Annotated in this window: 47 protein-coding genes, 1 tRNA gene and 1 riboswitch (1 of these 49 running past the window's edge); of the genes, 19 read left to right on the top strand and 29 right to left on the bottom strand. The window is 70.5% G+C overall.

The features are described 5' to 3' along the window. Positions 1–1148, bottom strand: partial view of a S10 family peptidase gene (locus tag QSK30_RS17060; protein WP_285503912.1) — the 5' portion only. 325 nt of this gene lie to the left of the window's left edge; only the first 1148 of its 1473 coding nucleotides appear in the window; its start codon is at positions 1146–1148; its stop codon lies beyond the left edge, outside the window. A gap of 26 nt (positions 1149–1174) precedes the next feature. On the opposite strand from QSK30_RS17060, the gene QSK30_RS17055 reads away from it, so the two are divergent. Beyond that, the gene (locus QSK30_RS17055) at positions 1175–1882 is read left to right on the top strand and encodes a uracil-DNA glycosylase (protein ID WP_285503910.1); all 708 of its coding nucleotides are present in this window, start codon (positions 1175–1177) and stop codon (positions 1880–1882) included. 176 nt (positions 1883–2058) lie between these two features. On the opposite strand, the gene QSK30_RS17050 is transcribed toward QSK30_RS17055, so the two are convergent. Next, positions 2059–2274: a hypothetical protein gene (locus tag QSK30_RS17050; RefSeq protein WP_285503909.1), complete on the bottom strand. Its 216-nt coding sequence runs from the start codon at positions 2272–2274 to the stop codon at positions 2059–2061. 171 nt (positions 2275–2445) lie between these two features. Between QSK30_RS17050 and QSK30_RS17045 the strand changes: the two genes are divergently transcribed. The 4 genes from QSK30_RS17045 to QSK30_RS17030 all read left to right on the top strand — a co-directional run bounded on the left by QSK30_RS17045 (position 2446) and on the right by QSK30_RS17030 (position 6312). Next, a complete protein-coding gene (locus tag QSK30_RS17045) occupies positions 2446–2880 on the top strand; it encodes a helix-turn-helix domain-containing protein (RefSeq protein ID WP_285503906.1) in 435 nt (144 codons plus the stop codon). A 109-nt stretch (positions 2881–2989) separates the two neighbouring features. After that, positions 2990–3418, top strand: coding sequence for a hypothetical protein (locus QSK30_RS17040; protein WP_285503904.1), 429 nt, complete (start codon positions 2990–2992; stop codon positions 3416–3418). A 984-nt stretch (positions 3419–4402) separates the two neighbouring features. After that, positions 4403–5503 carry a type IV toxin-antitoxin system AbiEi family antitoxin gene (locus QSK30_RS17035; protein WP_285503902.1) on the top strand — a complete coding sequence of 367 codons (1101 nt, stop codon included), beginning with the start codon at positions 4403–4405 and terminating at the stop codon, positions 5501–5503. Continuing rightward, positions 5500–6312, top strand: coding sequence for a nucleotidyltransferase family protein (locus QSK30_RS17030; protein WP_285503897.1), 813 nt, complete (start codon positions 5500–5502; stop codon positions 6310–6312). Before QSK30_RS17035 ends, QSK30_RS17030 begins: the two co-directional genes overlap by 4 nt. Positions 6313–6368: 56 nt before the next feature. On the opposite strand, the gene QSK30_RS17025 is transcribed toward QSK30_RS17030, so the two are convergent. The 8 genes from QSK30_RS17025 to QSK30_RS16990 form a co-directional block, all read right to left on the bottom strand. Beyond that, positions 6369–8126: a S8 family serine peptidase gene (locus QSK30_RS17025; protein WP_285503895.1), complete on the bottom strand. Its 1758-nt coding sequence runs from the start codon at positions 8124–8126 to the stop codon at positions 6369–6371. Positions 8127–8146: 20 nt separating this feature from the next. Beyond that, positions 8147–9145, bottom strand: a complete 999-nt coding sequence (locus QSK30_RS17020; protein ID WP_285503893.1) for an ABC transporter ATP-binding protein — start codon at positions 9143–9145, stop codon at positions 8147–8149. Continuing rightward, complete coding sequence (locus QSK30_RS17015) at positions 9138–10178, bottom strand: ABC transporter ATP-binding protein (protein WP_285503891.1); 1041 nt, start codon at positions 10176–10178, stop codon at positions 9138–9140. The genes QSK30_RS17020 and QSK30_RS17015 overlap by 8 nt, the downstream gene beginning before the upstream one ends. 6 nt (positions 10179–10184) lie before the next feature. Next, positions 10185–11150 (bottom strand): ABC transporter permease, encoded by a 966-nt coding sequence (locus QSK30_RS17010; protein ID WP_285503889.1) that lies wholly within the window; start codon positions 11148–11150, stop codon positions 10185–10187. Then, positions 11143–12072: an ABC transporter permease gene (locus QSK30_RS17005; protein WP_285503888.1), complete on the bottom strand. Its 930-nt coding sequence runs from the start codon at positions 12070–12072 to the stop codon at positions 11143–11145. Before QSK30_RS17005 ends, QSK30_RS17010 begins: the two co-directional genes overlap by 8 nt. A 75-nt stretch (positions 12073–12147) precedes the next feature. Further along, positions 12148–13809 (bottom strand): peptide ABC transporter substrate-binding protein, encoded by a 1662-nt coding sequence (locus tag QSK30_RS17000; protein ID WP_285503886.1) that lies wholly within the window; start codon positions 13807–13809, stop codon positions 12148–12150. A gap of 261 nt (positions 13810–14070) precedes the next feature. Beyond that, positions 14071–15042 carry a Ppx/GppA phosphatase family protein gene (locus QSK30_RS16995; RefSeq protein ID WP_285503884.1) on the bottom strand — a complete coding sequence of 324 codons (972 nt, stop codon included), beginning with the start codon at positions 15040–15042 and terminating at the stop codon, positions 14071–14073. Positions 15043–15290: 248 nt separating this feature from the next. Then, positions 15291–16568, bottom strand: a complete 1278-nt coding sequence (locus QSK30_RS16990; protein ID WP_285503883.1) for a lytic transglycosylase domain-containing protein — start codon at positions 16566–16568, stop codon at positions 15291–15293. A gap of 266 nt (positions 16569–16834) precedes the next feature. Here QSK30_RS16990 and QSK30_RS16985 point away from each other — a divergent pair, with 266 nt between their 5' ends. Continuing rightward, positions 16835–18484, top strand: coding sequence for an acyl-CoA dehydrogenase family protein (locus tag QSK30_RS16985; protein ID WP_285503882.1), 1650 nt, complete (start codon positions 16835–16837; stop codon positions 18482–18484). A 406-nt stretch (positions 18485–18890) separates the two neighbouring features. Here QSK30_RS16985 and QSK30_RS16980 read toward each other — a convergent pair whose 3' ends face one another. From QSK30_RS16980 to eno, 3 genes are read right to left on the bottom strand one after another with little or no spacing between them, the layout of a single operon-like run. Continuing rightward, positions 18891–19379 carry a DUF501 domain-containing protein gene (locus QSK30_RS16980; protein WP_285503880.1) on the bottom strand — a complete coding sequence of 163 codons (489 nt, stop codon included), beginning with the start codon at positions 19377–19379 and terminating at the stop codon, positions 18891–18893. Next, positions 19379–19900 (bottom strand): FtsB family cell division protein, encoded by a 522-nt coding sequence (locus QSK30_RS16975; RefSeq protein WP_285503878.1) that lies wholly within the window; start codon positions 19898–19900, stop codon positions 19379–19381. Before QSK30_RS16975 ends, QSK30_RS16980 begins: the two co-directional genes overlap by 1 nt. Before the next feature lie 4 nt (positions 19901–19904). Beyond that, positions 19905–21191, bottom strand: coding sequence for a phosphopyruvate hydratase (gene eno / locus QSK30_RS16970; protein ID WP_285503877.1), 1287 nt, complete (start codon positions 21189–21191; stop codon positions 19905–19907). Between the two features lie 143 nt (positions 21192–21334). Here eno and QSK30_RS16965 point away from each other — a divergent pair, with 143 nt between their 5' ends. The 3 genes from QSK30_RS16965 (at position 21335) to QSK30_RS16955 (ending at position 22887) form a co-directional block, all read left to right on the top strand. Next, a complete protein-coding gene (locus QSK30_RS16965; protein ID WP_285503876.1) occupies positions 21335–21721 on the top strand; it encodes a tetratricopeptide repeat protein in 387 nt (128 codons plus the stop codon). Positions 21722–21814: 93 nt separating this feature from the next. Beyond that, a complete protein-coding gene (locus QSK30_RS16960; protein WP_285503875.1) occupies positions 21815–22069 on the top strand; it encodes a hypothetical protein in 255 nt (84 codons plus the stop codon). Positions 22070–22473: 404 nt separating this feature from the next. Next, positions 22474–22887: an Imm1 family immunity protein gene (locus QSK30_RS16955; protein WP_285503873.1), complete on the top strand. Its 414-nt coding sequence runs from the start codon at positions 22474–22476 to the stop codon at positions 22885–22887. Here the strand turns inward: QSK30_RS16955 and QSK30_RS16950 are convergent. From QSK30_RS16950 to mfd, 8 genes are all read right to left on the bottom strand, one after another. After that, the gene (locus tag QSK30_RS16950; RefSeq protein ID WP_285503871.1) at positions 22884–23708 is read right to left on the bottom strand and encodes a lysozyme family protein; all 825 of its coding nucleotides are present in this window, start codon (positions 23706–23708) and stop codon (positions 22884–22886) included. The two genes, QSK30_RS16955 and QSK30_RS16950, sit on opposite strands and share 4 nt — an antisense overlap. Before the next feature lie 9 nt (positions 23709–23717). Continuing rightward, a complete protein-coding gene (locus QSK30_RS16945; protein WP_285503869.1) occupies positions 23718–23942 on the bottom strand; it encodes a hypothetical protein in 225 nt (74 codons plus the stop codon). A gap of 136 nt (positions 23943–24078) precedes the next feature. Beyond that, positions 24079–24915 (bottom strand): class I SAM-dependent methyltransferase, encoded by an 837-nt coding sequence (locus tag QSK30_RS16940; protein WP_285503867.1) that lies wholly within the window; start codon positions 24913–24915, stop codon positions 24079–24081. Between the two features lie 49 nt (positions 24916–24964). After that, positions 24965–28171, bottom strand: coding sequence for a S41 family peptidase (locus QSK30_RS16935; RefSeq protein ID WP_285503865.1), 3207 nt, complete (start codon positions 28169–28171; stop codon positions 24965–24967). Between the two features lie 172 nt (positions 28172–28343). Further along, positions 28344–29303, bottom strand: coding sequence for a nucleoside triphosphate pyrophosphohydrolase (locus QSK30_RS16930; protein ID WP_285503863.1), 960 nt, complete (start codon positions 29301–29303; stop codon positions 28344–28346). Beyond that, positions 29300–30298: a SurA N-terminal domain-containing protein gene (locus tag QSK30_RS16925; protein ID WP_285503861.1), complete on the bottom strand. Its 999-nt coding sequence runs from the start codon at positions 30296–30298 to the stop codon at positions 29300–29302. The genes QSK30_RS16930 and QSK30_RS16925 overlap by 4 nt, the downstream gene beginning before the upstream one ends. A gap of 53 nt (positions 30299–30351) precedes the next feature. After that, positions 30352–31095 (bottom strand): ESX secretion-associated protein EspG, encoded by a 744-nt coding sequence (locus QSK30_RS16920; protein ID WP_285503859.1) that lies wholly within the window; start codon positions 31093–31095, stop codon positions 30352–30354. Between the two features lie 1243 nt (positions 31096–32338). After that, on the bottom strand, positions 32339–35893 hold the full coding sequence (gene mfd, locus QSK30_RS16915) for a transcription-repair coupling factor (protein WP_502871844.1): 3555 nt from the start codon (positions 35891–35893) through the stop codon (positions 32339–32341). 149 nt (positions 35894–36042) lie between these two features. Here mfd and QSK30_RS16910 point away from each other — a divergent pair, with 149 nt between their 5' ends. After that, positions 36043–36645, top strand: coding sequence for an HD domain-containing protein (locus QSK30_RS16910; protein ID WP_285503857.1), 603 nt, complete (start codon positions 36043–36045; stop codon positions 36643–36645). A gap of 5 nt (positions 36646–36650) precedes the next feature. On the opposite strand, the gene QSK30_RS16905 is transcribed toward QSK30_RS16910, so the two are convergent. Beyond that, complete coding sequence (locus QSK30_RS16905; protein ID WP_285503855.1) at positions 36651–37418, bottom strand: enoyl-CoA hydratase/isomerase family protein; 768 nt, start codon at positions 37416–37418, stop codon at positions 36651–36653. A gap of 94 nt (positions 37419–37512) precedes the next feature. Here QSK30_RS16905 and QSK30_RS16900 point away from each other — a divergent pair, with 94 nt between their 5' ends. After that, positions 37513–38691 (top strand): PQQ-dependent sugar dehydrogenase, encoded by a 1179-nt coding sequence (locus tag QSK30_RS16900; RefSeq protein ID WP_285503853.1) that lies wholly within the window; start codon positions 37513–37515, stop codon positions 38689–38691. Between the two features lie 612 nt (positions 38692–39303). On the opposite strand, the gene QSK30_RS16895 is transcribed toward QSK30_RS16900, so the two are convergent. Further along, positions 39304–39900, bottom strand: coding sequence for a TetR/AcrR family transcriptional regulator (locus QSK30_RS16895; protein WP_285504016.1), 597 nt, complete (start codon positions 39898–39900; stop codon positions 39304–39306). 79 nt (positions 39901–39979) lie between these two features. Then, positions 39980–40930: an acyl-CoA desaturase gene (locus QSK30_RS16890; RefSeq protein WP_285503851.1), complete on the bottom strand. Its 951-nt coding sequence runs from the start codon at positions 40928–40930 to the stop codon at positions 39980–39982. Positions 40931–41254: 324 nt separating this feature from the next. On the opposite strand from QSK30_RS16890, the gene QSK30_RS16885 reads away from it, so the two are divergent. The 7 genes from QSK30_RS16885 (at position 41255) to QSK30_RS16855 (ending at position 47987) form a co-directional block, all read left to right on the top strand. Then, positions 41255–41325: transfer RNA gene (locus tag QSK30_RS16885), tRNA-Gln, on the top strand. A gap of 66 nt (positions 41326–41391) precedes the next feature. Next, positions 41392–43143, top strand: coding sequence for a GGDEF domain-containing protein (locus tag QSK30_RS16880; protein WP_285503849.1), 1752 nt, complete (start codon positions 41392–41394; stop codon positions 43141–43143). Positions 43144–43243: 100 nt separating this feature from the next. Further along, entirely contained in the window at positions 43244–44770 is a 1527-nt protein-coding gene (gene glmU / locus QSK30_RS16875; RefSeq protein WP_285503847.1) for a bifunctional UDP-N-acetylglucosamine diphosphorylase/glucosamine-1-phosphate N-acetyltransferase GlmU, read from the top strand. Then, positions 44767–45747, top strand: coding sequence for a ribose-phosphate diphosphokinase (locus tag QSK30_RS16870; RefSeq protein ID WP_285503845.1), 981 nt, complete (start codon positions 44767–44769; stop codon positions 45745–45747). Before glmU ends, QSK30_RS16870 begins: the two co-directional genes overlap by 4 nt. 220 nt (positions 45748–45967) lie before the next feature. Next, positions 45968–46588 (top strand): 50S ribosomal protein L25/general stress protein Ctc, encoded by a 621-nt coding sequence (locus tag QSK30_RS16865; RefSeq protein WP_285503843.1) that lies wholly within the window; start codon positions 45968–45970, stop codon positions 46586–46588. 71 nt (positions 46589–46659) lie between these two features. Beyond that, entirely contained in the window at positions 46660–47238 is a 579-nt protein-coding gene (pth, locus tag QSK30_RS16860; protein WP_285503841.1) for an aminoacyl-tRNA hydrolase, read from the top strand. Between the two features lie 17 nt (positions 47239–47255). Further along, complete coding sequence (locus QSK30_RS16855) at positions 47256–47987, top strand: DivIVA domain-containing protein (RefSeq protein ID WP_285503839.1); 732 nt, start codon at positions 47256–47258, stop codon at positions 47985–47987. 546 nt (positions 47988–48533) lie between these two features. Here QSK30_RS16855 and QSK30_RS16850 read toward each other — a convergent pair. Beyond that, the gene (locus QSK30_RS16850) at positions 48534–50192 is read right to left on the bottom strand and encodes a fatty acyl-AMP ligase (RefSeq protein ID WP_285503837.1); all 1659 of its coding nucleotides are present in this window, start codon (positions 50190–50192) and stop codon (positions 48534–48536) included. A 21-nt stretch (positions 50193–50213) separates the two neighbouring features. Further along, entirely contained in the window at positions 50214–51986 is a 1773-nt protein-coding gene (locus QSK30_RS16845) for an ABC-F family ATP-binding cassette domain-containing protein (RefSeq protein ID WP_285503836.1), read from the bottom strand. Between the two features lie 240 nt (positions 51987–52226). Here QSK30_RS16845 and QSK30_RS16840 point away from each other — a divergent pair, with 240 nt between their 5' ends. Next, complete coding sequence (locus tag QSK30_RS16840; protein WP_285503834.1) at positions 52227–52754, top strand: hypothetical protein; 528 nt, start codon at positions 52227–52229, stop codon at positions 52752–52754. A gap of 739 nt (positions 52755–53493) precedes the next feature. Here QSK30_RS16840 and QSK30_RS16835 read toward each other — a convergent pair. From QSK30_RS16835 to rsmA, 3 genes are all read right to left on the bottom strand, one after another. Then, the gene (locus QSK30_RS16835) at positions 53494–54459 is read right to left on the bottom strand and encodes a 4-(cytidine 5'-diphospho)-2-C-methyl-D-erythritol kinase (protein WP_285503833.1); all 966 of its coding nucleotides are present in this window, start codon (positions 54457–54459) and stop codon (positions 53494–53496) included. 164 nt (positions 54460–54623) lie between these two features. Then, positions 54624–55631 carry a methionine ABC transporter ATP-binding protein gene (locus tag QSK30_RS16830; RefSeq protein WP_285503832.1) on the bottom strand — a complete coding sequence of 336 codons (1008 nt, stop codon included), beginning with the start codon at positions 55629–55631 and terminating at the stop codon, positions 54624–54626. 198 nt (positions 55632–55829) lie between these two features. Continuing rightward, a riboswitch (SAM riboswitch) is annotated at positions 55830–55919 on the bottom strand. 107 nt (positions 55920–56026) lie between these two features. Further along, entirely contained in the window at positions 56027–56881 is an 855-nt protein-coding gene (gene rsmA / locus QSK30_RS16825) for a 16S rRNA (adenine(1518)-N(6)/adenine(1519)-N(6))-dimethyltransferase RsmA (RefSeq protein ID WP_285503831.1), read from the bottom strand. Between the last annotated feature and the right edge of the window lie 790 nt (positions 56882–57671).

The raw sequence follows: 57671 nt of genomic DNA, 5'->3' as shown, positions 1-57671 counted from the left end.
TAGGGCAAGTCGTTGGGGTAGGCCAGTTCCGTGTGCAGGTAGTGGTTGATCCCCGCGGTGTAGGCCCCCATGATGGCAGCCGAGGCCGGGTCCTCGCTCATGTGTTCGCGCCCGTAGTCGGCCTCCCAACCGGTGAACCTGCCATCCAACCTGCCCACGGTTTGCTTGCGGTGGCGCAACAGCTCGGTGAAGAAGCGAATGTGCTCGATCCGCAGGTTGACCCGGTCGACGTAGTCCTCGGACAGCCCGGTGAGCCGCGCGGTGGTCGCCACCGCGGCCTGGTAGTCCTCAGTAGACAGACGAGAGCCCTGGCTGAGCGCGTGCGGGTAGTCGGTGGCGGCGAAGGCCTCTGCCACGGTCAAGACCTCTTGGAGGTCGCGATCGCCGTGCAGACCGTGGTAGTGGGCGATGGCGGCGTAGCTCGGGAGGAACAGCGCGTAGGGCAGGTCGTTGCCCTCCGTGAAGTCCAATGTGGCGAAGTCCAACACGGAAGAGATGAGGATTAGACCATTGAGGTAGAGCCCGTGCCTGCTCTGCAGGTGCTGGGCCAGGCCCGCGGCGCGGGTGGTGCCGTAGGACTCGCCCGCGAGGAACTTCGGCGACACCCAGCGGCCGTTGCGCGAGGTCCACAGCCGGATCAGCTCGCCGACGGACTCCAGGTCGGCCTTGAACCCGTGGAAGTCGGCGGCCCGCTCCCCCTTGGCCGCGCGCGAGTACCCGGTGGACACGGGATCGATGAAGACGAGGTCGCTGTGCGCCAGCAGCGTCTCGGTGTTGTCGACCAACCCGTAGGGCGGCGGCACCGGCGCGCCCGCGTCCGGGGCGACCACCCGGCGCGGGCCGAGCACCCCCAGGTGCAGCCACACGCTGGCCGACCCCGGCCCGCCGTTGAACGCGAAGGTCACCGGCCGCTGCGCGGGGTCGGCGCCGTCGAGGGTGTAGGCGGTCACGAACATCTCCGCCTTGGGCAGCAGCCCGTCGAACTTGCCGTCGGTGCTCACCTCCCGGCGCAGCACGACCCGGCCGGTGGTGGCCGTGTAGTTGAGCTTGCGCCTGCGCACGGTGATCGAGTGCGCGGTGGTCACCAGGTCGTCGGTCGGCTCGGGCGCGGGCGTGGTCGCCTCGTCGGGCTCGTCGGTGGATGCCATGTGCCGACCCTACGTCCTGTGCTGTGATGGCGACTGTGAACGCTCTCGACGACCTGGACCAGCGGGTGACCGGCTGCCGGGCCTGCCCCCGCCTGGTCGCCTGGCGCGAGGAGGTGGCCCTGGTGCGGCGGGCCGCGTTCCGCGACCAGGAGTACTGGGGGCGCCCCGTGCCGGGCTTCGGACCACCGGACGCGGCGCTGGCCCTGGTCGGCCTGGCCCCGGCGGCGCACGGGGCGAACCGGACCGGCCGGATGTTCACCGGCGACCGGTCGGGGGACGTGCTCTACGCGGCCCTGCACGCGGTCGGCCTGGCATCGCAGCCGACAGCGGTGTCGATCGACGACGGGTTGGCGCTGCGCGGCGTCCGGATCACGGCGCCGGTGAAATGCGCACCGCCCGCGAACAAGCCGTCGGTCGAGGAAAGGGACAATTGCCGTCCGTGGTTGGTCGAGGAATTGGCGCTGTTGCGGCCGACGCTGCGATCGGTGGTGGTGCTGGGCGCGTTCGGGTGGCAGGCGCTGGTGCCGATCCTGTCCTCATTCTGGGCGGTGCCGGTCCCGCGACCGCGATTCGGCCACGGGGTGCGGTACGACCTGGCGGCATTGGACGGCGGACCGGGGTTGTCGGTTTTCGGCTGCTACCACGTGAGTCAGCAGAACACCTTCACCGGGCGGTTGACGCCCGCGATGGTGGAAGAGGTGCTGACGGCGGCGAAGGTAGCAGCGGGCCTGTGAACCGAGGGCTGTCCGGGCCGCGGCGAGGCACCCTCGACGGGCGGTGATCCCCGACGCGGCCCACAGCGAAAGTCCGCAGCACGACACACTGTCCTAATCAGACAGACGCGGTACCGCACAGGAAAGCTCCCAGCCCCAGCGGCGAATCAGTCCACTGTGTACCGAACCGCGCGGCCTCAGCGGTGGTCCTCCCGGCCGTCGAGGAGGTCGGCGATCTCGTCCTCGGTGATGACGCCGTCCGCGGCGGCGGCTTCGACGCGCTCGCGGAGCGCGGCGTCGTCAGCCCGCCGCTTGCGCAGTTGGCGCACCAGGACGCAGACCCCCGCCACGAGTCCGGTGGCGGCCGTGAGGAGACCGGTGACCGCGGTGACCAGCCCGACTACATCGTGCACAGGGACCCCCTGCCGTTCCGGGCGCCGCGCGCCCCCCGACTACTGAAGCGAACATTAGCGGTCATGGGCGATCATGGCCAACCCAGGTGACCTGGGATCTGTCACGAGTTGCGGCTCGCGGCGATCACAGGGGAACATGTGGCATCATGTTCGACCAGGTAGGGAGCAGGCATGTCGAACGATGATCCGTCCGCCCGGGCGGAACTGGCGGAGTGGATGGACAGCCGCCGGGTGGATCTTGACCTCTCCTGGCAGGAGGTCGCCGAGCGCGCCGGGATGTCCGCGGTGAACCTGCGCCGGGTGCGCCGCGGCACGATCTCGCTGCCGCGCCGCACCAAGCGCAGGCTCGAGCGCGCCCTGCTGGTCGCCGAGGGCGGCGTCGACGAGGTGCTCGCGGGCGGGCAAGCGGCCAAGCTCGACACCGCCGAGCCCGCGCCGCGGCCCGCGGCCCTGCCTGGGAGCACGCACCAGGACGTGGAAGCGGCCGTCCGCGAGCACTTCCGCGTGCTGCGGCGGTCGCTGCCGCGAGCGGAGTTCTTCCGGGTGGTGGCCGAGGAGCTCGCGCTGATGCACGCCGAACATGACGAACCCGGCGAAACTGGCTAGTCTTCCTGTCCAAGATCACCAGCCCGACGACGTGTGCGGCAACCCCTACGCCTGACCAGTCCTCCCGCCGCCCGCGCGGGCTCGGATACTGCGGACCTCGGAGGACCACGTGCCTCGACAGCGATTCTCCTACCTGAGCCAACAACTGGTGTTCACCGCGCCGCTCGCGGCGATGACGATCACGCTGCTGGCGCTGGCGCTGGCGGTGGACGCGAGCGACAAGCCGGGGCTGTTCGCGGCGGGAGCCGCCGTGGCGGCGGTGCTGACCGGGCTGTGCGCGATGCTGATCAGCACCAGGCAGGACCTGCGCGAGGCCAACGCGGAGCTGCAGCACTGCCGGGTCGAGCAGTACCGGATGCGGGACAAGCAGAACCAGCAGATCGAGGCGATGCGGGAGGAGTTGGACGTCCACTTGGCGCTGACCAGGTTCCGCGAGGTCGCGGGCACCGGCTCGGGCGCGGGCGTGGTCGTCCCCTTCGCCCGCGTGACCGGACCCCAGCCGGTGGCCGACGAGTCCACTGAGAGCCGCAACAACTGACCGCGCGTCAGTCCCCGACAGCGCACCAGTCCTTAGCGCACCAGTCTCGACAGCGACTAGGTCCCACGAACGGCGAAGGCCCCCTCGGCAGTGCCGAGGGGGCCTTCGCTAGTGGATCCATACCGGCATCGTGGCGGCGGTCGAGAACTGACTGCTCACCTGACAGGCTCGCATTCCCGAGCTCCCGACCCGAATTCGACGCCAACGTCCAAGGCGCAGCAGACGACTGGAACGGCGCGATCCTGAGATCCGAGGGCAACGGCCCATTCAGCGTGGGCCAGTAGCGGACCCCGTCCACCCCGAGGATCCCAACCCCGCACAAACGAGATGTCCTTCCCGCTGCGCGGGAAAGATCTGTCGGGACAGCTCGAGGCAAGGCAGGCAGTTAGGCGGCTCGCTGACGAGCATGCCGCGAGCAGAAGCCCGCGGTGTCCTTGAGAACCCAGAGAACACCGTCGTCGTCGCTGTCCGCGAGCCCGGCGCACACCTGGCACAGCGGCCGCCGCTGCCGGTAGGTGTGGATCTTGGCGAACTGCGGGTCCCGCGTCCCGGGCTGCTGGTGACCCGATCCCTGGAGAATCCAGGCGCTGTCGCGGTCCCCGGGCCCTTCGTCGACGAGCCGATACCCGCACCATCAGCCGCAACGCGATGCGCGGATCGTCGACCCGCTCATCGCTCCGGGTGGCGGTGTGGGGAACTGGTGTCTTGCTCATACCTGCAGCAACTTCCCAGCGCGTCAAGGATGCGCCACGGATGCGCCACCATAGTGAAGCAATTCCTCGGCTACGACGAGAGTGGCTAGGTGACGCACTTGGTGGCCACCGTCCTCTCCCGCCGCCTGCAGCGCGAGGTTGGCGTCGTCGGGCGCACTTCGCCGACCGCTCTCCCACGACAGACGTGTCCGAGCTCAGCGGTATCAGGAGACCCGATGGAGCTAGGGCATCTCGTTTGACGGCCAGTGTTCCACAAACTAGCGTGTTCCACGTGTCATGGAACGATCTGAAACCTGGAACGAGCGCTGCGGAGATGGTCGCTTTCGCCGAGCAGACCCTTCAATCACTCTTGCCGAGGACGTGGCAGCTGACTGCTTATCGAGAGGAACGGCCAACCACGAGGGGCAGGGCCGATGCGCGATTCACCATCACCGCCGCAGACGGCACCAGTGCCTGGGTACTGGTTGAAGTCAAGAGTATCGTCGCGCCACGGGATGTGGCAGGAATGGCCGCCCGCCTCGCGGCTCTTCAGGAGGCGGAGACCGCTGCTGCGATCGTCGTGGCGCCGTTCATCTCACCGACGGCCCGCAGGCAGTTGGCCGACCACGGTCTCGGGTGGCTCGACGTTACCGGCAACCTCCGGCTGCGGCTCGACAGCCCCGCCGTATACCTCGACCGAGCCGGTGCCGACCGGAGCAGCTTCCGCGATCCCGCTGACCGGTTGCTCAAGTCCCTCCGCGGCCCAGCAGCCGCGAAGGTCGTGCTGGCGCTGTCCGAAACGCCGTTGCCGACAGGTGTCCGCGAACTCGCTTTCCGCGCGGATGTAAGCGCTGCGACGAGTGCCCGCGTACTCGAACTGCTGGACCGGGACGCGGTGATCGACCGCAGTGCGGATGGCGTGGTGACGTCGGTCCGGAAGCGCGCGCTGCTCACCCGCTGGACAGCCGACTACCAGGTCATGAAGGCGAACGAGGTCATCACGACAGTGGACCCGCGAGGTATAAGTCACGCGCTGGAAGCATCGGCATCTCTGGGAGTGCGGTACGCGGTGACCGGATCGGCGGCGGCGCGCGCCTACTTGCCCGAAGGCGTTACGCCGGTCTCACCGTTGGTCTCACTGAGCCTGTACACAGAGGACCCCATCCAGGTGATGGACCACCTGCGGCTGAAGAAGGCTGAACACGGCGCGAACGTCCTGGTGATGAGTCCCTACGACGAAGTGGTCCATGCCAGAGCACGCCTGGTGGATGGCCTCACCTACGCTGCCCCCGCCCAAGTAGTCGCAGATCTGCTGACCGGCGCGGGCAGGTCCAGCGAAGAGGCCGAGCAGTTGATGTCGGCCCTCGGAGAGACCGACCCAGGTTGGGAATGACCATGCCCCCACCCGAATACGTGATAGCCCGCTCGGTCCTGCTCGACGCCCTGGAAGCGCTGGGCCCACACCGAGCCGCCGTGATCCTCGTCGGCGCCCAAGCCGTCTACGCGAACACCGGGGATGCCGACCTGACGACCGCGCCTACGACGACGAACGCGGACTTGGCTGTCGTACCGGGTTTGCTGCCCGATGACCCTCGAGTCCCTGAAGTCCTGCGTGCGGCGGGGTTCGTACCGGGTTCACAACCGGGGATCTGGTTGGGCCGTGGGCAGGTGGCGGTAGATCTGCTGACTCCAGCAGCGTTCAGCGGCCCGGGAAAGAGCCGCAGTGTGGATCTGCCACCGCACGGCAAGTTCACTCGCCGCACACCCGGCCTCGAAGCCGCGGTGTTCGACAACCAGACGCATTCGATCATTGCGCTCGATGAGCTGGACATCAGGTCGTTCCAGTTGAAAGTGGCGGGCCCGGCCGCACTGGTCGTGGCGAAGATGATCAAAATCTCGGAACGGGCCACCCAGCCGAGTCGGCTGAGGCCCAAGGACGGGTTGGACGTTCTCCGCCTGCTCAGAACCACGGACCCGGCGAACCTGGCAGCAAGCCTGCGGGAGATCGCATCGCAGCACATGGCCGAAGATGCTGTAGTGAGCGCGGTAGCGGCGATCCGCGAGCACGGAAGAGAATGGGGCGGGCTGCTTCCCTCTCTCGCCGCGGCGGCGGAAGCAGGTTCTGGCGACCCGGACGTGATCAGAGCGTCTGTAGTCGCGCTGGTAGAGGAAGTCCTCGACGAACTTGGTTCGTCGATCTGACGCGGAAAGGGCCCCCCGGTCACCGACCGAGGGGCCCTCTTCTGACTAGAACGCTGTCACCGCAGGAACTTGCGGCCGTTCGTCACCGCTGCCCAGGCGTCGACCGAGCCGTTGCCGTAGAAGCTGTTGAACTCGGTCGTGCCGGTGCAGGTGGCGTTGAAGTCGGGCGTGCGCCCGACGACCGTGTAGTCCACCGTGCGGGGGGTCGGGCAGTTGATCGGCGACGCCGTGCCCTCCAGGACGCGCTTCACCTTGTCCGGGGACAGGGTGACGCCGTCGCGGGAGTAGTCGCCGTACTGCGAGACGATCAGCGCCGCGACGCCCGAGGCGTGCGGGGACGCCATCGAGGTGCCCTGCAGGTACTGGTAGTAGCCGCACTTGCCGTTGGCCTTGCAGGCCTTCTGGACGCCGAGGGCCTCGCCGTCGGGCGTGACGTTGCCCGCCGCGTCGATGGCACCCTCGGTCAGGGCGACGTTCTGCGGGTAGGTGGAGAGGATCTCGTTCTCGTTGGTCCGGTACCACGGCGTGCCGAAGCCGTCGCGGAAGTAGCCGCCGGGGGCGGAGACCGAGATGTGCTCGCCGTAGTTGGAGTAGTCCGCCTTGGCCAGCGAGGGACCGTAGGAACCCACGCCGATGGCGTGCGGGCCCTCGATCGGCAGCGACAGGCAGGTCGCGTTGTCGATCGTGCGCGGGTGCGTGGTGCCCGCCGGGTAGTTCGGGCTGCTCGCGTCCGGCAGCGGGTTGGCCAGGTCCATGTGCCCGTTGCCCAGCGACACGACCTGGCTGACGCCCTTGCGGTGCGCGTACTCCATCGCCCGGCTGATCGACTTGACGATCAGCCGCTGCTCGGCCTGCTGCGCCGGGCTGTCGGCGGCGTTGTTGGCGCAGTTGAACAGCCACGGGTCCACGTAGAACGACATGTTGACCACGTCGAGCCCGGCGTCACCGGCGTAGGTCATCGCGTCGACGACCGGCTGCAGGAAGAACGAGCCGGAGTCCTGGCCACCGCGGATGTTCACGATGGTCACGTTCGGCGCGACACCGGAGATGCCGAACCCGTCCGCCGCCGCGGCGATGGTGCCCGCGACGTGCGTGCCGTGGCCGCCGTTGTCGACGTCCGCGGGGTCCACGCAGCCGCGGTACTCGCACGGGCCGTCGACGACGGTGCCGTTCTCGTCCACCGGGATGTCGTGGGTGAAGTTCCGCGAGAGCGCCCGGTCGAAGTTCGGCGCGATGTCCGGGTGGCTGCCGTCCACACCGGTGTCGAGCACGCCGACCTTGACCCGCTTGTCACCGGCCTGCTTCGTGCGGGCCAGGTCCGAGCGCACCGCGCTCAGGCCCCACGCCAGCGAGTCCAACGGGTCCATGCCCGCGGTGGCGGCCTTCTTCGGCTTGTCCTTCTTGCCCGCGCGAGCAGTGCGGTTCTCCTGCTCGACGGCCTTGGACTTGGCCGCCTTGTCGTCCTTGGGCGCCTGCCCGATGGACTTCGAGCGGGCCGCGGTGTCGACCGAGCGCTCGGTCGCCAGCCGCGCGGTGAAGCCGCTCTCCGGCGCGGTCGCGGTGACCAGACCCGCGGCCTTGTTGCTGGTGACCACCGTGCCTCCGGCCGAGCGCACCGCGGCCTCGACCGACTCGACGCTGGCACCGTCAGCGCTGAGGACGTTGTACTCGACAGTCTTGCCGGACAGCGCGGGCTGCGCGTTCGCCGATACCGGCGCCACGATTCCCGCGAGTGCCACGACCAAGGGAACCGCGGCCGCGGCCCCCACCAGCTTTCGTCGATTCACGCGTACTCCTCCTCGCTTGGCGAACATCCCTGAGCTCTGCCCCGACATCAGGGAACGACCGACTTCTCCTCGGCGAAGTGGCACGCGCTCGGGTGCGCGGCCACCCTCGTGGTCAGCACCGGCTCCTCGCTCGCGCAGATGTCCTGCGCCTTCCAGCAGCGGGTGCGGAACCGGCAGCCCGACGGCGGGTCGACCGGGCTGGGGACGTCGCCCTCCAGCCGGATGATCTGCCGCTGGCCGCGCAGCTCCGGGTCGGGCACCGGCACCGCCGACAGCAACGCCTGCGTGTAGGGGTGCGTCGGGTGCTCGTAGATCTCCTTCTCGGTACCGATCTCGACGATCTTGCCCAGGTACATCACCGCGACCCGGTCCGAGAGGTGCCGGACCACCGACAGGTCGTGCGCGATGAACAGGTAGGACAGGCCGAACTCGGTCTGCAGGTCGCCGAGCAGGTTCATCACCTGCGCCTGGATCGAGACGTCCAGCGCCGACACCGGCTCGTCGCAGACGATCACCTTGGGGCGCAGCGCGAGCGCGCGGGCGATGCCGATGCGCTGGCGCTGGCCGCCGGAGAACTGGTGCGGGTACCGGTTGATGTGCTCGGGGTTGAGCCCGACCACGTCGAGCAGGTCGCGGACCTTCTTCGCCCGCGAGCCCTTCGGCGCCACCTCGGGGTGGATCTCGAACGGCTCGCCGACGATGTCGCCGACGGTCATCCGGGGGTTGAGCGAGGTGTAGGGGTCCTGCAGCACGATCTGGATGTCCCGGCGCAGCCTGCGCAGCGCCCCACCCTGGATCTTGGTGATGTCCTCGCCCTCGAACCGGATCGTGCCCCCGGTCGGGGGCTCGAGCCGCATCAGGACCTGGGCCAGCGTGGACTTGCCGCAGCCGGACTCGCCGACCACGCCGAGGGTCTCCCCGCGCCGCAGGTCGAACGAGACGCCGTCGACCGCGCGGACGTGGCCGACGGTGCGCTTGAACAGCACGCCCACCCGGACCGGGAAGTGCTTGACCAGCCCGTCCACCTCGAGGATGTTGTCAGTCACCGGCGATCATCTCCTCGGCGAAGTGGCACGCGCTGAGCCTGCCCGGCAGGGGGCGGTGCTGCGCGGGCACCTCGGTCTTGCAGATCTCCTGCACGCGCGGGCACCGCGGGTGGAACGGGCAGCCGCTGGGGATGTTGAGCAGGCTCGGCGGCAGGCCCTTGATGGTGTTGAGCTCGGTGCCCTTGAGGTCGAGCCGGGGCAGCGAGTCCAGCAGCGCCAGGGTGTAGGGGTGGCCCGGCTTGCGGTAGAGCGAGCGGGCGTCGGACTGCTCGACGATCCGCCCGGCGTACATGACCGCGATCCGGTCGGCGACCTCGGCGACCACGCCGAGGTCGTGGGTGATCAGGATCAGGCCCATGTTCCGCTCGACCTGGATCTCCTTGAGCAGGTCCATGATCTGCGCCTGCACGGTGACGTCCAGCGCGGTCGTCGGCTCGTCGGCGATGAGCATCTCCGGGTCGAGCGCCAGCGACATGGCGATCATGGCGCGCTGGCGCATGCCGCCGGAGAACTCGTGCGGGTACTGCCGCACGCGCCCCTTGGGGTTGGGGATCTTCACCAGGTCGAGCAGCTCGATGGCGCGCTTGCGGGCGTCCCGGCGGGACATGCCCCGGCGGACCCGCAGCTGCTCCTCGATCTGGAAGCCGACGGTGAAAACCGGGTTGAGCGCGGAGAGGGCGTCCTGGAAGATCATGGCGATGCCCGAACCGCGCACCTCCCGCCTGCGCCGCTGGCTCGCCTTGAGCAGGTTCTCGCCGTGAAAGCGCACTTCGCCGCCGGTGATGAACCCCGGCGGCATGTCGAGGATGCCCATGACCGTCTGCGCGGTGACGCTCTTGCCCGAGCCGGACTCGCCGAGCACCGCCAGGGTCTCCCCGGCCTCGACCTTGTAGCTGACGCCGTTGAGCACCCTGGCCACGCCGTCACGCGTGCGGAACTCGACGTAGAGGTCGTCGACCTCCAGCAGTGGCGCGCCCGGGACCGGTCCGGTCCGTCGGGCGTCCACAGAGGACTTCACAGTGTTCGCGGACATGCGTCCTTACCTCATCTTCGGGTCCAGCGCTTCGCGCACGGCGTCGCCGAGCATCACGAAGGCCAGCACGGTCGCGGTCAGGAAGGCCGCCGGGAACAGCAGGCTGTGCGGCGCCACGCGGATGACGTCGCGGGAGTCCGCGATCATCACACCCCAGGACACCACCGGCGCGCGCAGGCCAAGGCCGAGGAACGACAGCGTCGCCTCGGCGCCGATGAACGCGCCGAGCGCGATCGTGGCGTAGACCAGCACGGGAGCGATGGCGTTGGGCAGCATGTGCCGCAGGATGATCCGCGAGGAGCTCGCGCCCAGGGCGCGCGCGGCCTTCACGTAGTCCTGCTGCTTGGCGGTGATGGCCGCGGACCGCATGATGCGCATGCAGACCGGCCAGGACAGCAGCGAGATCGACAACACCACCAGGACCATGATCTCGGTCGCCGAGCTCTCGCCCTGCGAGCGGAAGCTGGACAGGATCACGATCGCGCCGAGCACGAACGGCAGACCGAAGAACACGTCCGCGATCCGCGACATCAGCCCGTCGATCCAGCCGCCGTAGAAACCGGCGAGCAGGCCGAGGGTGGCGCCGATGAGGATCGTCAGCACGGTGGCGGACACGCCGACGACGATCGAGGCCCGGGCACCGTAGATGGTCCGGGAGAAGATGTCGTAGCCCTGGTTGTCGTAGCCGAACCAGGCGTCCGCGGACGGACCCTGGCGGCTGCGGTTGAGGTCGCCGTAGTTCGGGTCCGCCGAGGTGAACAGGGTGGGCACCAGCGCCATCAGCACCACCAGCAGGATCAGCGCGGCGGAGATGACGAACAGCGGGCGCCTGCGCAGGTCGTACCAGGCGTCGGAGGCGAGGCTGCGGGGCTTGTTGCTCCCCTTGGTCTCGACGTGCTCCGCGGCCGTGACGTGCTCGGCCGCCGTGGTGGTCACCGCGGCGCCGGTGGCCGCGGTGCTCGGGTCAGTCATAGCGGATCCTTGGGTCGAGGACGGCGTAGAGCAGGTCCACCAGCAGGTTCGAGAGCAGGTAGACCATCACCAGCAGGGTGACCACGCCGGTGACGATCAGTCCGTCCTTGCCGAGGATGCCCCGGTACACCAGGTTTCCGATGCCCTTGATGTTGAAGATGCCCTCGGTGACGATCGCGCCGCCCATCAGGGCGCCGAGGTCGGTGCCGAGGAAGGTGATCACCGGGATGGCGGAGTTGCGCAGCAGGTGCACACCCACGACGCGGCGCTGGGGCAGGCCCTTGGCCACGGCGGTGCGCACGAAGTCGGCGCGCTTGTTCTCCGCGATCGACGTCCTGGTCAGCCGCGTCACGTACGCCATGGACAGACTGCCGAGCACGAAGCCCGGCACGATCAGCTGCCCCCACGGCGCGGGCGACGCGGTTACCGTCGTCTTGATCCAGCCGAGCTCGAAGCCGAGCACGATCTGCAGCACGAAACCGGTGACGAACACCGGCAGCGAGATCAGGAACAGCGTCGAGACCAGGACCACGTTGTCCAGGAAGCCGCGGCCGCGCAGGCCGGTCAGGATCCCGGCGCCCAGCCCGATGACGGCCTCGATGGCCAGGGCCACCAGCGCGAGCCGGATGGTGTTCGGGTAGGCCTCGCCGATCAGCTCGCCGACCGAGGTGCCGCGGAAGGTCTCGCCGAAGTCACCGGTCAGCAGGTCGGCCATGTACTTGCCGTACTGCACGATCAGCGGGTCGTCGAGGTTGAACTTCTCGGTCATGAAGGCGATGTAGGAGTCTGGGCAGGGCCGGTCGCCGCACTTCCCGGAGAACGGGTCGCCCGGCAGGCTCCACACCAGCCAGTAGATGAGGAAGGTGGTCCCGATGAACACCGGGATCAGCTGTAGTAGTCGTCGGAGGACGTAGCGTCCCATCAGTCTCTCCCAACCTGACTCCGGGCCGGGGGCGCGGGATCACCGCACCCCCGGCCCGGAGTGGAAACTCCGTTGCTACTTCTTGACCGTCACGGAGGTGAGGTCCAGCTCGCGCAGCGAGGACAGCCGGACGTTGTCGAGCTTGTCCGACCAGCCGTACTGCGAGGTCTGGTTCCACAGCGGGATGACGGGCATGTCCTCGGCGAGGACGCGCTCGGCCTCCTGGTAGAGCTTGTTGGCGTCGGCGACCGACGGGGCCGAGTCGGCCTTGGCCAGCAGCTCGTCGAGCTTGGTGCTGCTGTAGGTGGCGTCGTTCGACGAGGCGTTGGTGCGGTAGATCTGGTTGAGGAAGTTCTCGATCGACGGGTAGTCCGCGATCCAGCCGCTACGGAAGAGCCCCTTCATGGCCCGCGCGTTGATCTGCTGGCGGGTCTCGGCGAAGGTCGGGATGGGCTCGTAGCTGCACTCGATGGCCAGCGCGTTCTTGATGCTGTTGCAGGTGGCGGTCATCCAGTCCTTGTGGCCGCCGTCGGCGTTGGTGGTCAGCTTGACCGCGCCGGTGAAGCCCGACTTGGTCAGGTACTCCTTGGCCTTGGTCGGGTTGTAGGTGCACAGCTCACCGCACTGGCCCGGGGCGTAGCCGGGGACCGCCGGGTTGACCCAGCCGTCGGCCGGGATGCGCGTGCCGTCGAAGATCTTGTCGACGATCTCCTGGCGGTTGATCGCCAGCGAGAGGGCCTTGCGCAGGTCGGCGTTCTGGTAGGTCGGGTCGTAGAGCGGGAAGCTCAGGGTCTGGTTGCCCATGTACGGCGTGGAGCCGTTGCGGCCCTCGAGGTCCTGCTTGTACTTGCCACCGGCGATGCCCGACGGCGGGACGGTCTCCAGGAAGTCCAGCTCGCCCGAGACGACCGCGGTGTAGGCGGACTCCAGGGACTCGTAGACCTTGTAGGTGAGCCCCTTGAACTTCGGGCCGTCGTCACCCTTGTAGTCGTCGTTGCGGGTCAGGACGATCTCGGCGTTCGGCTTGCGGGAGACGAACTTGAACGGGCCGTTGCCGATCGGCTTGGACTCGAAGCCCTTCTGGTCGCTGAAGAACGAGTCCGGCAGCGGGAAGAACGGGTTGTAGCCCAGCTTCAGCGGGAACACCGAGAACGGGGCGGCGAGGGTGACCTCGAAGTTGTAGTCGTCGACGACCTTGAGACCGGACATCTCCTTGGCCGTGGGGTCCGGCGCCTTCTGCGGGCCCTTGGCGCCGTCCGGGTCCGTGGTGTGCACGTCGGAGTAGCCCTGGACCTGCTCGAAGAAGCTGGCGTTCTGCTGGCCGTTGGTGCTCAGCGCGGTGAAGTTCCAGGCGTCGACGAAGTTCTTCGCCTTGACCTCGGTGCCGTCGTGGAACTTCCAGCCCGACTTGATCTTGATCTTGAAGACCTTGGAGTCGGTGGTGTCGATCTTCTCGGCCATCGCGTTCTTCGACTCGCCGGTGACCGGGTCGTAGCGCGTCAGGCCGGTGAACAGCGCGCGGACGACCTTGCTGCCGCCCGCCTCGTTCGTGTTGCCCGGAATGAGCGGGTTCTCCGGCTCGGTGGTGAAGGCCGACAGGGCGCCGTCGGTCTTGCCCGCGTCGCCGCTGCCGGTCGTGCCGCCAGTCCCGCTCTCGCTACCACCGCCGCACCCCGCAATCGTGAGCGCGAGTGCAAGCGGCATCACCGCTGCCGCTATCCAGCGTGGTTTGCGCATGGGTCTCCTCCCAGGCTCGTTCGACGTGCTCGGGCTGGTCCGCCATCGGCTCCGTCGATCACGAAGCGGAACCGCCCGCTCCGAAAGTGAGTGGAAGTTAACCGGAGGGGCGAGACGGTGCGCGATCGAGCACGTCACAAACGAGTCACAATCGACTCTAGTTCATCCGTTTGGGGGATGGTCTGTTCAATGAGTGACCGCTAATCGGACAACTATTCTGTCCAACCAGTGCCAGGTCATTGTTGAGACGTCCCGTTTTCCTCACTGTAAGTCAGCCCTTTCGGCGACCGACAGCGCGATCCCGTCAAGAATGTCGTGCTCAGTGACGAGAAGCTGTGTGATGCTCGTCTCGGTGGAAATGTGGCGCGCCAGCGCCTCCACGATGATCGAGCCGCCACCGATGACGTCCACTCGACCGGGGTGCATAGCCCCGATCGAGGCGCGCTCATCGTGACTCATGGTAACCAACCGGCCGGTGATCGCCGCGATCTCGGGCACCGGGATCGCGCTCAGGTGGATCCGCTCCGGGTCGTACTCGGCCAGGCCGAGCGAGATGGCGGACAGCGTGGTCACCGTGCCCGCGACGCCCACCCAGGTCCGGGCCCGCGACACCGGCACGGCGGCGAACGCCTCGTCGAGCACGTCCGCGGCGAGCGCGCGCGCCTCGGCCACCTCGTCGGCCGTCGGCGGGTCCGAGCGCAGCGCCCGCTCGGTGATCCGCACGCAGCCGATGTCGACCGAGCGCGCGGCCTCCACCTGGGCCTTCACCCCGTCCCAGGTCCCCAGCACCAGCTCGGTCGAGCCGCCGCCGACGTCGACGACCAGGAACGGCCCGTCCTCGGGCGGCAGGTCGCCGACCGCGCCGACGAAGGAGAGCCTGGCCTCCTCGTCACCGCTGATGACCTCGGCGGACACCCCCAGGACCGCCCTGGTCAGGTCGAAGAACTCGGCCTGGTTCGCGGCGTCGCGGGTGGCCGAGGTGGCGACCATGCGCACGTGCTCGACGCCCTTGCGGCGCAGCACGGCGGTGTAGTCGACCAGCGCGGCCCTGGTGCGCTCCAGCGCCTCGGGGGCCAGCACACCGGTGGCGTCCACCCCCTGGCCGAGGCGCACCACGCGCATCTCGCGGTGCAGGTCGCGCAGCGAGAACGAGCCGTCATGACGCACCGTGACATCGGCGACGAGCAGCCGGATCGAGTTCGTGCCGCAGTCGATGGCGGCGACCCTGGTCATGGCGGCCAGCCTAGGCGACGCCGCGCGGGCGGGTGTGACCGCCGTTTTCGCCGGCCGAGATACGTAGTTTTGCTAAGGATCGAAGCCTGTCCGAAATGCGCGCGGGCGGCCCGCGAGAGGCTTCGGGTGGCCCGCGCCAATTCTGTTAACGGACCAATTCTGTGAACGAAGCAATGTCGCCCCCGCTCGCGATGAGCGGGGGCGACATTAGCGGTAATGTTATGGCCCGACCTTATGGCCGCGCATTTCTACGGGGTCGGCAACGCCGATCCGGCGGCACCGGTGCTCGTCGGCTGCGCCGCCGGGGTGGTCGGCGCGGCGCACGGGTCCTCGGGCACCGGCGTGGTGGTCGGCGCCGGGCTGGGCGTGCTCGTCGGGACCTCCGGGCAGCTGGGCGCCGGGGTGGTCGTCGACGGCGGCACGGTGGTGCTCGGCGTCGTGGAGCTCGGCGGCTCCGTGCTGCTGCCCGGCGGCGTCGTGGTGCCCCCGGTGGGCGGCGTGGTCGGCGGGGTGCTCGAACCGTCAGCGGGCGGCGTGCTGCCGCCCGTGGGCGGCACGCTCGGCGCCTGGGTCGGCGTGACCCCCGGCACCACGGGCACGACCGGCGCGACCGGCTGCAGCGGCGCGGGCATCGCGACCTGCTCGATCTGGCTGACCGGCGTGGTGGCGACCGGGGTGACGCCCTTGGCGTAGGCGTCGGCCCAGATCAGCACGGTGCGCACGTAGCTGTCGGAGTGGTTGTAGCGGAAGATCGACGTCGCCCGCTGCTGCGGGTTGGCCACGTCGAGGCCACCGGAGCACAGGTACTTGCCCGCGCCGACGGTGGCGTCGTAGACGTTGTTCGGGTTGGTCTGGCCGTCGCCGTTGCCGTCGGAGGCGTAGCCCCGCCAGGTCGACGGGATGAACTGCATCGGGCCGACCGCGCGGTCCCAGCGGGCGTCGCCGTCGTAGGCGCCGCCGTCGGTGTCGCCGATCGCGGCGAAGCCACCGCCGTTGAGCACCGGGCCCAGGATCGGGCGAGCGGTGTTGCCGTTGGCGTCCACCTGGCCGCCGCGGGCGTGGTTGGACTCGATCCGCCCGATGCTGGCCAGCAGCGGCCAGTCGAGGTGGCAGTTCGGCGTCGAGGCGGCCAGCGCCGCGGCGGCCTTCATGTACGCCTGCAGCATGGTGCCGGGGATGCCGTTGGGCCCGCCCGGGACGATCACCGCCGGGCCACCGGTGAAGGCCAGCTGCGCGGGGTCACCCGCGAGCGCCAGCACCTGCGCGCCGAGCTGGTTGTTCTCCGGCAGGGACCCGTCGGCCGAGACCTCGCTGGAGTCCTTGAGCCCGACCAGGCCGCCGCCCGCGTGCCCGGCCAGGGCGATCCCGTCGTCGGGGTGTGCCCAGTCCACCGGCTCCCCGGCCGCGACGACCGGTACGAGCAGCAGCGCGCCCACCGCCGCCGCCGTCCCCCGCCGTCGCTGCCACCGCTGTCTGGGCTGCCGGTGCTTCCCGGCCCGCTTGCTCCAGGTTGTGCCCGCACTCACTGTGAAACCCCGCCCCTCGGCCATCGTGTCGCCGCCGGCCACCGCCGACCTCTTCTCGCGCGTCCGGTCATCTACCCTGCCTCATCTCCAGCTCAGAGTCACCGACAACGGGCCGATACCAGCGAAAAGGGGACAGAAGTCGTCACCTGCCGCCCTTTCGGCCGCCCGTTGTTAACCCTGGGGTACAAGTTGTGGCCGTCTTGACCATGACGGGGACGTAACGCCGCACCCCTCAGGTTGCCCGGCGTCCGAGTTACCCTCCGGTAGTGACCGCCACCGCACCCGCAGTACCCACTCTCGACCATACGCACGACGTGGCCAACCAGGCGCCTCCACTGCATCGCTTCGACCCCCTCGGATGTGACCCGGCCCTGGTCAGCGCGGTGCGGGCGTTCGGATCCGAGCAGGTGGTCGACTCCCTGGGCACCCTGGCGGCGGAGGCGGGCTCGGAGACTGCCCGCGAACACGGCAGGCTGGCGAACGAGAACCCACCGGTCCTGCACACCCACGACCGCTACGGCAACCGCGTCGACGAGGTCGAGTTCCACCCGTCCTGGCACTGGCTGATGTCCCGGGCGGTGGCCCACGGTCTGCACGCGGCACCGTGGGCAGGCGGCCCGCACGCACACCTGCGCCGGGCCGCAGCGTTCACCCTGTGGGCCCAGGCCGAGGCAGGCCACGGCTGCCCCATCTCGATGACCTACGCGGCCGTCCCCGCGCTGCGGCACGCCCCGGACCTCGCCGCCCGGTTCGAGCCGGGCCTGCTCTCCCCCGTCTACGACCCCGGCCTGCGCGAGCCCACCGGCAAGGCGGGCCTGCTGGCCGGGATGTCGATGACCGAGAAGCAGGGCGGCTCGGACGTCCGGGCCAACACCACCACCGCGACCAAGCGGGCCGACGGCACGTACTCGCTGGTGGGCCACAAGTGGTTCACCTCGGCACCGATGAACGACCTCTTCCTGACCCTGGCCCAGGCCCCCGGCGGCCTCACCTGCTTCCTGCTCCCCCGCGTCCTGCCCGACGGCACCCGCAACGCCCTGCGGATCCAGCGCCTCAAGGACAAGCTCGGCAACAAGTCCAACGCCTCCGCCGAGCTGGAGTACACCGGAGCCACCGCCTGGCCGATCGGCGACGAGGGCCGGGGCGTCCGCACCATCATCGAGATGGTCACCATGACCCGACTCGACTGCGTCCTGGGCTCGACGGCCAACATCAGGGCAGCGCTGTCGGAGGCGGCCCACCACGCCAACCACCGCACCGCCTTCGGCACCCTCCTGCGCACCCAACCCGCCATGGCGGCAGTCCTCGCCGACCTGGCCCTGGAGTCCGAGGCGGCAACCATCCTGGCCATGCGCCTGGCCACCGAAGTGGACAACACCAAAGTGGACAACGGCGCCGGACCACTGCTCCGCATCGCCCTGCCGGCGGCGAAGTTCTACATCTGCAAGCGAGCACCAACGATCGTCGCCGAAGCCCTGGAATGCCTCGGCGGCAACGGTTATGTCGAGGAGTCAGGGCTGCCCAGGCTCTACCGCGAGGCACCCCTGATGTCCATCTGGGAGGGCTCAGGAAACGTGACGGCGCTGGATGTCCTGCGCGCCATCACCAAAGAACCATCCACAGTGGACACACTAAGCCAGGAGCTCGCCACCACGGCAGGCACCGACCCCCGCCTGGACACAGCAGTCAAGGCACTGGAAGCAGAGATCAGAGCAGCGGAGCCCGCCCGCGCCAGAAGGCTGGCCGAGCTGATCACCCTGTGCCTACAGGGAAGCCTGCTCATCCGACACATCCCCGAGGTAGCGGACGCCTTCCTGGCCAGCCGACTAGATGGAAGCGGCCGAGTCCTGGGCACCCTCCCCCCAGGAGTACACACAAAGACCTTGGTAGAGCGGGTAACCCCCAACACGCCCTAGCCCAACCCACCAAACCGCAGCGGAGAGGCCAACCCCGCTGGTACCGCAGCCGAAGGCCGACCCCCGCTGGTACACAACAGAATCCCCACCCCGATGGAACGTGACAGGATCCCGACCCCGCTGGTACCGCCGGCCCCGCTACGGATGCTCGATCTAGTGGACTCGCTTCGTGTGGGGGGAGAGCACCGCTAAACTTGACCGGTGGTGGGGATGCCCTTCACCCCACGCTTTTCCCCACCGCGGTGCTCTAGGGGCCCCACACGAAGCGAGTTCACTAGATCGAGCCCCGCTTGTAACCCGGGCAACGAAGGGCAGCAAAACCCCCCAGACCGACGCCCACGATCACGACCCGAGCAACGAAGACAGCAACACCCGACGGCAACCCGCACCACAAGCCAGCAGCCGCTCAGGAAGCCGCGCACTCCCCAGTAGGCCAAGCCCCAGCCAGCAGCGAAACAGCCTCATCCCCAAACGGATTGACCCCAGCCCCCACCGCCAACGAGTGCGCCACCAGGGCGTGCAGGCACTTCACCCGCCCAGGCATCCCCCCAGCGGTCACCTGGGTCCCCAACGAGTCCAGCGCGTCCCGCTCAGCCAGGTAAGCCTCATGCGCCGCCAGATAAGCCGCGGCCAGCTCCGGGTCGTCCGCCAACCGATCGGTCATCGACTTCATCACCCCGGTGGTCTCCAGGGTCGAGATGGCCGCGGCCAGCCGCGAGCAGGTCAAGTAGTACAGCGTCGGGAACGGTGTCCCGTCCTCCAGCCGGGGGCTGGTCTGGATCACCGCCGGGTGCCCGCTGGGGCACCGGGCCGCCACCGCCCGGATGGCTCTCGGCTCGCGTCCCAACTGGACGGCCACGGCGGCGCGATCGGCCTCGGAAACCGGTTCCAGCATCAGCCGCGCGCCCCGGACACCGAGTCCCACAGGCTCTGGTACCAGGCCTGCTGCGGGATCGACTGGGTCGGCGGCTGGCCCGCGCCGGGGCCGCCGGTGTCCGACGGGAGCTGGACCATGTACGGCGTTTCTCCTGGCATCACGTAGCGCAGTCTCTCGCGCGCCTCGATCCGCACCTGCTCCGGGTCGGCCAGCTGCTCCTTGCGCCGGGTCAGCTCGTCGACCTGGGCGCGTAACTCCGCCTGCCGGTGCTCCTGGAGCTCCACGTCGTCGCGCTGGGACAGGTACGTGCGCAGGGGGACCGCCACGCTCAGCGCCAGCGCGCACACCACCGTCGCGAAGATCGCGGCCCGGCGGGTGGTGGACAGGCCCAGGACCGGCCCCCGCTTGCGCCGGGCGGCCGGGCGCGGCTCGTCGCGCGGGGTGGCCGCGGCCGGGCGCGTGCGCCGCACGCGTTCGGGCCGCCGGGCGGCGGTGTCCCGCCGCCCGCGCCCACCGCGCTCGGTGCCGCGCCCGACCATGCGGTCAGGACTCCGCGGAGAAGCGCGGGAAGGCGAGGTCGCCCGCGTAGCGCGCGGCGTCGCCCAGGGTCTCCTCGATGCGCAGCAGTTGGTTGTACTTGGCGGTGCGCTCGCCGCGGGCCGGGGCACCGGTCTTGATCTGGCCGACGCCGGTGGCCACGGCCAGGTCGGCGATGGTGGTGTCCTCGGTCTCGCCGGAGCGGTGGCTCATCATGCTGCGGTAGCCGTAGGAGGTGGCCAGGGTGACCGCGTCGAGGGTCTCCGACAGGGTGCCGATCTGGTTGACCTTCACCAGCAGCGCGTTGGCCGCGCGGCGGGCGATGCCCTCCTCCAGCCGGTCGGGGTTGGTGACGAACAGGTCGTCGCCGACCAGCTGCACCCGCTCGCCGACCTCGGCGGTGAGCCGGACCCAGCCGTCCCAGTCGTCCTCGGCCAGCGGGTCCTCGATGGAGACCAGCGGGTAGGCCTCGACCAGCTCGGTGTAGTACGCGATCAGCTGCTCGGCGCTCTTCTTGGCGCCCTCGAAGGTGTAGGCGCCGTCGGAGTAGAACTCGGTGGCGGCCACGTCCAGGGCCAGCGCGATGTCGCGGCCGGGGGTGTAGCCCGCCTTCTCGATCGCGACCAGGATCAGGTCGAGCGCCTCGCGGTTGTTGCCCAGGCTCGGCGCGAAGCCGCCCTCGTCGCCCAGCCCGGTGGCCAGGCCCTTGGACTTGAGCACCGCCTTGAGCGAGTGGTAGACCTCCACGCCCCAGCGCAGGCCCTCCCGGTAGCTCTCCGCGCCGATCGGCGCGATCATGAACTCCTGGATGTCGACCTCGGTGTCGGCGTGCGCGCCACCGTTGAGGATGTTGAGCATCGGCACCGGCAGCACGTGCGCGTTCGGGCCGCCCAGGTAGCGGAAGAGCTCCAGGCCGCTGGACTCGGCCGCGGCCTTGGCCACCGCCAGCGAGACGCCGAGGATGGCGTTGGCGCCGAGCCGGGACTTGTCCGGGGTGCCGTCGAGGTCGACCAGCTTCTGGTCGACGATGCGCTGGTCGACGGCGTCGACGCCCTGCAGCTCCGGGCCGATCTCGTCGAGCACCGCGGTGACGGCCTTCTCGACGCCCTTGCCGAAGTAGCGGTTGGCGTCGCCGTCGCGCAGCTCCACGGCCTCGTGCTCGCCGGTGGAGGCGCCGGAGGGCACCGCGGCCCTGGCCAGCGTCCCGTCGTCCAGCGCGACCTCCACCTCGACGGTGGGGTTGCCCCGCGAGTCCAGGATCTCGCGCGCGCCGACCTGCTCGATGACAGCCACGTAGTGCTCCTCACAAAGCGACCCAGTACTCCACGGCGAGCCTAGCGGCCCGACCCGCCCCGGCGCCCTCAGGCGGGCGAGCGGGATCGCTCACACCAAGGGGGTCGATGAACCGGGCCCCGCCGCGTAATGTTGATCTGACTATGACGGAGGAGCCGGTTGACGCGTTCGACGCGTTCCGCCACGCAGAGTCACTGGTGGCGCAACGCAGGCCCCTGGACGCCCTGGCCGCCCTGGCGCCGGTCCTGGAGGCCGCGCCGGACACCCCGAGCGTGCAGCTGCTGGCGGGCCGCGCCTACTTCGGCTCGGCCCAGCTCCGCCGCGCCGAGGCCGCCTTCCTGCGGGTCCTGGACCTCGACCCCACCGACCACTACGCCCGGTTCGCCCTCGGCAAGACGCTGCAGCGGCAGGCCCGGCTCACCGAGGCGCAGACCCAACTGCGGATGGCCGTCGCGATGAACCCCCTCCCGGAGTACCAGGAGGCCCTCGGCGAGGTGAACGCCCGCATCGCGGTCGAGCGAGACTCCTGAGCATTCGGGGGATTCACCTGGGCCGGGCCGGGCCCCGTCGGCGAAGATGACCTCGTCTGCGGCAACCGATCTTGTGACGGGAGAATCCGGAGGATGAGCATCCAAGACCAAGCCCAAGAACTGGCCAACCTCGCCGACCGCCTGCCCGCGGGCCAGGTCCAGTCCATCAACAACGAGCTGAACACCGCCCTGGGCCAGGTCACCCACCTGCTCGGCAACACCACCAGCGCGGCCACCGTGCAGCAGTCCATCGGCCGGGCCCAGTCCCTGGCCGCCGACCTGGGCGCGGCCATCGAGCAGGCGCAGAACGACATCACCACCGCCGCCCAACACCACCTCAGCGGCTGATCTCAACCGACGCCGACCGACCGGGAACTGATCCCGGCGCTCGAACGGGTCCAGGCACTGCTTGAGGGCATCGCCGTCTGGCACCTCGATCACGCGCCGACCTCGGGGCCGAGCGGCACGACGACGCAAGCGGAGCAGCTGGTCAGGCTGCCCCGCCCATCGTCGCCGGAACGCATTGCCTGTGGCACGACGCCGCAGGCAATGCGGTACTCCTGGTCAACGGCCAAGGGCCGTACTTCGACGCGGCGAACCGCCGCGCGGAGGAGTTCGGACTCATCAGCGGGCGCGGCGGTGTCCAGGCTCGCCCGGCACGTCGAGATCCAGTTCGCTTGCCGGATGGTGGCCGAGGGGGTGCTGGACGAGCTCCTCTGGAGAAGGACGCACCTATGTCGGGAAGTCTCCCGATGACGATTGACGCCTACTGGGCGATCGACCACCCCGACGGCTCGCAGGGTGGTGACCGCGTGCAGCTCACGTCCCAGGCCGATGTGGTCGACTTCGTGCGCCGGATCAGCCTGCCCGGTGCGCTGCTCGCCAGTCTGGTCCACCTCGGACGGCCCCTGTGGGAACAGGCTCGGCAACTACCCGACCACGACGTCTTCGCTGCTGTGCACGACGGCTTCGGCTACCTCAGCTACCAAGACATGGCCAGCGGCAAGCACTACCCGATCGGCCTGCCCGGATCACCAGGCGGCGAGTACGACGACGACGAGTTCCCACCCGGGTCCGGCATCTCGATCAAGGACCTGACCACCGCCGTCGCCGAGTTCCTCGACTCCGCGGCTATCCCCACCTGCCTCGCCTGGCGGCGGGGCTAGCCGATCTCCGCGGCCTTGCGGGCGTAGGCGTCGGCGCCGCTGTAGACGTCGCGGCCGTACTTCTTGGACTCGTTGTAGGTCAGCACTGCCTTCCACCACCCCGGGCCGGTCGACAGGTCGCCGCCCATCGCGCACAGGTAGCGGGCCGCGGTCAGGGCCGAGTCGTCGACGTTCTGCGGGTCCGCCTGCCTGCCGTCGCCGTTGGCGCGCTGGGACCAGCGGGCCCAGGTGGCCGGGAGGAACTGCATCGAGCCGACCGCCCGGTCCCACCGGGGATCGCCGTCGAGCCTGCCGCCGTCGGTGTCCTGGATCGCCTGCACACCCGGGGAACCGTCGAGCGGGACGCCGATGATCGGCTTGGACAGCTGCCCGTCCTCGCCCACCCGGGTGCCGCCGTAGCGGCCGTGGTGGGACTCGACCCGGCCGACGCCCGCGAGGGTGACCCAGGACAGCTTGCAGTCCGGCTGACTGCCGCGGATCGCCGCCTCGGCGTTGAGGTAGGCCACCAGCGTCCGGGCCGGGATGTCGGTGACCGCGGCCAGCCGGTCGGCCCACTCGCGGGTCTGCGGGACCGCCGCGCCGACCGGCGGGAGGGCGCCGACCTCGACGTCGAGGTCGGCGACGGTGAAGCGCTCGAAGCGGTCGGCGGGCGGGCTGTCGTCGACGGACTCGAAGAGCACCACCGCTCCGGCGCCGAGCGCGACCAGCACCACGACCAGCAGCACCCGGCCCACCCAGCGGCGGCGCGGGCGCGACGGCTCGGGCGAGGGCTCCATCAGCAGGGCGAGCGTGGTCGGCGGAGGAGTCGGGGAGGCGGCCACAAAACCAGGCTACGTGTTCCCCGCGCGGACAACGGCCAAACCGGACGCTTCGCCGCCGACCCCGAAGCGCTGACCTGCGCGGACGCCGGCCAAACACGCCGGGAGCCGAGCGCTCGTCAGCCCCGGGTCAGCGGCGCTCGGCAGGGACCCCGGCAGCACCGACTCCCGGCGCTGCCCACGCAGCAGCCACTCGCCGGGCCGGGAGACGTCGCCGTACAGGATCGGCGGGCGCACGCAGCGCGAGCGTAGGACTGCACCCAGCCGAACTCGGTATGGGCGAACCCTCGGCCCGCGGCAGGTCGACGTGCAGCCTCACCGGTTTCTCCATCGGCCGCAGACGATCACGGCACCAGCGACCGGCACCGTTCGATCAGGGCTTCACGGCCCGCAGGGCGTAGATCAGCGGGATCCGGGGCGCCGCGGCGGGCAGCGCGAACCAGCCGCCATCGGGAACGGTCATGGTGGACCAGCGGGGCCAGGGCAGCTGCTCGGTCTCGCGCAGTCCGGCGATCCGCAGACCGGCTCCCACCAGCGCGTTCACCACCTCGCCGAGCCCGTGCGGCCACTCGAAGGACACCTTGGCCTCGGTCAGCTCGGGGCCGTCGGTGTAGGTGCGGGTGGCGTCCCGCTCGACCTCGCCGCGGCCGCCGAGGTAGTCGTGGCGCAGCAGCAGGTCCTCGCTCCCGTCGGCGGGCGGCGTCGGGCCCAGCGCGTTCAGCAGCGGGTGGAACTCCACGACGTACACCTGGCCGCCCGAGCGCAGCAGCGCGGCGACCTGGGCCGCCCAGGCGTCCAGGTCGGGCAGGTAGCAGATGGCGCCCTTGCCGGTGTAGACGACGTCGAAGCGCTCGCGGCCCAGCGCGTCGGCGGCGGCGAACACGTCGGCCTTGACGTAGTCGATCTCCACGTCCTTGGCCGCGGCGAGCTCGCGGGCGGCGCGCACCGACTCCGCCGAGATGTCCAGGCCCACCACGCGGGCGCCGCGGCGGGCCAGGGCGATGGTCTCGGCCCCGATGTGGCACTGCAGGTGGGCGACGTCCTTGCCCGCCAGCTCCCCCAGGTCGGCCCACTCGAACTCGGCGAACCACACCTCCGGGTCGCGGTTGGCCACGTCGTAGAAGGCGCTGGCGAGGTGGATCGGGGTGCGCGCGTCCCAGTTCGCCTCGTTGGCCGCGATCATCCGGGCGGTGTCGGTGTCGAATCCCATGATCGCCATCCTGCCGTGGGGGACGCGCGCCCCCCACGGCAGGAACGCGCTAGCCCAACGGGGGGAGGTCGGGCGGCGTGGCCGCGGGCTTGGCCGCCAGCCGCTCCAGGGCGATCCGGATCGCGGTGTCGAGCTGCGGGTCGCGCCCGGCCGCGTGGTCCTGCGGCCGGGTGACCACCTCGACGTCGGGGTCGACGCCGTGGTTCTCCATCCCCCAGCCGACGCCCTCCATCCAGGTGGCGTAGCGCGGCTGGGTGACCAGGGTGCCGTCGACGAGCCGGTAGCGCATGTCGATGCCCACCACCCCGCCCCAGGTCCGGGTGCCCACGACCGGGCCGATGCCGAGCGCCTTGATCGCGGCGTTGACGATGTCGCCGTCGGAGCCGGAGAACTCGTCGGCGACCGCGACCACCGGCCCGCGCGGGGCGTCGAGGGGGTAGGTCTCCTCGTAGTAGCCGTCGCGCGCGCGGCCCCAGCCGACGATCCGCCTGCTGAGCTTCTCCACGACGAGCTGCGACAGGTGCCCGCCGCGGTTCTCCCGCAGGTCGACGACCACGCCGTCGCGGCGCATCTCCAGCCGCAGGTCGCGGTGCAGCTGCGCCCAGCCGTTGGCGACCATGTCGGGAACGTGCAGGTAGCCCACCTTGCCGTCGGTGGCGGTGTGCACGTAGGAGCGGCGGCCGGACACCCACGCCTGGTAGCGCAGCGGCATGTCGTCGAGCAGCGGCACGACCACCACGCGGCGGGTCGCGCCGCCGCCCTTGGGCTCGATGGTCAACTCGACCGGGCAGCCCGCGGTGCCCACCAGCAGCGCCGCCGGGCCGCGCAGCGGGTCGACGGTGATGCCGTCCACGGCGACGACCGCGTCGCCCTCGCGCACCCCGACGCCGGGCGCGCGCAGCGGCGAGCGGGCCCGCGGGTCGGAGCTCTCCCCCGGCACGATCGCGGTGATCCGCCAGACGCCGTCGGCGTCGCGGGAGAGGTCGGCGCCGAGCAGGCCGAGCCTGCGGCGGTGGTCGACGCCCGCGCGCTGCGGCATCACGTAGGCGTGCGAGGTGCCCAGCTCGCCGTGCACCTCCCAGAGCAGGTCGACCAGCTCGTCGTGCGAGCCCAGCGAGTCGACCAGCGGGCGGTACCGGGCGAGCACGCCCGCCCAGTCGACGCCGTTCATGTCCGCGCGCCAGAAGTGGTCGCGCATCAGCCTGCCGGTCTCGTCGAAGGACTGCCGCCACTCCGCGGCCGGGTCGACCCGCACCCGGACCCGGGTCAGGTCGACGGTGATGTTGTCCTCGGAGCTGTCGTCGTTGTCGCCCTTGCGGTCGGCGGGCAGCACCTTGAGGGTGCGGCCGTCGCGGACCACGATGCGCTGGCCGTCGCCGCTGGGCCAGACCTCGTCCAGGCCGTCGACCAGCGTGTCCACCTTGAGCTTGGCCAGGTCGTAGCGCTCGAGCACCGAGCGCGGGTGGTCGGCGCCCAGGTCGTCGAGGTCGTCGCCGAGCGAGCCGGTGAGCGGGTCGCGCAGCCAGAGCACCCCGCCCTTGACCGCCACCAGCCGCGAGTAGCGGGCCGCCGGGACCGGGAAGGCGACCACCCGGTCGGCGATGCCCTCCAGGTCGACGGTGGTGCGGGGGGTCTTGTCGTCGGCGTCGTCGCGGTCGTCGTCCTTGTCGTCCTTGTCCTCACCGAAGGCGCGCCCCTCGCGGACGGGTGCGAAGGGCGACGGGGTGATCGCCGCCAGCGGCACCAGGTAGGGCCTGCTGCCGTTGGCGAAGGACAGGTCGAACACGTGCACGTCGTAGATCGGGTCGAAGCTGCGGTTGGACAGGAACGCCAGGTGCTTGCCGTCGAGGGTGAACGCCGGGTCCGAGTCGACGAAGCGCAGCGGGGTCACGTCCACCACGGTCAGGCTGGTGGTGTTGACCATCTTGATGTGCTGCAGCGGGCTGGGCCCGGGGTGCGCCCAGGCGAGCCAGTGCGAGTCCGGGGAGAAGGTGAGCCCGGACGGGTCCATCTCGCGGACCTTGACCACCTCGTGCACGTCGCCGTCGTCGACGTCGACCAGCAGCAGCCGGCCGTCGTGGGTGACCACGGCGACCCGGCGGCCGTCCGGCGACGCCGCCAGCTCCAGCACCCGGCCCAGCTCGCCGGTGGCGATCCGGCGCGGGCGCACGCCGGGCTCGCGGCCCTCGACCGGGCCGAACTCCAGCGCGTCCTCGCCGTCGGCGTCGGTGACCCACACCGCGGTGCCGGTGGTGCCGAGCACCTGCGGCAGCCGGGCGCGCACGCCGGGCTCGACCGAGAGCGCGCGGACCGGGCCGTGCCGGTGGGTCACCCAGTGCACGGTGCCGCGCACCTCGACCGCGCTCGCCCGGCCGGTGCGGTCCGGTCCGACGTGGCCGACGTGGTGGCCCGCGGTGATCGGGTGGACCTGGCGCGGGCCGCGCGACCCGCCGAGGGCCACCTCGACCCGGCGCGGCTCGTGCTCGAGGCTGTCCAGGACCCAGATCTCGCCCGCGCGGTGGTAGATCACCCGGGTGCCGTCGGTGGTGGCGCCACGGGCGTAGAACTCCGCGTGGTCGCTGTGCTTGCGCACGTCAGCGCCGTCGGGCAGGCAGGAGTAGAGGTTGCCGACCCCCTCGTGGTCGGACAGGAACGCCACCCGGTCGCCGACCCAGAGCGGGTTGACGATGTGGCCGTCCACCTCGGACAGGATGCGGTGGAAATCGCCACCGCCGGCTGGATCGATCCAGACCTTGCCCATGGTGCCGCCCCGGTACCGCTTCCACCACGCGGGCTCGCGGGAGATGGCCGAGCCGAGCAGCACGCCCCCGTCGGCGGCCAGGTCGAGCGAGGCGAGCGGGCCGTAGGGCAGCGGCTCGGCGGGCGCGCCGTCCAGCGGCACCGCGTAGGCCCAGGTGGCCCGGATCGACGAGCGGCCGGTGGAGCTGCGGGCGGCCACCCGGCCGTCCGGGGTCCAGCCGACCACGCTGGTGTTCACATCGCCCCAGTAGGTCAGCCGGTCGCTCGGACCGCCGCCGACCGGGGCCACGTGCACCTCGGGCTCGACGTCGCGGGTGCAGGCCCACGCGATCCGGGTGCCGTCCGGGGAGAACCGGGGGTTGGTCACCGGCACCTGGTCGGCCGAGAGGCGCCACGCCCGGCCGCCCTCGGCCGGTGCCAGCCACACGTCGTCCTCGGCGACGAAGGTGATCAGGTCCGCATGCAGGTGGGGAAATCTGAGATAGGCGTCTGTCACCTTGCCAAGTTAGCCACTGGCACCGACCCCCGCCCCCACTTTCACCGGCCTGGCCTGCGGTACCCGCCGACTGTCGTAGTCCGCCCGCACAGCGGCGCCCGGCCGGGCCGCGGCCGCGCGCGGACGCGCTTAGACCGCCCGCACAACGGACCCGGACGACTGGCCGGACTGTCTACAGAGGACTGGACGGGTCCGGCCAGTGGGCCAGCCAGGCGCCGTGCTCCATTCGGGTGGAGTTCGCGCCATTCGCCCGAGCGGCTGACTCGGCGGCCCGCACGTCCCGGGCGAAGCGGCGGGCGACGGCGCGCAGCTCGTGCTCCGGGTCGCGGCCCGCCAGGCGGGCTTCGGCGGCGAGGGCGAAGAGCCGATCACCGAGGTCGTCACCGTGCGGGAGCAGCTCGGCGGGCAGCCCGGCGCGAGCGGCGCGCTGGGTGAGCTTGGCGGCCAGGGCCACCGCGGGCTGGCCCATCGCCACGCCGTCCACACTGGACTCCCGGCGCTTCTCCCGCTGCTTGAGCTCCTCCCAGCGGAACTCCTGGGTGCTCGCGTCGCGCACTGCGGGGTCGCCCCCGGCGAACACGTGCGGGTGCCTGCTGACCAGCTTGTCGACCAGCCCGGCCGCCACCTCGTCGACGCCGAACGGGTCGCTCGGGTCCTCCTCGGCGACGCGGGCGTGGAAGAGGACCTGCAGCAGCACGTCGCCGAGCTCCTCGCGCAGCGCGGCCCGGTCGCCGTCGTCGATCGCGTCGAGGAGCTCGTAGCTCTCCTCGACCAGGTACTGGCGCAGCGACTCGTGGGTCTGCTTGGCGTCCCACGGGCAGCCGCCGGGCGCGCGCAGCACGTCCATCACCCGCGCGGCCTCGAGCAACGCGGTGCCGGGGGTGCGGTGGACCGGTGCGCCCGCGGCGACGAGGTCGGTGGCGCCGGGGGCGGCGAGGTCGTCGGTGACCACGACGACCGCCGCCCGGGCGGCCTGGTCCAGCAGGTCTTCGGGGACCGGGCCGGTGCCCAGCGCCGGGTCGGCACCGCCCGCGACGTAGACCGCCTCGGCGGTCCGCAGCGCGGGCACCGCCGACGCGGGCACCGTGTCGGCGCTGACCAGCACGACGGCGGTACCCGCGTGCGGGGTCACGGGGCGGTGGCGTTCTTGAACGGCAGCACCGCGCCGGTCACCTGGTCCGCGCTCGGCGCGATCGCCATCGCGACCTCGTCCCAGACGCCGTACCGCGGGCTGATCTTGACGCCCAGCTCGGCCACGACCGGCTCGAGCACCCGCTCGCCGACCGCGGCGGCCAGCTCCGGGGTGAGCTGCGGGGCGTTGGCGGGCAGCTTGCCGTTGAGGTCGCGGGTGCGGATCACCACGACCACCCAGGCGCCGCTCTGCGGGTCGGCCTGGAAGGTGACCACGCTGCCCGCCGGGGCGCCGAAGAGCACCGAGCCCGCGTCGGCCTGGCTGGCCTGGGCCACCGCGGTCTTGTCCTTGGCCGCCTGCTTGCCGCCCGCGAGGTCCGCGTCGATGATCCGCCGGGCCTCGGCCGGGCTCTCGGCGAGCTGCTTGGCCTTGGCCAGCGCCTCGGCGCGCAGCGAACCGGTCTGCGGGTTCTGCGGGTCCGGGGCGATGAAGGTGAAGTCGTAGCCGACCTGCAGGGTGGGCGCCTGCTGGGCGCCGACCTTGGTCATCAGCAGGATGTCGTGCGCGACCAGCTCCGGGTCGAGCGCCCGCTGCGCCGCCTGCTTGACCACCGCGGTCGGCTCGACGCTGCCGTCGGTCGGCAGCTGCTTGTAGGTCTCGTTGAGCTCCTTGGCCCCCGCCGACACCTGGCCGGGATCGATGGAGATCCCGTTCTTGGCCGCGTAGTGGGTGATCAGCTCGTGCTCGATGAGCCTGCGCAGGATCTCCCGGGACAGCAGGTCCAGCTTGCGCTGCTCGGCCAGCACCTTGGCCGCCGGCTCGACCTGGACGGCCTTGGCGACCAGGTCCTGGACCTGGTCGACGGTGATGGTCTTGTCCCCGATGACGACGGCGGCGTTCACCTGGCTCGGCCCGCTCGCGCAGGCGCCGAGCACCAGCCCGAGCACGGCGAACATCGCGACGATCGGGCTCCGACGACTGATGACGGTGGTCACAGTGCCGTAGCCTCTCACAACTCCCCGCGCGAGCCGACGAGCACCCGTTCGGGTTACGCGCCGTGTTCGACCGCGGTCTGCGCCAGGATGTGCGCCAACTGCTCCCGCAGCACGGCGGAGTCCGCGGGCGCGATGGCCACCCACTGCCTGCCGTCACCACGCACCGTGCGCATCAGCGCGTACCGACCGTCGCCCGCGACGTCGAACCAGAACAGCGCCGATCCACGATTCCCCCGCGAACTCACCCCGAGCTGCCCAGCCCGCAACCTGCGCGCGGCCAACAACTCGGTGAGCACAGCGACCTGCTCGGCCCGCTCGGCCCGCCAACTGCCACCCGGCGTACGACCCGCCCGATCGGCGGGCAGCTCAGCGACCACGGCAGCAGCCAACGCGGAGATGTCGACGTCCCGGACAAGGACGTCACCACCGACGTGCGCACTGGGCCCAGGCTCCTGGGTGGCGATCACCGCGCGCCGCCCCACCCGAGCCGCCAACACCCGGTGTGGCGAGTCGGACCCGTCCTCGGCCATCCACACCGAGTCCACTGAGACCTCGGGCGCACCCAACATCCGCAGACCGGCTTCCAGCTCGGGGTCCAACCGATCACCACGACCGAGAATCCCCGCCGCCCGCAACCTGCCCCGAACCCGGTCAGCGACAACGGCCTGCTCGACAGCCGTGATCCCGGCCCGCGCGACCTGCAACGGATACGGGAGTTCGGTGATGCCCAGCCGGTCCCAGACATGACCGAACTCATCCGGGGTGAACATCCAGCCGAGCTGGGTCGTCAAGGTCACCGCTGCTCCTGATCACGGGCGGCACAACCACGCAGGCTGCGCCGAACACCTCGTCCTTAGTCCATCCAGATCAGCACCGCCGCCATGCCGGGACGACCCGCCGTGCCGGACCCTGTCGCCGCCAGAAGTGATCCGGTAGGGCCGAACTGCCCTGGAGGATTTCCGCCAGACCGTGATCCAACTCCCGGGAAGGCAAGGAGGGGCGCTCCCGAACCCGGGTCCGAGACCTGCGCGCAAACCTTTGCGGAACCGCCCACCAGCAACAACCGAAACACCCCCACCCGGGATCCCACTCACGGTCAGCCCGGCCACCAGCCCCCGAAAGAGGCCAGGTGAACCAGGAACGACACTTGGCGAACCCCGACAAAAACAGAAGTAGGGCCATTCGCCGGATAGCTCGACGACACGGGGTAACCCAAGTTCACAGGAGCCGCACTCCACACTCGACTCTCCCCCTCCCGCTTCTCCGCTCTCACTCCCCACACTCGGCTCTCGACTCTCAACAAACCCAACCAGTCGATCCGACAACCCAACCACTCAATCCGCCACGCCACCTCAACCCAACAAAGCCGCACTCGGCCGCCAAAGTCTCCCCACCGACCAGCCCTCCCCCTGCATTCCATACGCAGCCAAAACACGGCCTGTGATTGTTTGTCAAGGTACTCTTTCCCGCCTTGACAAACAATCACAGGCCGTAGTGATAATTGGCGTAGGGAATTCAGGGCCCACGGGTAGCGACACTCCACAGGCAGCACGCACCCCTCGAAGAGCACATACACATGGGCTGCCCAAGGAAAAGATGGGGGCTCGATCTAGTGAACTCGCTTCGTGCGGGGCCCCTAGAGCACCGCGGTGGCGAAAAAAGGGCGGGTGAAGGGCATCCCCACCACACGGCAAGTTTAGCGGTACTCCTCCCCCACACGAAGCGAGTCCACTAGATCGAGCATTCGTAACGGGACTTGCGTACCAGCGAGGTCGGCCTATCCGCTGCGGTACCAGCGAGGAAGGAAGGGGGGTGGGAGAGAGAAGGAAGGAAGGAAGGAAGGAAGGAAGGAAGGAGTCCCTTGCCCTCCAGCGGGGTCGGCCTTCCGCTGCGGTACCAGCGAGGGAGGGAATCCCTTGCCTTCCAGCGAGGTCCGCCTATCCGCTGCGGTACCAGCGGGGAGCGAGTCCCTCGCCTTCCAGCGGAGTCGGCCTATCCGCTGCGGTACCAGCCGCAGCCGGGATCCTGTTTGCGGCGGCCTTAGCTCACTCCTGCTGCCGCAGGCGCCACTTCCAGTGAGTCCAAGAACTTCGCACACCAATCCAGCAGTTCCCGGTCTCGCAGTACCGGCGCCCCGATCCGACCCCCAGCAGCCCCTTCAGTAGGTCGCGGCACAGTGACCGTATTGGTCACCGCCTTGTGCGTAGCCTTCGGGTGCAATCGCTTCAGCCGGACCAACTGCGAGTCTCGCAGTGGCAATGGTGCGAATCGGATCGAGTTGCCCTGGGCGATTACCTCGGTGACCCCGTGTGCCCTGGCCCGCTGGCGGAAGCCCGCGACCGCCAGGAGGTTGACCACCGGCTGTGGTGGTTCGCCATAACGGTCGACGAGTTCCTCGCGTACCGCGTCGAGGGCGGCGGCATCTGGGGCGGCGGCCAGTTTGCGGTAGGCCTCAAGACGGAGTCGTTCGCCGGGTACGTAGTCGTGTGGGATGTGTGCGTCGACTGGGAGGTCGACGCGGACGTCGGCCAGTTCTTCCTCGTCCTCGGTGCCCGGTGCGCCCGCGTGCTTGCGGAACGCCTCGACGGCCTCGCCGACCAAGCGCACGTAAAGGTCGAATCCGACGCCTGCGATGTGGCCGGACTGTTCGGCGCCCAGGATGTTGCCCGCACCTCGGATTTCCAGGTCCTTCATGGCGACCGCCATGCCCGCGCCCAGTTCGGTGTTCTGGGCGATTGTGGCGAGTCGGTCGTGCGCGTGCTCGGTGAGCGGGGACTCCGGGGGGTACAGGAAATAGGCGTACCCGCGCTCGCGAGCTCGGCCGACTCGGCCGCGCAACTGGTGGAGTTGGGCGAGGCCGAGCATGTCGCCGCGTTCGACGATCAGCGTGTTGGCGTTGGAGATGTCCAGGCCGGTCTCGACGATGGTGGTGCACACCAGCACGTCGTGCTCGCGCTCCCAGAAGCCCTGGATGATCTTCTCCAGCTTGTCCTCGTTCATCTGCCCGTGTGCGGTGACCACGCGCGCCTCGGGTACCAGCTCGCGCAGCCTGCGTGCGGCCTTCTCGATCGAGGAGACCCGGTTGTGCACGTAGAAGACCTGGCCGTCGCGCAGCAGCTCGCGGCGGATGGCGGCGCCGACCTGCTTGTCGTCGTAGCCGCCGACGTAGGTCAGGATCGGGTGCCGGTCCTCCGGCGGGGTCAGGATCGTGGACATCTCCCGGATGCCCGCCAGCGACATCTCCAGCGTGCGCGGGATCGGGGTGGCCGACATGGTGAGCACGTCGACGTGCGTGCGCAGCGCCTTGATGTGCTCCTTGTGCTCGACGCCGAAGCGCTGCTCCTCGTCGACGATCACCAGGCCGAGGTCCTTGTAGCGCAAGCCGGTCTGCAGCAGGCGGTGTGTGCCGATGACGATGTCCACCGAGCCGTCGGCGAGGCCTGCGACGGTCTGCTCGGACTCGTGCGGGTCGGTGAACCGGGACAGGCCCTTCACGGTGACCGGGAACGAGTGCATCCGGCCCGCGAAGGTGTTGAGGTGCTGCTGGGCGAGCAGGGTGGTGGGCACCAGCACGGCGACCTGCTTGCCGTCCTGCACCGCCTTGAAGGCGGCGCGCACCGCGATCTCGGTCTTGCCGTAGCCGACGTCGCCGCAGATCACCCGGTCCATCGGGACGCCGCGCATCATGTCGGCCTTGACCTCGTCGATGGCGGCGAGCTGGTCGATGGTCTCGGTGAACGGGAACGCGTCCTCGAGCTCGCGCTGCCACGGGGTGTCCGGGCCGAAGGCGTGCCCGGGCGCGGCCTGGCGGGCGGCGTAGAGCTGGACCAGCTCCGCGGCGATCTGCTTGACCGCCTTCTTCGCCTTGGCCTTGGTGTTCTTCCAGTCCGAGCCGCCCAGCTTGTTCAGCGTGGGCAGCTCGCCGCCGACGTAGCGGGAGACCTCGTCGAGCTGGTCGGTGGGCACGAACAGCCGGTCGCCGGGCTGGCCGCGCTTGGAGCTGGCGTACTCCAGCACCAGGTACTCGCGCGTCGCCCCGGCGACCGTGCGCTGCACCATCTCCACGTACCGGCCGATGCCGTGCTGCTCGTGCACGACGTAGTCGCCGGTCTTGAGCGCCAGCGGGTCGACCGCGTTGCGCCGCCGGGACGGCATCTTGGTCGACATGTCCTTTGTGGACGTACCGTGCCGACCGCCGGTGAGGTCGGTCTCGGTGAGCACGACCAGCGCCGAACCCGGTGCGGTGAAACCGTCCTCGATCGCGCCGCGGACCACGGTGACCACACCCGCGCGCGGCGGCTCGGGCAGGCCGTCTTCGGCGAAGGTGGCGGGCACGTCGGCCTCGCCCAGCTGCTCGACCGCGCGCTTGGCCGTACCCGCGCCGGGGACCACCAGCACGGCGGCACCGCCCGCGGCGGTGTGCGCGCGCAGGTCGGCGAACGCGCGCTCGACCTCGCCGCGGTAGCCCTCGACCGGGCGGACGTCGAGGGTGATCGCGTCCTCGGTGGTCAGCTGCGAGAGCGTCCACCACGGGTGGTCGCCCTCGCGCGCGTGCGCGGCGATGTCGTTGAGGTCGCGGTAGGCCGAGGCGCCCAGATCGATCGGCGCCTTGCCGCCCCCCGCGGCGGCCATCCAGGACGCCTCCAGGAACTCCTGGCCGGTGCGCATCAGGTCGTGCGCCCGGGTGCGGATCTTCTCCGGGTCCATGACCAGCACGTGCGCGCCCGCGGGCACGACGTCGGTGAGCAGCTGCATCCGGCCGGGCAGCAGCGCCGGGATGAGCGCCTCCATGCCCTCGGACGGGATGCCCTCGGCGAGCTTGGCCAGCATCTCGTGCAGGTGCGCGTCGGACTGGTGCTCCTGCGCCAGGGCCGCGGCCCGGTCGCGCACCTCCTCGGTGAGCAGCAGCTCGCGGCACGGGGTCGCGGTGACCTCGGCGATCTCCCCGGGCAGCGAGCGCTGGTCGGCGACGGCGAACGCGCGGATCTCGCTGACCTCGTCGCCCCAGAACTCGACCCGGTACGGGTGCACGGCCGTGGGCGGGAAGACGTCGACGATGCCGCCGCGCACGGCGAACTCGCCGCGCTTCTCGACCATGTCCACCCGCAGGTACGCCAGGTCGGCGAGCCGGGCGATGACCGCGTCGAAGTCCTGCTCCACCCCGGTCGCCAGGTGCACCGGGGCGAGTTCGCCCAGCCCAGGGGCCATCGGCTGGATCAGGCTGCGCACGGTGGCCACGACGACCTTGACCTGCCCGGCCGGGTGCTCCTCCGGGTGGGCCAGCCTGCGCAGCACGGCCAGGCGGGCACCCACGGTGTCCGCGCGCGGGGAGAGCCGCTCGTGCGGGAGCGTCTCCCAGCTCGGGAAGTCGGCGACGAGGTCGCGGCCGAGCAGGTCGCCCAGCACGGAGACCAGGTCGTCGGCCTCGCGACCGGTGGCGGTGATCGCCAGCACCGGCGCGGCGGCGGCCAGCGCGGCCACCACCAGCGGGCGGGCGGCGACCGGGCCCTGCAGGACCTGCGTGGGGGTGCCCACCGCCGCGGTGATCGCGGCGGCGGTGGGGTCGGCGAGCAGGGTTTCGAGCAGACCGTGCAGTGGGGCTGGTGCTGCGTGTGCTGCCTGGGCCACGAGACGAGTCGTCCTTAGTGCGAGATGGCTGGTACGAGCCGGATGGCACGAGCTGGGGGGTCGGAATCCAGCCTACGGCGTAGCACCGACAGGCGTCGCGCCGATAGCGTTCCGCCATGGTGGTCGAGCAGTGGTCGTCCGTGCTCTCGCGGCTGGGTCTGGACGGTGCCGAGACGGGGCGGGCGCTGGTCGCCCGCTGGTCCGAGCCGCACCGGCGCTACCACGACCTCGCGCACCTGCGCGCGGTGCTGGCGGGCGTCGACCTGCTCGCCGACCACGCGCCGTCGGTCGACCTGGTCCGGCTCGCGGCCTGGTACCACGACGCGGTCTACCAGGGCCGCGGCGACGACGAAGAGCAAAGCGCACGGTTAGCGTCCGATGAGCTGACCGCGTTAGGGCTATCACGGAAGGCAGTGCAAGAGGTCGCGCGACTGGTGCGGTTGACCGCCGGACACAAGACCGAGCCGGGCGATCTCAACGGTGAAGTCTTGTGCGACGCAGACCTGGCGATCCTGGCTTCCGCTGACTACGACTCTTATGTCGCGGCGGTAAGAGCTGAGTACGCGCACGTACCGGAAGACGCGTTCCGCGTCGGCCGCGCGGCGGTCCTGCGGGGGCTCTTGGACCTACCGTCGCTCTACCGCACCAGACTGGCACGCGAACGCTGGGAATCGGCCGCGCGCGCGAACCTCACCGCGGAACTCGCGCGACTCTCTTAGAACGCTCAGAACTGGGGCGAACGCTTCTCCAAGAAGGCCGAGACGCCCTCCACGTAGTCGACGCTGGTCACCGAGGCCGAGTAGAGCAGGTGCACCTCGTCGTCCTCGTCGGCGCGGCCGTCGGTGATCCGCCCGATGATCTCCTTGGCACCGCGGATGGTCACCTGCGAGCGGGACGCCATCAGATCGGCCAGTTCGCGGGCCCGCTTGCCCAGCTCCTCGGGCGGGTGCAGCTCGTTGACCAGCCCGATCCGCAGCGCGGTGGCGGCGTCGAGGATGTCGCCGGTGTAGAGGATCTGCTTGGCCCAGGCCGGGCCGACGGCGTCCACCAGCTGCTTGGTCGACGGCAGGTTGAACACGATGCCGAGCTTGGCGGGCGTGATGCCGAACCGGGCGTCCTCGGCGGCCACCCGCAGGTCGCAGGCCAGCGCCAGCTCGCAACCGCCGCCGATGCAGAACCCGGTGATCGCGGCGATGGTCGGCTTGGCCAGGCCGGTGAGCGCCCGGATGGCGGCCTCGACCACGGCCCCGTAGCTCCTGGCCCCGGCGGCGTCGCGGCGCAGCGTGCCGAACTCGCTGATGTCGGCGCCCGCGGAGAAGGTGTCGGTGCCCCGCACGACCAGGACGCGCACGGCGCCGTCGGCCGCGACGGTCTCGACGATGCCCGGGATGGCCGCCCACATCTCGTGGCTCAGCGCGTTGCGCTTCGCGGGCCGGTCGATGGTCAGCGTCGCGACCGGGCCGTCGACGCCGAGGATGAGGTGCTCGCTCACGCCGGTCACGGTAGCGGTCCGCCGTGTCCGGTTCGGCGAGATCAGGGTCACTGCCCGTACGGCGAGCTGACCCGGCGGGGAGCATTCTGGACTTATGCGCCGAATCTCCCCGGCCGCCATCGCCGCCCTCCTGGCCCTGGGCGGCTGCAGCGCGGCTTCTTCCGCAGGTCAGGTCCCGGTGGGCACGACGGCCACCACGCCGAGCCGGGCGAGCGCGCCTGCGCTGACCGTGGAGACGGTGGCCACCGGCCTGACCCACGGCTGGGACATCGGCTTCCTGCCGGACGGCAAGGTGCTCATCACCCAGCGGACCGGCGACATCGCCCTGCTGTCCTCGGGCAAGCCCGGGGCCACGGTGCGGATGCTGAAGGCGGACACGAGCACCGTTCAGGTCCGTGGCGAGGGCGGCCTGATGGGACTGGTGGTGCACCCTGACTTCACCACCTCGCGCGAGTTCACCACCTGCCAGACGCACATGGAGAACGGCCAGCCGGTGGACATCCGCCTGGTCACCTGGCGGCTGACAGCCGACGAGCTGATGGCGACCCGGGTCAAGGAACTGCTCACCGGCCTGCCGATCGCGGCCAGCGGCCGGCACTCCGGGTGCCGCCCGACGATCGCCGCCGACGGCGCACTGCTCGTGGGCACCGGCGACACAGCGCAGGGAACTTTCTCGCAGGACAAGGGAAACCTCGGCGGCAAGGTCCTGCGCGTGGACCTGCGCACCGGGGAACCATTGCCGGACAACCCGATCCCGGGCTCACGGGTCTACACCTACGGACACCGCAACGTGCAAGGCGTTGCCGTGCGGGCGAACGGACAGGTGCTGACAGCGGAGCACGGACCGGACAAGAACGACGAGATCAACCTACTGGTACCCGGGGCGAACTACGGCTGGGACCCGTCACAGGGCGGCACGGTACCGGGCTACGACGAGAGCGTCCCGATGACCGACCTGACCCGCTACCCGGACGCGGTGGCGGCGAAGTGGGAGTCCGGAACCACAACGGAAGCCATCTGCGCGACGGCGTTCCTGTCGGGGGCGCAGTGGGGGGCGTTGGACGGCGCCCTCGTCGCCACGGCACTGAAGGGCGCGAAGCTGCTGCTGTATACATTGGACGCTTCGGCGAACGTGGTCTCGGTAGCGATCCCGCCGGAGTTCGACGACCGGTACGGGCGGTTGCGGGCCGCTCGGGTCGCGGCTGACGGTTCGCTGTACGTGACCACCTCCAATGGTTCTGATGACAAGCTGTTGCGGATCACGCCTGGCTGATCTCTTGAGGTGCTCTCGGCTGCTCTTGGTTGCTCTCGGCTGCCGCTCTCTCGGGCCATCCTGGGTTGCCGTCGTGGAAGCTCGATTGGGTGGAATTGCTTTGTTCGGGGCCCCTAAGAGAAGAGGCGCGGGGGTGAAGCGGGTGGGAAAGGGATCACCCACGCCGGAACCAGGCTAGCGCCTCTTCTCTCCCCAAACAAAGCAATTCCACCCAATCGAGCCACACCTCATGAGGGCAGTGGTCAAGCCCCACCAAATCCCACCATTGTCGATGAATGGGAAAAGAAGACAATAAGAAAGAATGGGTGAATAGAATTGAGGCCCAGAAGTCTCCCCGTCACCCGCCAACTGCTGGATTGAGTGAACTCGCTTTGTCTGGGGAGAGAAGAGGCGCTAGCCTGGTTCCGGCGTGGGTGATCCCTTTCCCACCCGCTTCACCCCCGCGCCTCTTCTCTTAGGGGCCCCAGACAAAGCGAGTTCACTCAATCCAGCACCCACACCCAAGACGAGCACCACGGGGCGCGACCCAAGCCCCCACCTTCAAGACAAGCGCCACAGGACGCACCCAAGGCGCCCAAAGCACCATGCACCCGAGCGCCCAGACACCAACAGCTAGATGACCCGCAACCCAGGCTTGCCCTCCATATTGGACAGCCCGTTCCACGCCAGGTTCACCAGGTGCGCCGCCACCTCGTTCTTCTTCGGCTTGCGCACCTCCAGCCACCACTGCCCGGTCAGCGCCACCATCCCGACCAGGGCCTGGCTGTACAGCGCGCCCAGCTTCGGCTCGTAGCCGCGCTTGGCGAACTGCACCCCCAGGATGTGCTCCACCTGGCTGGCGATGTCGTTGAGCAGACTGGAGAAGGTCCCCGTCGCAGTGGCCACCGGCGAGTCGCGCACCAGGATCCGGAAGCCGTCCGTGCTGCCCTCGACGTAGTCCAGCAGCGACAGCGCGGCCCGTTCCAGCAGCACCCGTGGGTGCGCGTCCTCCGAGAGCGCCGCCGTCATGCCGTCCAGCAGTGCGCGCATCTCGCGGTCGACGACGACCGCGTAGATGCCCTCCTTGCCGCCGAAGTGCTCGTAGACCACCGGTTTGCTCACGTTGGCCCGGTGCGCGATCTCCTCGATCGACGCGCCGTCGAAGCCCTTCTCCGCGAACAGTGAGCGCGCGACGTCCAGCAGTTGCTGCCTGCGCTCCTTGCCGGTCATCCGAACGCGCGCCACCGCTGGTCCCTCGGTCCTTCTCGCCGCCACTGAACCAGCCTAGGCGTAGCGGAGCGCCGATCCGCTAATCGGCGGCGAGCTTGGCCAGTCGGGCCTCGGTCGGCCAGCGGACGTCGGTGGCCCAGCCGAGCTTCTCGAAGACCCAGATCAGTCGGGCCGAGGTGTCGATCTGGCCGCGCTGGACGCCGTGCCGGGCGCAGGTCGGGTCGGCGTGGTGCAGGTTGTGCCAGGACTCGCCGAAGCTCAGGATGGCCAGCGGCCAGAAGTTGGCGGCCTTGTCCCGGCTGGTGAACGGGCGCTCGCCGATCATGTGGCAGATCGAGTTCGTCGACCAGGTGACGTGGTGCAGCACCGCGATGCGCACCAGGCCCGCCCAGAAGAACGCGGTGACGGCGCCCCACCAGGACCAGGTCAGCAGTCCACCCAGGACAGCGGGCAGCAGCAGGGTGAGTCCGGTGAACAGCACGAAGAGCTTGTTCACCCGCACGATGTCGCGGTCGGCCAGCAGGTCCGGGGCGAAGCGCTCCTTGTTCGTGACGTCGTGGTCGAAGATCCAACCCATGTGCGCGTGCCAGAACCCGCGCGCCAGCGCGGCGGGCGAGGTGCCGAACAGCCACGGGGAGTGCGGGTCGCCCTCGCGGTCGGAGAAGGCGTGGTGGCGCCGGTGGTCGGCGACCCAGGTGACCGGCGGGCTCTGCACGGCCATGCTGCCCATGACCGCGAGCACGACCTTGAGCGGGCGCTTGGCCTTGAACGAGCCGTGGGTGAACAGCCGGTGGTAGCCGACGGTCACGCCGAGGCCGGAGAGGTAGAAGAAGAACACCGCCAGCGCCACGTCGACCCAGCCAAGGCCCCAGCCCCAGGCGAAGGGCACGGCCGCGACGAGGGCGGCGAACGGGACCAGGATGAAGATGTAGACCGCGATCCGCGTGGCCAGGTTGCGCTTGCCCTCGATGATGGGCTTGGGGCCGCGCTTGGCGTCGTCTCCCGCTTCCGCGTCGAGAGTGGTCGTCATGTGTCCGCACCTCTTTCCCGAACCGGCTCAGGCCAGGCTCACCTACGTCGCCGTAACCTACGACAGCGTAGGGACCCGGTCGGGCCGCACGCCAGGGCGACCTGGGGTATTCGAAGCGGACCGCCGACCCGGATGCCCCGACCGGCCACCCCGACCCGGAACGCACCGCACCCATACCGCCCCGTTCCGTGACAGCGCCCCAAGATCTGTGACACCGCTAACACCCGATCGGACGCGACCAGACCCCAATCGCGCGGGTACTGCTGCCCGCGCGGCAACCTTCATGCCACGATGTTCCCCACTGTGAGCGAACACCGCTCGCGATCCGCCGTGGTGTAAAGGCAGCACCTTGGATTTTGGTTCCAATGGTTCAGGTTCGAATCCTGGCGGCGGAGCACGGACCCTGAGCCCGGAGTTGGGGCCGGCCACTACCAGACTCGAGAAGGGGTGCCGCGCCGCAGGTGGACCACGAGCAGCGGGACCCGCACGAGCCACCCGCGTTGGAGGAGCGCTCCGACGCCTGGCTGGTCGGGCGCGCGCGCGAGCTGCTGGCCATCATCCAGGTGAGCCCGGTCAACGAGCGGGTGTGGCACACCGACGAGGTCGACCGGCTGCTCGCCGAGGCCCAGCACCGCGGTGAGCCGCGGATGGTCGGGCAGCTGCTGCGCTCGGCGGTCGCGGTCCGGGTGGTCAACAACGAGCTGGCCGACTCCGCCGAACCGCTGCTCGACGAGCTGCTCGCGCACACCCGCAGGCACGGCCTGGTCGTGCTGCAGGCCGACGCGCACGCCCTGCGCGGGCGGCGGCTGCTGCTGGCCGGCGCCGAGGACGCCGCGCTCACCGAGGCCGCGGTCGCGCTGGCCATGCTCGACGAGGACATCACCCCGGACGTGCTGCTCGGCGGCCGCAGCTGGGACATGATCATGGCCGCCACCCTGATGGACATCGGCATCGTGCTCACCCAGCTCGGCGTCTACGAGGTCGCCGACCAGGTGATGTCGCGGGCCAACAAGTGCATCCGGGCCAGCGCGGGCCCGCACCTGATCTCGGTGCACCTGATCAACCGGGCCCGGCTGCTGGTCGGCTGGGGCCTGCGGCTGGAGCGGATCGGCGAGGACGAGCGCGCCGCCGAGCGGTTCGCCACCGCGGCGGCCATCGCGGTCGCGGTGGAAGCGCCGTTCCGCGAGTCGCTCTTCCCGCGCGAGCCGCACCTGGCCGCCGCCGACCAGAACCCGGTGATCGGCGCCGCGCTGGCCCTGGCGCAGCCCTCCGGCGCGCACGTCGACCGGCTGCGCAGGCTCACCGACTCGCCGCGCTACCCGCGCGAGCTGGTGATCGTGTCCATCGCGCTGGCCCGCTGCCTGGAGCACGAGGGCCACGAGGAAGAGGCCGTGCACGTGCTGGGCCAGGCGCGCTCGCGGATGTACCACGAGGCCGCCGAACCGACCCTGCGGCTGTGCCTGATCCGGGAGTACGCCCGGCTCTCCGGGCCCGACGGCGGCGAGCGCACGACCAGTGCCCTGGAGAACTACGCCACCGAGCTGGAGGCACAGCTCTGGGACATGCGCGAGTCGCGCATCGCCACCCTCAACACCCGGCGCGAGCACGAGCGGCTCTCCCGCATGCACGGCGCGATCGCCCGGCAGGCGCTGCAGGACCCGTTGACCGGCCTGCCCAACCGCCGCGCGCTCGACGAGCGGCTGGAGGCGCTGGCGCGCACGCCCGCCAACCACCCGCTGGCCATCGCGCTGGTCGACCTGGACGGCTTCAAGGGCGTCAACGACCGGATGTCGCACGCCGAGGGCGACGACGTGCTGCGCGTGGTCGCCAGCACCCTGCGTGACGCGTTGCGCGGCAGCGACATGGTCGCCCGCTACGGCGGCGACGAGTTCATCGTGCTGCTGCCCGGCGCCCCGCTGCACGCGGCGGAGGCCGCCCTGCGGCGCGCGGTCAACGCGGTCGCGGGCCTGCCCCCCGACCTGTCGCACGGGGTGACGCTCTCGATCGGCGTGGTGTCCTTGCGCCCGCAGGAAACCGCGGTCCGCGCGCTGGCCCGCGCGGACGCGGCGATGTACCAGGCCAAGCGCGGCGGCGGCAACGACATCGTCGCGATCACCGCCACGGCGGCGGCCGAAAGTGAGCGCGCGGCCACCGAGAACGACCAGCCCGCGCGGTCGGGCGACCCGGCGTGGGTGCTGCCGGAGACCACGTAGGATCGGCTCCCGGCCGGCGTCGTCCAGCGCTCCCCGCCCGGTGCGGCCCGCGCCTTTGCATGTTCCCGCCGAAACGCTTTCGCCAATGCTAGGGAGTGCGATGTCCGCAACCACCCCCGATCGAGCGCGCCTGGGCCAGGTCACGACCGTCATCCTGGCCGCGGGGGAGGGCACCCGGATGCGGTCGGCCACCCCCAAGGTGCTGCACCCGATCGCGGGCAGGCCGCTGGTGGAACACGCCGTGCGCGCCGCCGACGGCCTCAAGCCAGACCACCTCGTCGTCGTGCTCGGGCACGGCCGCGACGCCGTGGGGGCGCACCTGGCCCAGGTCGCCACCGCCCTCGGCCGCGAGGTCACCCCCGCGGTCCAGGAGACCCAGGACGGCACCGGGCACGCCGTGGCCTGCGGGCTGGCCCCGCTGGGCGCGGTCACCGGCACGGTCCTGGTCACCTACGGTGACGTCCCGCTGCTGGACACCGCGACGCTGGCCGCGCTGCTCGACGAGCACGCCGAGCTGGGCAACGCGGTCACCGTGCTCACCGCCCGGGTACCCGACCCCACCGGCTACGGCCGGATCGCGCGCGGTGCCGACGGCACCGTCGAGGCCATCGTCGAGCACAAGGACGCCACCGCCGAGCAGCTCGACATCGACGAGGTCAACTCCGGGGTCTACGCCTTCGACGCCGCCGTCCTGCTCGACGGGCTGTCCCGGCTCTCCACCGACAACGCCCAGGGCGAGCTCTACCTGACCGACGTGCTCGCCATCGCCCGCGGCGACGGCAAGCGGGTGGGCGCGCTGGTGTGCGCCGACCCGTGGCTGGTCGAGGGGGTCAACGACCGGGTGCAGCTGGCCCGGCTGGGCACCGAGCTCAACCGGCGCACGGTCGAGCGCTGGATGCGCGCCGGGGTCACCGTCGCCGACCCGGCGACCACCTGGATCGAGGCCGACGTGCAGCTCGCGCGCGACGTCCGCCTGGAGCCGAACACCCAGCTGCGCGGGCGCACCAGCGCGGACGAGGGCGCGGTCATCGGCCCGGACACCACGCTGCTCGACGTGGCCGTCGGCGCCGGGGCGAGCGTGGTCCGCACGCACGGCTCGGACGCCGAGATCGGCGACGGCGCCTCGGTCGGACCGTTCGCCTACCTGCGGCCGGGCACCCGGCTGGGGGCCAAGGGCAAGATCGGGACCTTCGTGGAAACCAAGAACGCCGACATCGGCGCGGGCTCCAAGGTCCCGCACCTGTCGTATGTGGGCGACGCCACGATCGGCGAGCAGAGCAACATCGGTGCCGCTAGCGTGTTTGTCAACTACGACGGAGTGAACAAGCACCACACCGTTGTCGGATCGCATGTGCGGATGGGTTCGGACAACATGTACGTGGCGCCGCTCACCATCGGTGACGGTGCCTACAGCGGCGCGGGCACCGTGCTGCGCCGCGACGTGCCCCCCGGCGCGCTCGCGGTCTCCGGCGGCAGCCAGCGCAACTTCGAGGACTGGGTGGTCCGCAGGCGCCCGGGCACGGCGTCGGCCGAGGCCGCCCAGCGGGCCACCACCCGCCGCGGCGAGGACCAGCAGGGCAGCGCGCCCCAGGGCGGCGCGGAGCAGAACAGCGAGGACCAGGCATGAGCACCAAGGCGGGTACCCCCAAGAAGAGCCTGATGCTGTTCTCCGGCCGGGCGCACCCCGAGCTCGCCGAGGAGGTCTCCAAGCACCTCAACGTGAGCATCACCCCGCAGTCGGCCTACGACTTCGCCAACGGCGAGATCTTCGTCCGGTTCGAGGAGTCGGTGCGCGGCTGCGACGCGTTCGTCATGCAGAGCGCCACCGCACCGATCAACCAGTGGATCATGGAGCAGCTGCTCATGGTCGACGCGCTCAAGCGGGCCAGTGCCAAGCGCATCACGGTGATCATGCCGTTCTACCCCTACGCCCGCCAGGACAAGAAGCACAAGGGCCGCGAGCCGATCTCCGCGCGGCTGATCGCCGACCTGTTCAAGGTCGCGGGCGCCGACCGGATCATGACCGTGGACCTGCACACCGCGCAGATCCAGGGCTTCTTCGACGGCCCGGTCGACCACCTGTTCGCGCAGAACCTGCTGGCCCGCTACATCAAGGACAACTACCCGGCGGAGAACATCACCGTGGTGTCCCCGGACGCGGGCCGCACCAAGCTGGCCGAGAAGTGGGCCGACGACCTCGGCGGCGTGCCGATCGCGTTCATCCACAAGACCCGCGACCCGCTGCGGCCCAACGAGGTCGTCGCCAACCGGGTGGTCGGCGAGGTCGAGGGCAGGCTGTGCGTGGTCATCGACGACATGGTCGACACCGGCGGCACCATCGCCAAGGCCATCCACCAGCTGCTCGGCGAGGGCGCGGCCGGGGTGGTCATGGCCGCCACGCACGGCGTGCTCTCCGGGCCCGCCCGCGAGCGGCTCTCCGGGTGCGGGGCCAGGGAGGTCGTGTTCACCAACACGCTGCCCATCCCGGACGAGAAGCGCTTCCCCGGGATGACCGTGCTGTCCATCGCCCCGCTGCTGGCCCGGGCCATCCAGCAGGTCTTCGAGGACGGCTCGGTCACCTCCCTGTTCGACGGCGACGCGTGAGCCCCGGGGGCGGGTCGGACCCCCCGGGTTCGACCCGCCCCCGGGGACGTGCGTAAACTATTCGAGTTGCCTCGGCGAGGCGGGCATCGCGCCTGGCGTGATCGACGTGGCGGTTTCGAGCCGAACGCGTCTCGTGCCTCCCGTGCCCCTCGCCGCAGGTCGCCGCCCCGACTGAGAAGTCGCGCCCCCGCCGCACTGTGATCGCAAGGAGAGCACCACCGTGTCCGAGGTACGTCTGGCCGCCGAACAGCGCACCGAGTTCGGCAAGGGCGCAGCGCGCCGCACCCGCCGCGCCGGCAAGATCCCCGCCGTGCTCTACGGACACGGGTCCGACCCCAAGCACCTGGCCCTGCCCGCCCTGGAGTTCGCCCGCGTCGTGCGTGAGCACGGCAACAACGCGGTGCTGACGCTGAACTTCGGGTCCGGCAGCGAGCTCGCGCTGACCAAGACCGTGACCACCCACCCGCTGAAGAACTACATCGAGCACGTGGACCTGCTGCTCGTCCAGCGCGGCGAGAAGGTCTCGGTCGAGATCCCGATCGTGATCACCGGTGACGCCGCGGCGGCCACCCTGGTCACCCAGGACCTCACCACGCTGCTCATCGAGGTCGACGCGCTGGCCATCCCCGACCAGATCGAGCTGTCCATCGCGGGCGTCAAGGCGGGCACCCAGATCCTGGCGGGCCAGCTGGAGCTGCCCGCGGGCGCCACCCTGGCCGGCGACCCCGAGGCGATGGTGCTCGCGGTCAACGCGGCGCCGACGGCCGAGCAGCTCGAGGGCGACCTGGACCTCGAGGGTGCGGGTGTCGTCGAGGACGCCCCGCAGTCCGCCGACGCCTGAGTCCCCGGAAATCTTCGCGGTGATGCCCCGGTCCGGGTTCGGACCGGGGCATCGGCGATCCTGGAGCGGTGATGGCGGACGAGGCACCGGTGGTGGTGGTCGGGCTGGGCAACCCCGGCCCGCAGTACGCGGGGAACCGGCACAACATCGGGTTCCTGGTCGCCGATGAGCTGGCGGCCCGGGTGGGCGGCCGGTTCAAGGCGCACAAGGCGGGCGCGGACGTGGTCGAGGGCAGGCTCGACGGGCACCGGGTGGTGCTGGTCAAGCCGCGCTCGTTCATGAACGTCTCCGGCGGCCCGGTCGCGGGCGCGGCCAAGTTCTTCAAGGCGCCCCCGGAGCGGGTCGTGGTGGTGCACGACGAGCTCGACCTGCCCTTCGGCAGCCTGCGCCTCAAGCTCGGCGGCGGCGACAACGGCCACAATGGACTGCGGTCGATCACCAAATCGCTGGGCACGAAGGACTACCATCGGGTCCGCTTCGGCATCGGCAGGCCGCCGGGCCGGATGGACCCCGCAGACTACGTGCTCCGCGACTTCGCCACCGCCGAGCGCAAGGACCTGGCCTTCGAGATCGACCGCTGCGCCGACGCGGTGGTGGCGCTGGTCGGCCAGGGCCTGGAAGCGGCCCAGAACACGTTCCACGCAGGCTGAGGAAGGGCACGACGAGGATGACACTGACCCCGGACGCGGTGCGCGCGGTCACCTTCGACAAGGCCCCCTTCGGCAGGCGCGGCTACCACGAGGACCAGGTGGACGACTTCCTCGACCGGGTCGAGGCGGCCCTGTCGGGCCGGGGCGACCTCACGGTCCAGGACGTGCGCGAGGCCGAGTTCGACGCCGCCCCCCTGGTCAAACGCGGCTACCACGAGGACCAGGTAGACGAGTTCCTCGACGACGTCGCCGCCGCCTTGGAACACCGCGCCGCCACCACGCGCCCACGACCCACCGAGGACGCGGAACCGCCCGCCACCCCGCGCACCCGCGCCGCCTCCCACGCCCAGCCAGACGCGCGCGCCACCACCGACTCACACGGCAGGCACGACTCTCGCGACCAGGCCCACGCCGAGCTGCCCACTGCCCGCCAGGCCACCCGAGGCACCCAGCCCGACCACCACGGCGCCATCGACCCGCACGGCCCCCAGGCCGAGCTGCCGGAGCCCCCGTACTTCCCACTCCCCCCGGCCCCACCCGGCACCCAGGGCTACCACCCCGCCGACGTCGAACGCCTGGCCCACCTGCTAGACCGCGCCGCCATCGAACACGGCGCGGGCCCCACGGCAGAACAGGTCGCGGCAACCCGCCTGACCCTGTCGCCCTACCCGGGACAGGGCTACCACCCGGCCGCCGTGGACGCGATCAAGTCCGCCTGGCTAACCGAACTCCGCCGCCGCGAGCGCTGATCCCAGCCAGCTGGACGTCGTCCGCACCGCACCCCTCCACCGCTGCCCCACTCGGCCGCTCCTCAGACAACACCCCGCCTCAAGGCACGCAAAGCCAAGCCACCAGGCAAAGTCCCCCGAGGCAAGACCTGCCCACCCCAGCGACCCCCCAAGGTAAGGCCCACCCGTCCCAGGGGGCTCCCCCGCAGCCATTCTACCTGCGGAAACACCGCCAGCGGCACATGTCGATCTTGCCTGTGGACAACTCGTCCCACCCTCTGACACGACCACTCCTGAAACCGCCCCACCCCCCGACACCACGCCCAGGCAACCCACCCCGGCACCGGCGCCCGACCCAACAACCCTCCCCGGCGACCACTCCCGCCCCTGCATTCCATACGCAGCCCAAAACACGGGCGCGGAGTGCTTGTCAAGGCATCTTTCCCGCCTTGACAAGCACTCCGCGCCCGTAGTCACAATCGTGCGTAGGGAAAGCAGGACACACAACCAGGACGCAGGACACCCAAACCCAGGACCGCGCGAAGCAGGAACACCCAGACAGCAACCTCAGAGCGAAGCAGCAGCGATGGACGCCGCCACCTGCTCCCCAGCCGCCGCTCGCCGCAGCTTCCCCGATGGCGTCTTCGGCAACGTCCCAGGCGCGAGCACCACGACCGCCGACGGGCGTGCGTTCACCGCCTCGAACACCCGGGCCGCGATGTCCTTGCGCAGCACCTTCTCCGCCGCCTCGTCCCCCGCGCCCCGGGACTCGACCACCACGGCGAACCGCTCGCGCCGTGTGCCCGCGTCGATCCGGACGGCCACCGCGTTCCCGGCCCGCACACCCTCCACAGTGGACGCCGCGCGCTCGATGTCGGTGGGGTAGATGTTGCGGCCACCCAGGATGATCACGTCCTTGGCGCGCCCGCAGATCACGATCGACCCGGCCACCAGGTACCCGATGTCCCCGGTCGCCAGCCAGCCGTCCGCGTCCTGGGTGGCCACCGGGCCGTTCACCGTGAGGTACCCCGGGGTCACCGCCTCGCCGCGCAGCTGGATCTCGCCGACGAACCGCTCCCCCACGACCTCGCCCGCGGCCGACACGATCCGCGCCTCGATGCCACGCAAGGGCTTGCCCAGCACGGCGAACGCGCGCCCGGAGTCCGGACCGGCGGGCTCGGCGTAGTTGTCCGCCTCCAGCCGGTCGGCGTCGACGTGGTCGAGCGTCAGGCCGGTGAGCAGCGGCGCGAACGAGACCGCCAGGGTCGCCTCGGCCATGCCGTAGGCCGGGAAGACGCACTCCGGCCGCAGCCCGAACCGGGCGCCAGAGTCCACAAAGGACTTGACGGCCTTCTCGTCGACCGGCTCCGCGCCGTTGAGCGCCAACCGGAGCGAGGACAGGTCGTACGGTCCGTCCACACCGGACAGTCGACGGCCGAGCAGCGCGTAGGCGAAGTTCGGCGCCGCGGTGATCGTGCCGCGGTGGCGGGAGATCAGGTCGGCCCACAGCAGCGGTCCGGTGAGGAACTCGACCGGGGTGACCTTGACCAGCTCCAGCCCCACGGTCATCGGCACGGTCAGGAAGCCGACCATGCCCATGTCGTGGAACAGCGGCAGCCAGGACACCATCACGTCGACCTCGACGTCGAGCTCGGCGGCCTCGACCATCGCGGTCAGGTTCGAGAACAGGTTGCGGTGGGTGATCCGCACGGCCTTGGGCTCGGCGGTGGACCCGCTGGTGAGCTGCAGCAGCGCGGGCGCGTCCTCGTCGACCTCGACCACCCCGGCCAGCGGCGTGCCGTCGGCGAGCTCCTCCAGCCGCAGGTACCCGATGCCGTGCTCGTCGAGCAGCGGGGCGAGCTGGTCGAACGGGGAGCCGAGCAGCACCAGCTTGGAGCCGATCATGGTGAGCACCCGCACCGTGTCGTGCGCCCACTCGGCGAGGTCGGTGCGCGGGGTCGGCTGGTGCAGCATCGTGACGCTGCCGCCCGCCAGCCACACGGCCTGCACGGCCGGGGCGATCGTCACCGGCTCGGCGGCGAGCACGGCCACCGCGCCGCCGCGGGTCAGTCCACCCGCGACCAGCGCCCCCGCCATCCGGGTGGCCCGCTCGTGGACCTGGCCCCAGGTGTGCCGCACCGGCGCCTTGGGCTCACCCGTGGTGATGCCCCGCAGGTCACCGCGGTCGCGGGCGGTCTCGAGCAGCTTGTCAACGAACCGGCTCATATCCGCCAGCCTAGATCAAGGCTACTCAGCGGTATCAGCCACTTCCAGCCACTTGAGCTCCAGGTCGGCCTTGTCGGCGACCACCTTGCGCAGTTCGGCGTCGAGCTGGAGCAGCCGGTTGGCGTCGGTGGCCGCGGCGGCCAGCGCGGCGTGCAGCTCGGCCTCCTTCTTGTCCAGGTTGGCGACCTGGCGCTCCAGCCGGGCGAGCTCCTTCTGCGCGGCGCGCCGGTCGGCGGCGCTCACCTTGGCCACCGACGGCGCGGCGGCCTTGGCCACCGGGACCACAGTGGACAGCGTGGCCGCGCGGCGGGTGAGGTACTCCTCGATGCCGCCGAGCAGCTGGGTCACCTTGCCGTCGCCGAACAGCGCCACCACCCGGTCGCAGACCCGCTCGACCAGGTACCGGTCGTGCGAGACCACCACGATCGTGCCCGGCCAGGAGTCGAGCAGGTCCTCCAGCTGCTGCAGGGTGTCGATGTCGAGGTCGTTGGTCGGCTCGTCGAGCAGCAGCACGTTCGGCTCGGCCATCAGCAGCCGGGCCAGCTGCAGCCTGCGCCGCTCGCCACCGGACAGGTCGCCGACCGGGGTCCACTGCTTGTTGGCCGGGAACCCGAAGCGCTCCGCGAGCTGCGAGGCGGACAGCTCCTGCTTGCCGAGGGTGACCCGGCGCGCGATCTCCTCGATCGCCTCCAGGACGCGCTGGTGGCCGGGCAGGTCCTGCAACTCCTGGGTCAGGTGCGCCAGGCGCACCGTCTGCCCCTGGACGCGCTTGCCGGTGGACGGCTGCGTGTCGCCCGCCAAGAGCTTGAGGAGGGTGGTCTTTCCGGACCCGTTCACGCCGACCAGGCCGACCCGGTCGCCCGGACCGATGATCCAGTCCTCGTGGTCGAGGATCGGCTTGTCGCCCGCGGCGATCGAGGCGTTCTCCAGCTCGATCACCGTGCGGCCGAGCCTGCGCTTGGCGAAGGCCATCAGCTCGACGTTGTCGCGCGGGGCGGGCACGTCGGCGATCAGCGCCTCGGCGGCGTCGATCCGGTAGCGCGGCTTGGACGTGCGGGCCGGGGCGCCCCGGCGCAGCCAGGCCAGCTCCTTGCGGGCCAGGTTGCGCCGCTTCTCCTCCAGCGTGTCGGCCAGCCGGGCGCGCTCGGCGCGGGCGTAGACCCAGTCGGCGTAGCCGCCCTCGTACTGCTCGACCTTGCCGCCGACGACCTCCCAGGTGCGGGTGCACACGGTGTCGAGGAACCACCGGTCGTGCGTGACGACCACCAGCGCGGTGCCGCTGGCGAGCAGGTGGTCGGCCAGCCAGCGCACGCCCTCGACGTCGAGGTGGTTGGTCGGCTCGTCGAGCACCACCAGGTCCAGCTCGCGCACGAGCGCCGCGGCCAGCGCGACCCGGCGGCGCTCGCCGCCGGACATGGTGTCGACGGTGCTGTCCAGGCCCAGGTTGATGATCTCCAGGCCCTCCAGGATGGAGCGCGCGCGGGCGTCGGCGGCCCACTGGTGCTCCTCGGTGATGCCCAGCGGGTCGAGCACGGCGTGCCGCGCGGTCGACCCGGGGGCCAGTTCGGTGCGCTGGGTCACCACGGCCATCCGCAGGTCGCGGTTGCGGCTCACCCGGCCCTCGTCGGCGGGCTCGATCCCGGCCAGGACCTCCAGCAGGGTGGTCTTGCCGCCACCGTTGAGGCCGACGACGCCGATCCGGTCGCCCTGGCCGACCCCGAGGGAGACCTGGTCGAGCAGCGGGCGCACGCCGTAGCTCTTGGTGACGTTCTCCAGATTGACCAGGTTGGCCATCTACCCGCACTTTCGCTGAGACGGCGTGGACCACAGGAAGTTACCAAGGTGGCCGCGAGCGGTCGCGGGCAGTGCACACCCGATTCACAGACTTACCGAATATCGAGCGCACTCGACCGACGACGGATAGTCACGACTCTGATTCTGCGCGACGGTTTGACCACACTGTGTGTGATTCTTTTGACGTGGTAACGATATTCGACTAATTACGACATAGGAGTTCGTCTGGGAGGTCGAAAAATGTCGGTAGTCCGCCGCTTGGCGCGGACCTCGGCCGCTACCGCGGCTGTGGCCCTGCTCCTCACGGCCTGTTCGAGCGCACCCGAGGACCCGGGCGACGGCACCAAGGCCGCGCAGCTGGGTCGGCAGATCGACATCCGGTCGAGCGGCAGCCCGAACCTGGCCACCCTCTGGCTCGACAGCGTCGTGCCGGTCACCTGCACCGAACCCGGCAGCCTGCCGCCCAACAACGGGCACTACCTGGCCGCCACGATCGTGCTGCAGACCAGCGAGGAGTACCAACCCGACTCGGGCTGGTGGATGAGCTACGCCGACTTCTCGACCAAGGACCCCGACGGCAAGGACAGCGGCAAGGGCATCCTGACCTCCTGCCTGCCCAAGCACCGCTACCTGCCCGACGACTTCTACCTCAACGACTCGGGCTACTACGGCGTCGTGCTGCTCGACTCCAGCAGCGAGCACGGCACGATCAGCTACCGCCCGCACAACCTGCCGCAGGACGTCAAGGGTTGGCACTGGCAGTACTGAACTGGTCGAGGGGTCGGCGGCAGGCCATGCCGGTGTCGGCGATGCCCATGCCGAAGCCGTGCGGCAGCGCGACCGGCCACAGGCACGGCGACCTGGGTCGACCACGATGCCACGGCTCGGCCCACGCCCTGATGGTCCACCCGGGATTCGGTCGCGGATCAGCACGACACCCCTGTCGTTCAACCCGCCACCCCGGGCCGATCCCCGCCTTGAGCAGCTCGTCCGGGCCTAGCCGCCCGGACCGGCACCCCGCGCGACTGATCGCGGTTTCACCCATTCGAGACCCCGAGTTATCCACAGGCAAGATCCACAAGCCCCGCCCGCCGGTCCCCGCCCGATAAACTGGCTGCGGGGCCTGCCCCCTGGGACGGGTGGGGCCTGTCTTGGAGCTGTTGTGGGGCTTGGAGCTTGATCTTTGGGCGTGCGGCCGGGCGTGTGGGGCTTGGGGTTTGGGGCCGTGGCCTGTGGGATGTGAAGCCTGCGCTCGGACGCTTGGGGCTGTGGGACGTGAAGCCTGGGCTCGGGCGCTTGGGATGTGAGATGTGAAGCCTGGGCTCGGGGGCGGGGCTTGGGGCTGGGGGCGCGGGCTTGCGGGCGTGAGGCTTGGCTGTGGGGGCGTGGGGCCTGGGCTTGGGGGCGGACGCCTGTGTCGGTGTTCGGATTCGGCGGGGTTCGCGCCGCTCAGTCCTAACCGAGCAGGGATCAGCTGCGCGATGACGTTCCCGGTCGTGCGCACCGCTCAGGCGTGGGCCTCGGGCGGCACCGGGCGGGGGGCCTCGTCGGCGGTGATCACGCGGGCGCCGGGGACCGGGCCGTGTGCCACGCGGACCGTGCGGCAGACGCCTGCCCCGGAGAGTTCGGCGGCCACCCGCAGCGCGGACTCGCCGTCCTCGCACAGGAATGCGCAGGTCGGGCCAGAGCCGGACACCGTGCCCGCCAGCGCCCCGGCGGCCACGCCCGCGCGCAGTGTGCGGCGCAGGCCCGGGCGCAGTGACACCGACGCGGCCTGCAGGTCGTTGCCCAGCAGCTCTGCCAGCTTGCGCGGGTCGCCGGTGGCCAGTGCCTCCAGGACCGGCTGCACGTCGCCGATGCGCGGCGGGTCGCCCTCGGCGCGCAGCCGGTCGAGCTCGCCGAAGACCTTGGGGGTGGACAGGCCGCGACGGTCGAGGGCCAGCACCCAGTGGTAGGTGTGCCGGGCCAGCACCGGCACCAGCTGCTCGCCCCGGCCGGTGCCCAGCGCGGTCCCGCCGTGCAGCACGAACGGCACGTCGCTGCCCAGCTTCGCCGCGACCTGGGCCAGCTCGTCGCGGCCCACCTCCAGCCGCCACAGCGAGGCCAGGGCGACCAGGGTGGCCGCGGCGTCGGCGCTGCCGCCCGCCATGCCGCCGGAGACCGGGATGCCCTTGCGGATGACGATGCGCACCTTGGGCTCGTCGGCGTCGCGCCCGACGTGCCGGGCCAGCTCCTGCACCGCGCGCCAGGCCAGGTTGCTCGGGCCGGTGGGCACCGAGTCGGCGCCCTCGCCGTGCACCTGCACGCCGGGCTCGTCGGCGATCGCGACGGTGACCTCGTCGGTCAGCGACAGGGCTTGGAAGATGGTGGCCAGCTCGTGGTAGCCGTCCGGCCGCAGGTCGCCGACGGCGAGGTGCAGGTTGACCTTGGACGGCACGCGGACGGTGACCGGAGGAGGGACGACGGCGAGCACCTTCTCAGCCTACGGTGTCCGCCCGGTCACTCCGCCCGCCCGACCCCGCCGCCCGGCGCGAGCCCGGGCACACCACGCCCGGACACGCCGGAAACCGCTGCTGGACAACGAAAATCCCTTGCCGTGGAACGAGAAGTGTTCCACGGCAAGGGATTCAGGTGAAATCAGGCAGCGACCACGTGGGCGCGCACCGGGGTCTGGCGCACGACGCCGCCGCGCTCGCCGATCCAGCCCAGCGCCGCGTCGGCCTCCTGGCCGGACACACCGACCAGGAAGCGGGCGACCGGCGTCTCGCCGATGCGGGTCAGACCGCCGCCGATGACGGAGATCACGCCGCCGAAGCGGGCGGTCGCCTCGGGCAGCAGCGCGCCGACGGCGGCGAAACCGACCAGGACGACCTCGGCCACCCGGTCGTGCGGGGTCAGCGACTGCAGCGGGACGTCGATCTCGGGCAGCAGCGACTGGGCGACCCGGCTGGTCGGGTCCTGCACCAGGGTGAGCAGGTTGCCGCTCTCCTGGACCTTGCCGCCGTCGAGCAGCGCCACGTCGTCGGCGATCCGGCGGACCACACCCGCGTCGCTGGTGACCACCAGGACGGTGGCGCCCAGCTCGGCGCGGGCCCGGTCGAGCACGGTGAGCACGCCCGCGGCGCCGTCGGTGTCGAGGTCCCTGGTGGGGTCGTCGGCCAGCAGCAGACCCGGGTCGCCGACCAGGGCGCGGGCGACCTCGACCCGGGCGCGCTGGCCCGGGGTGAGCGTGTCGGGGTAGCGGGCGGCCTTGTCGGTCAGCCCGATCAGGTCGAGCAGCTTGCCGACCTTCTCGCGGCGCTGCGGGCCGTCGACACCGGCCTGCTCCAGCGGCAGCGCGATGTTGCCCGCGGCGGTGCGCTGCGGCAGCAGCTCACCGTGGGCGACAACCCCGATGCGGCGCCGAGCCGCGCGGAGTCTGCGTGGGTCGAGGGCGGCGGTGTTGAACCCGTCGACGCGGATCACGCCGCTGTCCGGGCGCTCCTGCAGCGCCACCAGGCGGGCCAGGGTCGACTTGCCGGAACCGGCGGGGCCGACGACACCGGTGATCGTGCCGGTGGGCACGTCGAGGGTGACGTCGTCGAGGGCGACGACGGGGCCGGTGTTGCCCCAGAAGGACTTGCTCAGGTTCTCAACGGTGATCACGGTGGTTCGCTCCAACACGGCGGCAGGCCGACAGGGCGGCCTTCGTCCACAAGGGACGGTCCGGAAAAGACGATCAGGGGGTGACGATGACGTGGTGCTCGCGAGTACTCAGCTAGCTCCGCACATCAGTCGACATGCCGTGACAGTCCGCCTGCACTGGTCGATGACCCGCCGGGTGGTGAGGATCCCCATCGAAATCTCCCATCGTTCCTGGCGGTAGCACCTGCCCACGGTGGGTGGTTGCTGCGGCGTCACGGAGCCAGGTCTCTCAGCCGCTCGGGATGGAATGCTCAAAGAGTAGACCTGACCGCGACCGCCGAAGGCAAGCAAGTTGCGTCAGGAAGAGGTCAGACGTTCCACACATCACACTGCTGGAGTAACGGCGACCTGGCGCCTTACCCCAGGTGAGCGACTGCCTGCGCTATCCGGACGAAGTCGCTTACGGACAACTGCTCACCCCTCAGCCCGGGTTCGACCCCGGCCGCGACGAGCAACTCCTCCGCCCGCGCGGCCGACCCGGCCCACCCGGCCAACGCGGCCCGCAGCGTCTTGCGCCGTTGCGCGAAGGCGGCGTCGACGACGGCGAACACCCGCGCCCGGTCGGCATCGGGGGTCGGGCGACGGCGCATGAGCACCAGGGCGGAGTCGACGTTGGGCACCGGCCAGAACACCGAACGCGGCACCGTGGCGACCCGGCGCGCCTCGGCATACCACGCGACCTTGACGCTGGGCACCCCGTAGACCTTGCTGCCGGGCGGCGCGGCCATCCGGTCGGCCACCTCGGCCTGGACCATGACCAGCACGGTCCGCAGACTCGGCAACTCGGACAACAGGTGCAGAACGACCGGAACGGCGACGTTGTAGGGAAGGTTCGCCACCAACGCGGTCGGCTCGGCGGGGATCTGGTCGGCGGTGATCCGCATCGCGTCACCCTCGACGACGGTGAGCCGATCGGCCAGACCCGGCGCCCGGTCACGGGCCGTGGCGGGCAACCGCGCGGCGAGCACCGGGTCGATCTCCACGGCGACGAGGTGTGCGCAGGCGGGCAGCAGGGCCAGGGTGAGCGAACCCAGGCCGGGGCCGACCTCGAGGACGACGTCCTGCGGGTCGAGCTCAGCGACGGTGACGATCCGGCGAACGGTGTTGGGGTCGTGCACGAAGTTCTGGCCCAGCTTCTTGGTGGGCCGCACGTCCAGGTCCTCGGCAAGCCTGCGCACGTCAGCGGGGCCCAACAAGGCCGAACCAGTCACCGCGCGAGACTACTCCGAGCCGCTGACGCGCTCCGCACTGCCAGTCTGGGGCTCACCCGCCCACCTTCACTGCCGAACTGGCCCGGGACGATGCGGGCCTGGCACCGAGGTCTGGCCATCGTCTGGCCCGTGGTCTGGCTTGGGTTCTACCCCCGAGGCCTCTCCACACCCGCCGATGGACTCGGATCCATCGATGGGAAAATCCCCATCGATGGATCAACTCCCATCGCTCGTCCGGACTCCGGTCGTTGTTGAACTCCACCGGTTGTCCAATCTCCATCGATTGGATTCCAACCGCCGCTCGGGCTCCACCGGCCACTTGGACTCCAGCGCCTCTTAGGCCCACCGGCGCTCGGGCTACACCGGTCACTCCACGCTCGTAGGCTCCACCACCGATGGATCCGCTTCCCATCGATGGAGTCTCTTCCATCGATGGGAAGCGGGTCCATCGACTTGAGCCGACTCCACCGATCGACATCTATCCACCCATCGATTGGTTGCGCCGACTGTTTTCCATCTCTGATTCTCAAGCCCTACGGAACGCAAGTCCCGTTACGGATGTGCTCGATCTGGCGGACTCCCTTTGTGCGGGGGGAGGTGACCGCTAAACTTGACCTGTGGTGGGGATGCCCTTCTCCCCACGCTTTTTCCCCACTCGGTCGCCTAGTACGGCAGCCGCCATTTGTTAGCTGACCTGGGTGTTCTCGATGTCGCGGGCGAGTCTGGTGCGTTTGTGGAACCAGCGTGAGCGTGCTTGGTGGGTGCGTCGCCAGTTCACCCAGTGGGTTGT

Source organism: Actinokineospora sp. NBRC 105648 (genome assembly GCF_030269645.1).
Lineage (GTDB): Bacteria > Actinomycetota > Actinomycetes > Mycobacteriales > Pseudonocardiaceae > Actinokineospora.
The sequence above is the reverse complement of the archived record's forward strand: the minus strand, read 5'-3'. Positions and strand labels throughout refer to the sequence as shown.

What these genes read in the sequence shown, in the direction of transcription:
- QSK30_RS17055 (WP_285503910.1), top strand. Translation starts at nt 1,175, where the DNA reads ATGGCGACTGTGAACGCTCTCGACGACCTGGACCAGCGGGTGACCGGC.
- QSK30_RS17045 (WP_285503906.1), top strand. Translation starts at nt 2,446, where the DNA reads ATGTCGAACGATGATCCGTCCGCCCGGGCGGAACTGGCGGAGTGGATG.
- QSK30_RS17030 (WP_285503897.1), top strand. Translation starts at nt 5,500, where the DNA reads ATGACCATGCCCCCACCCGAATACGTGATAGCCCGCTCGGTCCTGCTC.
- QSK30_RS17025 (WP_285503895.1), bottom strand. Translation starts at nt 8,126, where the DNA reads ATGTTCGCCAAGCGAGGAGGAGTACGCGTGAATCGACGAAAGCTGGTG.
- QSK30_RS17015 (WP_285503891.1), bottom strand. Translation starts at nt 10,178, where the DNA reads ATGTCCGCGAACACTGTGAAGTCCTCTGTGGACGCCCGACGGACCGGA.
- QSK30_RS17010 (WP_285503889.1), bottom strand. Translation starts at nt 11,150, where the DNA reads ATGACTGACCCGAGCACCGCGGCCACCGGCGCCGCGGTGACCACCACG.
- QSK30_RS17005 (WP_285503888.1), bottom strand. Translation starts at nt 12,072, where the DNA reads ATGGGACGCTACGTCCTCCGACGACTACTACAGCTGATCCCGGTGTTC.
- QSK30_RS17000 (WP_285503886.1), bottom strand. Translation starts at nt 13,809, where the DNA reads ATGCGCAAACCACGCTGGATAGCGGCAGCGGTGATGCCGCTTGCACTC.
- QSK30_RS16995 (WP_285503884.1), bottom strand. Translation starts at nt 15,042, where the DNA reads ATGACCAGGGTCGCCGCCATCGACTGCGGCACGAACTCGATCCGGCTG.
- QSK30_RS16980 (WP_285503880.1), bottom strand. Translation starts at nt 19,379, where the DNA reads ATGCTGGAACCGGTTTCCGAGGCCGATCGCGCCGCCGTGGCCGTCCAG.
- QSK30_RS16975 (WP_285503878.1), bottom strand. Translation starts at nt 19,900, where the DNA reads ATGGTCGGGCGCGGCACCGAGCGCGGTGGGCGCGGGCGGCGGGACACC.
- QSK30_RS16965 (WP_285503876.1), top strand. Translation starts at nt 21,335, where the DNA reads ATGACGGAGGAGCCGGTTGACGCGTTCGACGCGTTCCGCCACGCAGAG.
- QSK30_RS16960 (WP_285503875.1), top strand. Translation starts at nt 21,815, where the DNA reads ATGAGCATCCAAGACCAAGCCCAAGAACTGGCCAACCTCGCCGACCGC.
- QSK30_RS16955 (WP_285503873.1), top strand. Translation starts at nt 22,474, where the DNA reads ATGACGATTGACGCCTACTGGGCGATCGACCACCCCGACGGCTCGCAG.
- QSK30_RS16940 (WP_285503867.1), bottom strand. Translation starts at nt 24,915, where the DNA reads ATGGGATTCGACACCGACACCGCCCGGATGATCGCGGCCAACGAGGCG.
- QSK30_RS16910 (WP_285503857.1), top strand. Translation starts at nt 36,043, where the DNA reads ATGGTGGTCGAGCAGTGGTCGTCCGTGCTCTCGCGGCTGGGTCTGGAC.
- QSK30_RS16900 (WP_285503853.1), top strand. Translation starts at nt 37,513, where the DNA reads ATGCGCCGAATCTCCCCGGCCGCCATCGCCGCCCTCCTGGCCCTGGGC.
- QSK30_RS16895 (WP_285504016.1), bottom strand. Translation starts at nt 39,900, where the DNA reads ATGACCGGCAAGGAGCGCAGGCAGCAACTGCTGGACGTCGCGCGCTCA.
- QSK30_RS16890 (WP_285503851.1), bottom strand. Translation starts at nt 40,930, where the DNA reads ATGACGACCACTCTCGACGCGGAAGCGGGAGACGACGCCAAGCGCGGC.
- glmU (WP_285503847.1), top strand. Translation starts at nt 43,244, where the DNA reads ATGTCCGCAACCACCCCCGATCGAGCGCGCCTGGGCCAGGTCACGACC.
- QSK30_RS16870 (WP_285503845.1), top strand. Translation starts at nt 44,767, where the DNA reads ATGAGCACCAAGGCGGGTACCCCCAAGAAGAGCCTGATGCTGTTCTCC.
- pth (WP_285503841.1), top strand. Translation starts at nt 46,660, where the DNA reads ATGGCGGACGAGGCACCGGTGGTGGTGGTCGGGCTGGGCAACCCCGGC.
- QSK30_RS16855 (WP_285503839.1), top strand. Translation starts at nt 47,256, where the DNA reads ATGACACTGACCCCGGACGCGGTGCGCGCGGTCACCTTCGACAAGGCC.
- QSK30_RS16850 (WP_285503837.1), bottom strand. Translation starts at nt 50,192, where the DNA reads ATGAGCCGGTTCGTTGACAAGCTGCTCGAGACCGCCCGCGACCGCGGT.
- QSK30_RS16845 (WP_285503836.1), bottom strand. Translation starts at nt 51,986, where the DNA reads ATGGCCAACCTGGTCAATCTGGAGAACGTCACCAAGAGCTACGGCGTG.
- QSK30_RS16840 (WP_285503834.1), top strand. Translation starts at nt 52,227, where the DNA reads ATGTCGGTAGTCCGCCGCTTGGCGCGGACCTCGGCCGCTACCGCGGCT.